Below are 57,671 nucleotides of genomic sequence, written 5' to 3' on the forward strand. Positions count from 1 at the left end.
TACGGTTTTCATGCCTTATCTCCAAGTTGTTTTTTCATTTTTTATAGTTTCAAGATAAATTTGATGATTGATTTCAAGCATATTTTTGCTATTTTCTTCATGGTAGATATGATAAGCCAGAGCATTAAATTTAAGCCTTTTAAACACTCCCTCATTAAATAAAAATCTAGCTACAAACTCACTATCTTCCCTGCCCCAACCTATAAATTTTTCATTAAAACCTTCAATGGCTTCAAAATCACTTTTATAAAAACTCATATTGCAAGTTTTACTACCTTTAACAAGCTGTGATTTTTTAAAAAATTTCTTAGTTAGTTTTGAAAATTTATATATACATTTAGCTAAAAAAATATTTCTTTGATTTTTAAAACCCTTTTTGTTAAATGTCAAACTAAAATCATTTTTGCTTAAAAGTTCTTTGCTTTCATTTTCATTTAAAATAGTTCTTGAGCCTTGCAAAATAGTCTTTAAACTAGCAAATTTTAAATGATCACTAATGAAGTTTTTTTCTAAAATCATATCACCATCGATTAAAACAATATATTCACTATTTGAAGCTCTAATCGCTTTGTTGCGGCTTGCCGCAGCACGAAATCCCTCATCTTCTTGCCAAATATGCTCTAACTCACAAGGAAAATCCTTTTGATAAGCTTGTATAAGCTTAGCCGTATCTTCCCTGCTTCCATCATCAGCTATTAAAACCTCATCTGGTAAAGGCTCTAAGTTTTTAACGCTATCAAGCACCAAAGCAAGCCTTTCTTTTTGATTATAGGTTGTGATGATTAAAGCACAAGTTTTTGGCTTTTGTTTTTTTAACTCATATAATTTCATATATTTAAAAAAAGCTCCAAGACCATTGCAAGTACTTATGATAAAGCCTTTATAGCCATAAAAAATCCCTTTTTTCAAAACATAATTTCTAAAAAAAGTCCAAATTCCTCTTAGCAAAGCCTTGCAAACACTACTTTCTTTATGTAAATTTTGCAAAGCCCAAAGCTTAGAATATTTTTGAAGCTTATCTAACAAACTATCGATATCATCAAACGCAAAATGCCTCAAACCATTTTGCAACTTAATCTTTTTGCTATCTTCATGTAAAATTAAACTCTCATGCACTAAATTTTTATTAAAACTAGTATGGGTTTTATTAAACACCCGCATTACATGATCAGGCCACCACCCACAAGCTTTAATCCACTCTCCATTGTATAAATTTTCTCTTGGTAAAGCTATGATATCTTCTTTATTAGGCTCAATTTGCCCTAATTCTTGTAAAAATTCTTTCTTAGCAAGCTCATCTGCGTCAATATTAAAAATCCAATCATTGCTAGCATAACTTATGGCTAAATTTTTTAAAGGTCCAAAACCTATAAATTTATGCTGATAAATCTTGATATTTTTATAATTTTTACTAAACTCATAAGCAATTTTTAAAGTATCATCATTGCTATCATTTTCTATTAAAACGATCTCGCCAAATTCTTGCAAAGATTCCAAGCAAGCTTTTAAAGTTTTTTGAGCATTTTTAACAATCATTATCACACTAATTTGTTTTAAATCCATTTTATATCCTATAAATATAATTCATGATTGTATCTTTTAAATCTCTTATGAAAGAAAAAATACTCATCAGGTTTAAATTTAATCATCTCTTCACAACACTTTGCTTGATACTTAGTAAGCTCTTCTATACTTGCCTTGCTTGCATCTAAAGCCTTAAAAGTTTTTACAAAAAATTTCTCATCTTTTTGATACACAAAACAAGGTAAAATCATAGCATTTGTTTTTTTAGCAAGCACACTTGCACCTGCTATGAAATTTACTTCTTGGTTAAAATATTGTATTTTTACACTTTCACTATCCACTGCATCTTGATCGGTTAAAATTCCAAGCGATCTACCTTCTTTTAAGGCTTTTAGCATTTTTCTAAGCCCGCCCTTTTTTTCTATAAGCTCTATATTAAACTGCGTGCGATTTTTACTTAAAATTTTATCCATTATCATACTATCAAGTGCTCTTCCAACTATGGAAATTCCTTGAAATTTAGCCCCAAAAGACAAAGCCAAAAGCTCCCAGTTACCATAATGAGCCGTAGTTACAATCAAGGGTCTTTTACTTTGCATTATATTTAAAATTTGCCCCTCATCATCAAAGCAAATTTTATTGACGATTTCTTCTTTGCTTGCATTTTGATTTTTGATAAAATCAATCCCAAATTTAGCAAAATTTTTATAGATATTAAGGCTAGTTTCATCACGCCATTTTTGATCTTTTTCAGGAAAACAAATTTTTAAGTTTATGTCAATGATTTTGCGGTGTTTGTGATTAAGCCTATAAGTGATCAAAGCAACCAAATTTACAAAAGAGTTTAAAAGCTTTGAAGGTAAAATCTTCACAAGGGCTTTTAATATATAAAAAAGGCTTAGATATACATAATTTATCATTTTTCTAAAAGCTCACAAGCAAGTTTAAAAATATCTTTTTCATCGATATTTTGTATGCAAAAATCACTCTTATCGATATGCTTTGAATGCAGTATTTTTTTACCTGCATTGATTGTTTTGTTGATATTTGTTTCATAGGTATTTCTTTGACTAGGAGTAGCACCAAAAATCGTTATAGAAGGCTTGTTTAGTGCAAAGGCCAAATGAGTAGGCCCACTATCATTTCCGATAATCAAATCACTTGCCTTAGTTAAAGCACAAAGCTCGCTTAAGCTTAATTTTGGCGCAAGTTCTATTTTCAAATGTTTTAAATTTAAAACTATATCTTTAGCAAAATTAAACTCATTAACATTGCCCCAACCAAGCATGATTTTTGCACTAGTAAAATACTCTAAAAGCATTCTACAAAGTAGTATCAAACGCTCTTTTGGGTAAATTTTATTAGGCATAGATGAGCCTATATGTATGAGTATATTTGGCGCACTTTCACTTAAAGAAAGCCTTTGTTCTAAGCTTTCTTTTAACTCATCATCTACACTAAAACAACTTTGTTTTAACTCTATATCGCTATGATCAAAATGCTCATTTAATACATAAGCTACCAAAGAAAGATTACGCACGATAATATTTTCTTCATAATTACACGCAAATTTATGCGTATAAAAATTGCTCGCAAAACCCTCTTTGATACTTTCTTGATCAAAACCAAAAGTATTAGCACATAAAAATTTACTCACTAAAGCAGATTTAATCAAACCTTGCAAGTCAATCACAACATCATATTTATTTTGTCTTGCTTCAAAAAGCATAGCAAAGACTTCTTTGAATTTTCTATCCTTTAAAGGCAGGGCATACACTTCATTAATCATTGGATGATCTTGCAATAATCCTGCAAATCTTGCATCTACAAACCAATCAATACTCGCCTTAGGATAATGCTTTTTAATAAATTGCAAAACAATTACCGCATGGATGATATCTCCAAGTGCAGATAACTTAACCAAACCTATTTTCATATGCTACTTTATTTTTAAATTTTCTGTTATGATTTTAACAAAGATTTTTTTAAAAAAAGGTTTATCATGCAAGAATATATTTGTGTTTTTGATTGTGAGAGCATTCCTGATGTAGAATTGATAAAACATCTTTATGATTTTAATGGCGATGATTTAAGCATTAGCAAGCAAGCTTTAGAAAGACAAAAAGAAGAAAGCGGAAGTGATTTTTTACCCCTGCCTTTTCATAAAGTTGTAAGCATTTGTGCAGTGATTGCAGATAAATTTGGAAATTTCATCAAAGTCAATAAAATCAAAGGCGACAACGAAAAACAAATGCTAGAAGAGTTTTTTAACTTCATAGACAAACACCAACCCCGCCTTGTAAGTTTTAATGGCAAAAGCTATGATATGCCTTTGCTTGTTATAAGAGCATTAAAATACAATATCAACGCAAGTGCTTATTTAGATGCAAGCGATAAATGGAATAACTACAAAAGTAAATTTGTAGAAAATAAACATTGTGATTTATTAGAATCTTTAGGAAGTTTTGGTCAAAAAGGCTTAAGACTTGACACGCTTTGTGCTATGGCAGGACTTCCTGGAAAATATGATGTGCATGGAAATGAAGTATTAGAACTTTTTTATCAAAACAAATTAGAAAAAATTCACGAATACTGCGAAAGTGATGTGTTAAACACCTATATGCTATTTTTAAAATACGAACTCATTAAAGGTAATTTAACCCAAGAAGATTATCTTAATATTTTAGAAAATTTCAAAGAAGAACTTTTGCAAAAACATAGCGATAAAAGCTATCAAAAGCCATTTTTAGAGGCCATAGAAAAAGAAAAGAGCAAGTTTTAAATTAATTAAGAAAAGTATATTAAAATAACTATTATTAAATATCGCAAAAAGGATAAAAATGAAAATTTTAATCACCGGTGGCGCAGGATACATAGGCTCTCATACTTTAAAACAATTTTTAGAAACAAATCATGAAATTTGTGTATTAGATAATCTTTCAAAAGGCAGTAAAAAAAGTTTGGATGAACTTTCTAAAATCAGACCTTTTAAGTTTTTTGAGCAAGATTTAAGCGATTATGCTGGGATTAAAAAACTTTTCAAAGAAGAAAAATTTGATGCAATTGTGCATTTTGCAGCTAGTATTGAAGTTCCTGAAAGTATGGAAAATCCTTTAAAATATTATATGAACAATACCGCAAACACAAGTAATCTAATCCAAACTTGTTTAGAAACAGGTGTGAAAAAATTCATTTTTTCTTCAACTGCAGCGACTTATGGAGAGCCACAAACTCCTATCGTAGATGAGCAAAGTCCATTAGCACCGATTAATCCTTATGGACAAAGCAAACTAATGAGCGAAAAAGTCTTGCAAGATGCTAATATGGCTAATCCTGAATTTAAATACTGCATTTTAAGATACTTCAATGTAGCAGGTGCTTGCATGAGTTATCCTATAGGTCAACGCTATCCAAAAGCTACTTTACTTATCAAGGTTGCTGCTGAAGTAGCCACAGGAAAAAGAGAAAAGCTTTATATTTTTGGCGATGATTATAATACTAAAGATGGCACTTGTATTAGAGATTTTATCCATGTTGATGATATTTCAAGTGCGCATTTAGCTGCTTTAGAATACCTAGAAAACAATGAAAGTAATATTTTCAATGTAGGCTATGGACATGGCTTTAGCGTAAAAGAAGTTATTGAAACTATGAAAAAAGTAAGTGGAGTAGATTTCACAGTAGAACTTGCACCAAAAAGAGCTGGAGATCCTTCTGTGCTTATTTCAAATGCTGATAAAATCAAAACCCTAACTAATTGGAAACCAAAATATGATAATTTAGAATTAATCTGTAAAAGTGCTTATGAGTGGGAAAAACAGTGTTAAAAAAACTTTTTTTCATACTCAATGCCCATGATAAGAAATTTTTATTTGCTTTGCTAATTTTTTCTATTTTCATAGGATTTATAGAAAGCTTTGCTATTTCTTTGATCATGCCTTTTGTATCAGTGGCGAGTAATTTTGAGCTTTTAGAAAAAAGCTCCTATTTTCAACCTGTATATGAGTATTTAAATTTACCAAGTTATAAGATTATTGCTTATTTTGGCTGTATATTAATCGCCTTTTATATTTTTAGAGCCTTTTTAAATGCCTTTTATTTTCATTTGCTTGCGCGTTTTTCTAAAGGGCGTTACCACAGCCTTGCTTGTCGTATTTTTGATAAATACCTACACCTTGAATATGAAAATTTTACTAACAAAAATCAATCAGAACTTTTAAAAACTATTACTCAAGAAGTATTTCATTTAAGCACTTTAATTAGTGCTTTTTTACTTATGCTAAGTGAAAGCTTTGTGGTGTTTTTACTTTATACTTTATTGCTAATTATCAACTATAAAATCACCCTAGCTTTAAGTGCTTTTTTACTTTTAAATGCTTTTATTTTGATTAAAATCCTCTCACCCTTGGTAAAAAAAGCTTCCATAGCTAGAGAAGAGGCGATGAAAAATTATTTTGAAATTTTAAATGCAAATTTAAACAACCTTAAAATCATCAAACTCAAAACCAAAGAACAAAGCACACAAAAACTTTATGAAATTCAAAGTGGGCTTTTTGCCAAAGCAAACATTAGCAATGAAAGCATGTCAAGCATTCCTAGAATTTACCTTGAAGGTATAGGTTTTTGTATGCTTTGTTTTATCGTAGTGTATTTAGTTTTAAGATATGAAAGTGATATTTCATCTATCTTAGCAACTATTACTATTTTTGTGGTGGCTCTTTATAGGCTTATGCCAAGTGCTAATCGTATCATCACAAGTTATAATGAAATTACATATTATAAAAACTCTTTAGATATTATTTATAACATGCTCAATGAAAAAGAAGAAAAGCTAGGCGATGAAAGTATTGAATTTAAAGAAAAAATCGTTTTGAAAAATCTTTTCTTTGCTTATAAGGGTAAGAAAAACTTATTTAAAAATTTAAATTTTGAGCTTAATAAAAATGAAAAAATCGCTTTTATAGGTAAAAGTGGAAGTGGTAAAAGTACTTTAGTTGATCTTATCATAGGACTTTTAAAACCAAGCGATGGAGCTATTTTTGCAGATGGAATTAAGCTTGATGAGAGCAATATAAAAAGTTTTAGAAGTAAAATTGGCTACATACCTCAACAAATTTATCTTTTTAATGATTCTATTGCTAAAAATATTAGCTTTGGAGAAGAAGTAGATGAAGCGCTTTTACACAAAGTGATCAAACAAGCTAATCTTGAAAGCTTTGTAAATTCACTTGAAGATGGAGTGCATACTAAGGTAGGTGATTCAGGTTCGTTTTTAAGTGGAGGCCAAAGACAAAGAATAGCCATAGCAAGAGCGCTTTATCAACAACCTGAAATTTTAGTTTTAGATGAAGCAACTAGCGCTCTTGATCAAGAAAGTGAAGCAAAAATCATGGAAGAAATCTATAAAATTTCAAAAGATAAAACTCTCATCATCATAGCCCATAGGCTCTCAACCATACAAGGTTGTGATAGAGTATTTGAAGTAAAACATGGGCATTTAAAGGAACAAGTATGAAAATCACTTTCATCATAGCTACTTTAAATTCAGGCGGTGCTGAAAGAGTATTAGTCACTTTAGCTAATGAACTTTGCAAAAATCATGAAATAAATATTATTAAATTTCACAAAGAAGACTCTTTTTACAAGCTTGAGCCAAAAATCAAACTTTTTACCCTAGAGCAGTTTGACTTTTCCACTCTTTATAATAAAATAGCCTCGCGTATTAAAAAATTCAAAGCCTTAAAACAAGCACTTAAAGACCACAAAAGCGATATTTTTATCTCATTTTTAGATACAACTAATATTGCTTGCATTTGGGCAAACAAAGGTTTAAATACACCTTTAATCATTAGCGAACATAGCTCTTATACTTATTTAAAATCTAAAATTTGGAAGTTTTTACGCCGTATAAGTTTTCCTCATGCAAATGCTTTAACCGTGCTAAGTAATGATGATAAAAATTACTATGAAAACTTTGTTAAAAAAGTTATCAATATGCCAAATCCTTGTCATTTTAGCCCTATTAAAGAAAATTTAGAAAAAGAAAATAATGTCATTTTCGTAGGCAGACTTGATCATAATAAAAATGCTTCTATGTTTTTAAAAGCCATAGCAAGGCTAGATACAAATTTACAAAAACAATACAACTTTTTCATAGCAGGCGATGGAGAATTAAGACAAGATTTAGAACAAGAAGCCAAGAATTTAAATATCAAAGTTAATTTTCTAGGTAAAATTGAAAATATGCAAGATCTTTATAAAAAAGCAAAAATAATCTGCCTTTGCTCTTTCATAGAAGGCTTGCCAACAGTTTTACTTGAAAGTTTATATTATCAAGTAGCGCGCATTAGCACTAAATACACAAGCGGTCATAAAGATTTAATTGATGATGGAAAAGATGGATTTTTAGTAGATTTAGATGATGAAAAAGCTTTAAGCGAAAAACTCGCACTTTTAATGCAAGATGAAAATTTAAGAAAAACACTAGCGCTTAATGCACAGCAACGATGTAAAGATTATGAAGTGGCCAATGTAGCACAAAAATGGCTTGATTTAATCAAAGAAGTAAGGGTTTAAAATGAAAAAACTAGCAATTTTTATTTATTCTTTAGGAAGCGGTGGCGCTGAAAGGGTTGTATCTACACTATTACCTGTGTTAAATTTAAAATATGAAATACATTTAATTTTAATGAATGATAAAATATCATATGATATTCCTGAAGTTAATATCCACTACCTTGAAAAATCAAGTCCAAGTGAAAGTAACTTAGCTAAATTTTTAAAACTACCTTTGCTAGCTATGAAATACAAAAAACTTTGTGAAGATTTAAAAATCAATTTGCAATTTGTATTATTAAATAGACCTAATTATATTGCGTTAATGGCAAAATCCCTAGGACTTAAATCAACCCTTATTATCAATGAATGTACCACTCCAAGTGTAATTTATAAACATAATAATCTAAATTCTTTTATCAATAAATTTCTTATTAAAAAACTTTATAACAAAGCAGATTTAATCTTAGCAAATTCTATAGGAAACAAAGAAGATTTAATACAAAATTTCAATATAGAGGCTAAAAAATGCGATATTTTATACAATGCCATAGACTTAGAAAACATCATAGAAAAATCTAAAGAAAAAATAGACTTTAAAGATCCTTTTATATTAAGTGTTGGAAGGCTTGATCATGGTAAAAATCATGCTATGCTTATAAGAGCTTATGCAAAAGTTAAAACTGATTTAAAATTAGTCATTTTAGGCGAGGGCATTTTAAAAGATGAGCTTTTAGCTTTAATAGAAACTTTAAATTTAAAAAACAAAGTCTTTTTACTAGGTTTTGATAAAAATCCTTATAAATACATGAGCAAATGTGACTTTTTTGCTTTTGCTTCAAGTTTTGAAGGTTTTTCTAATGTTTTAATCGAATGCCTAGCTTGTAATACTGCCGTGCTTTGCACTGATCATAAAAGTGGGGCAAGGGAGCTATTTTTAGATGATGAGTTTGGACTTTTAGTAAAAGTAGATGATGAAAAAGCCATGCAAGAAGGCTTAGAAAAAATGTGCAATGATGAAGCATTAAAAGCTTCATATAGACAAAAGGCTTTTTTGCGTGCAAAAGAATTTGATAAAATTAGCGTAGCAAAGCAATTATTTGAATTTTTCAACAAGGCATAAAATGAAACTACGACAAAATTTCACTGATAATAATTCTATAAAATATACCTGTATTTTAATCCTTATAGCCTTTGCTTTTAGTGTTTTGTGTAGGTTATACTGGGTGGCTTGGGCAAGTGAGTTTTATGAGTTTTTCTTTAATGATCAACTCATGATTACTACTAATGATGGCTATGCTTTTGCAGAAGGTGCAAGAGATATGATAGCAGGTTTTCATCAACCTAATGACTTATCTTATTTTGGAAGCTCACTTTCTACTTTAACTTATTGGCTTTATAGTATTTTACCTTTTAGCTTTGAAAGTATTATTTTATATATGAGTACTTTTTTTGCTTCTTTGATTGTTGTGCCTATTATATTAATCGCAAGAGAGTATAAACTCACTACTTATGGCTTTATAGCAGCCTTACTTGGAAGCATTGCAAATAGTTATTATAACCGCACTATGAGCGGGTATTATGATACTGATATGCTAGTGTTAGTTTTACCAATGCTTGTTTTGCTTACTTTTATACGCTTAACTATTAATAAAGACATTTTTACCCTACTTTTGAGTCCAATTTTCATCATGATTTATTTGTGGTGGTATCCATCAAGTTATTCTTTAAATTTTGCCATGATAGGACTTTTTGGTCTTTATACTTTAGTATTTCATAGAAAAGAAAAGATTTTTTATCTAGCTATTGCTTTAATGATCATAGCTTTAAGTATGCTAGCATGGCAATATAAACTTGCTTTAATTGTATTGTTATTTGCTATTTTTGCCTTTAAAGAAGAAAAAATTAATTTTTATATGGTTTGGGCTTTGATTTTTATTAGCATTTTGATATTACATTTAAGTGGTGGTTTAGATCCTGTTTTATATCAACTTAAATTTTATGTTTTCAAAGCTTCTGATGTGCAAAATTTAAAAGATGCTGCCTTTATGTATTTTAATGTTAATGAAACTATTATGGAAGTAAATACTATCGATCCTGAAGTATTTATGCAAAGAATTAGCTCTAGTGTTTTAGTATTTATCCTTTCTTTTATAGGTTTTATCTTACTTTGCAAAGATCACAAAAGTATGCTTTTGGCTCTACCTATGCTTGCACTAGGTTTTATGGCTTTAAGAGCTGGACTTAGATTTACCATTTATGCAGTTCCTGTGATGGCTTTGGGTTTTGGGTATTTTTTATATACATTTTTTAATTTTTTAGAAAAAAAACAAATCAAACTTAATCTAAAAAATAAAAACATCTTGCTCATACTCATTGCATTTTTTAGTATAAGTCCTGCCCTAATGCATATTTATTATTATAAATCCTCTACTGTTTTTACTTCTTATGAAGCTAGTATTTTAAATAATTTAAAAAATAAAGCTCAAAGAGAAGATTATGTCGTTGCTTGGTGGGATTATGGTTATCCAATACGCTATTATAGCGATGTAAAAACCTTAATCGATGGTGGAAAACACCTAGGAAAAGATAATTTTTTCTCATCTTTTGTCTTAAGTAAAGAACAAATTCCAGCAGCCAATATGGCAAGACTTAGCGTAGAATACACTGAAAAATCTTTCAAAGAAAATTATCCTGATGTTTTAAAAGCTATGGTAAGAGATTATAACCAAACAAGTGCTAAAGATTTTTTAGAAAGTTTAAATGATAAAGATTTTAAATTTGATACCAATAAAACTAGAGATGTATATATTTACATGCCTTATAGAATGTTGCGTATCATGCCCGTGGTAGCACAATTTGCAAATACAAATCCTGACAATGGAGAGCAAGAAAAAAGTTTATTTTTCTCTCAAGCTAATGCCATAGCTCAAGATAAAACAACAGGTTCTGTTATGCTTGATAATGGAGTAGAAATTATTAATGATTTTAGAGCTTTAAAACTAGAAGGTACAACTATACCTTTAAAAGCTTTTGTAGATATAGAATCCATCACTAATGGCAAATTTTATTACAATGAAATTGATTCAAAAGCTCAAATTTATTTACTCTTTTTAAGAGAATATAAAAGCTTTGTGATTTTGGATGAAAATCTTTATAATAGTGCCTACATACAAATGTTTTTATTAAATCAATACGATCAAGATTTATTTGAGCAAGTCACTAATGATGCAAGAGCGAAAATTTATAGGCTAAAAAGATGAAAATAGGAATTTTAACCCATAGCGCAATGAGTGTGTATTATTTTCGTCTTGCACTCATTAGAGCTTTAGAAAAAAATAATCATGAAGTTATAATCATCACTCCAAAAGATGATTTTGCTATTAAGTTACAAGAGCTAGGCTATAAGGTTTGCTTTTATGATTTAGCTAGATCAAGTGTCAATCCTTTAATTGTTTTTAAAAATCTACTTAGTTTAAAAAATACACTCAAAAGTTTAAATTTAGATCTTTTACAAACAAGCGCTCACAAAAGCAATACAACAGGTATTATAGCGGCTAAAATGGCGGGCATTAAATACACTTTTGGTTTGGTTGAAGGCTTAGGAAGTTTTTACATAGATGATGATTTTAAAAGCAAATTAGTAAGAATAAGCATTAATTTACTTTATAAAATTTCTTTTAAACTTGCAAATGGTTTTATTTTTGTCAATGAAAGCAATGCTTTATTTATGAAAAATTTAGGCTTAAAAGAAGAAAAAATCAAAATCATCAAATCCGTAGGGCTAAATTTAAAACAATTTTTACCTTTAAAAATTAGCACAGAAGAAAAACAAGCTTTTTTAAAAGAACACAATATGCCTGATAAACCTATCGTTTTAATGATTTCAAGAGCACTTTGGCATAAAGGAATTAAAGAATTTTATGAAGCAAGCCAAATTTTAAAAGATAAGGCAAATTTTGTTTTAGTGGGTGGAAGAGATGATAATAAATCTTGTGCACCATTAGAATTTTTAAACTCAAATGATGTTTTTTATCTTGGCACAAGAAGTGATATTGCACATTTATTAAATTTATGCGATATTTTTGTTTTACCAAGTTATAAAGAAGGCTATCCAAGAACGGTTTTAGAAGCACAAGCTTGTAAAAAAGCATGCGTGGTAAGTGATGCTGAGGGTTGCATTGAAGCAGTGAATAATGCCATAGACGGTTTAATTTGTAAAAGCAAAGATAGCAAGGATTTAGCTGAAAAAATAGCAGTTTTACTAGAAGATGAAAAACTAAAAAATACTTTAGCACAAAATGCTTTTCTTAGAGCGCAAAATTATGATGAAAATATCATAGCTTTGAAATATCTTGACTTTTATAGGGGTTTTATAAATGTATAAAAATGGTTTAAAGCGTGTTTTTGACTTTTTTTTGGCTTTGATTTTATTGATTATTTTTTTACCCTTTATAGTGCTTATAGGTATTGTTTTAAAAATCGTTCAAGGAAGTGTGCTTTTTAAACAAACAAGACCAGGATTAAATGAAAAAATTTTTTATATTTATAAATTTAAAACTATGAGTGATGAAACCGATGAAAATGGAGAATTACTTCCTGATGAATTACGCTTAAAGCCTTTTGGTAAGCTAGTTAGAAGCTTGAGTTTAGATGAATTACCGCAGCTTTTTAATGTATTAAAAGGCGATATGAGCTTCATAGGCCCAAGACCTTTACTTGTAGAATACTTGCCCTTATACAATCAAGAGCAAAAAAAACGCCACGATGTAAGACCAGGCATTACAGGTTGGGCACAGATTAATGGACGCAATGCTATTTCTTGGGAGCAAAAATTTAAATATGATGTAGAATATGTGCAAAATTGCTCTTTTTTATTTGATCTTAAAATCTTTTTTATGACCATTGTTAAAGTTTTAAAAAGAAGTGGGGTTAATAAAGAAGGAGTAGCTACAACGGATAAATTCAATGGACACAACTAAAAGTATTTATATATATGGTTCTAGTGGGCATGGTTTAGTCTGTGCTGATGTAGCTAGAAATTTAGGATATGAAAAAATCATCTTTTTGGATGATAATAAAGGCTTAAAATATCACTCCAATTTAGAAAAACACGATATGTTTATTGCTATTGGTGCAAACTCTATTAGAGAAAAACTTTTCAAAAAAGCAAAAGATGATGGATTTAGATTAGTTAATTTGATACACAAAAGTGCTATTATTAGCCCAAGTGCTTTTTTAGATGATGAGGGTATTTTAATCATGCCAAATGTCGTAGTTAATGCTAAAGCTAGTATTGCAAAAGGTGTGATTTTAAATACTGCTTGTGTGATTGAGCATGAGTGTTTTGTAGATGAGTTTAGCCATATTAGTGTTGGAACTAAACTAACAGGAAATGTAAAAATAGGAAAGCGTTGTTTTTTAGGAGTTAATTCAAGTGTTATTCCTTGTATAAGTTTAAATAATGATATAACTTTAGGCGCAGGAGCAGTTGTAGTTAAAAACTTAACTTCTAAAGGCATTTATGCTGGAGTTCCTGCCAAGAAAATAAAGGAGGTAAAATGAGATTTTTTCTATCAGCACCACATATGAGTGGAAAAGAATTAGAATACATACACAAAGCTTTTGAAAGTAATTATATAGCACCTTTGGGTGAGTTTGTTAATGCCTTAGAACAAAGTATTAAAGATTATACAAAAAGTTCTAACGCACTTGCTCTAAATGCAGCCACTGCAGCTATTCATTTAGCTTTAAGAGTTTTGGGCATCAAAGAAGGCGATATAGTTCTAGCTTCAAGTTTTACCTTTATTGCTTCAGTAGCGCCTATTTCTTACATGAATGCTACGCCTGTATTTATTGATTGTGATGAAACTTATAATTTAGATGTAAATTTATTAAAAAAAGCTATCAAAGAAAGTCCTAAAAAGCCAAAAGCTCTCATTTTAACACACCTTTATGGTAATGCTTCTAAAATGGATGAGATTGTCCAAATTTGTAAAGAAAATGAGATTTTTTTAATCGAAGATGCTGCTGAAGCTTTGGGAAGTTTTTACAAAAATAAAGCTTTAGGTACTTTTGGGGATTTTGGAGTATATTCTTTTAATGGTAATAAAATCATCACAACAGGTGGTGGTGGCATGCTTGTGAGTGAAAATCATGCTAATCTTGAAAAAGCAAGATTTTATAGTACCCAAGCTAGAGAAAATTGCCTTCATTATGAGCATAAAGAATATGGCTATAATTATAGAATGAGCAATATCTTAGGTGCAATCGGTACTGCTCAAATGGAAGTTTTAGAAGAAAGAGTGTGTAAAAAGCGTGAAATTTATAGCTGGTATAAAGAATTTTTAAGTGGAACTTTTACTTTTTTAGATGAGCTTGAAAATACCAAGTCAAATCGCTGGTTAAGCACTGCTTTACTTGATTTTGATTTAAATAAACTTAATACTTATAAAAAACATTGTATATGTGAAAATAAAAATGTTCAAATTCAAGATAAAATTTTAAAAATCATACAAGTTTTAAAAGATAATAAAATCGAAAGTCGTCCACTTTGGAAGCCAATGCATTTGCAAGAACTTTACAAAGGCTGCGATGCTTACTTAAATGGTAATAGTGAGTTTTTCTTTAGTAATGGAATTTGCCTTCCAAGTGCAACTACTATGAGCAAAGCTGATGTAGAGGAAGTTTCTACTTTAATCTTAAACACCTTAAAGGACTAAGATGGATTATAAAAGCAAACGCTTAGGATTTTTTCTAGGCGCTGATATTTTACTTTTTGTTATAAGTATTTATTTGTCTTTTTCTTTACGCTTTAGTGCAGACATCCCAAGTGAATTTTATGAAGGTATGTTTAAAAGTGCTGTGATTTTGATTTTACTTAAAATCATTTTTCTAGCTTTTTTTAAAATTTATCAAGTTGCTTGGAGATTTTTCTCCCTTAATGAAGCGCGTAAATTAGTCATCGCTTTAGCTTTGGCTGAGCTTGTATTTTTAGCAATTTATTATTTTTATGATGATTTTTTTAATCCTTTTCCAAGAAGCGTTATAGGAATAGACTTTGTTTTATCTTGTATGCTAATTGGAAGTTTGCGTATAAGCAAAAGAATGATAGTTGATTTTAGAAAGCCAAAATACAACGAAGAACATCCTTGTATAGTAGTTGGCGCTACTTCAAAGGCTTTGCATTTATTAAAAGGAGCTAAAGAAGGGAGCTTAGGACTTTTCCCTGTAGCTGTGGTAGATGAGCGTAAAAATTTAATAGGTACTTATTGTGATAAATTTATAGTTGAAGAAAAAGAAGCAATCAGAAAATATACCGCTGAAGGAATTCATACTGCTATCATTGCTTTAAAACTTGAGCAAGAAGAATTAAAAAAGCTTTTTGACGAACTCATTGCTTATGGGATTAATGATATAAAGCTTTTTTCTTTTACGCAAAATGAAGCAAGAGATATAAGTATCGAAGATTTATTAGCGCGTAAGCCAAAAGATTTGGATAATGCTTGCGTGATTGATTTTATCAAAGATAAAGTAGTTTTAGTTAGTGGAGCTGGTGGAACTATAGGAAGTGAACTTTGCAAACAATGCATTAAATTTGGTGCAAAACACTTAATCATGCTTGATCATAGTGAGTATAATTTATATAAAATAAATGAAGAATTAAGCTTACATAAAGAAAAAATCGAACCTATTATGATGAGTATATTAGACAAAGAAGCGTTGGAAAAACTTTTACAAGAAAAAAACATAGATTTGATTTTACATGCAGCAGCTTACAAACATGTGCCTTTATGTGAGCAAAATCCACATTCAGCTATTTTAAATAACATCATTGGTACTAAAAATTTAATCGATCTTGCAAAAGCTTATAAAGTTGCTAAATTTGTTATGATAAGCACCGATAAGGCTGTAAGACCGACTAACATCATGGGTTGCACAAAAAGAATTTGTGAACTTTATACATTAAGCTCAAGTTGTGAAAATTTTGAAGTAGCTTGTGTGCGTTTTGGTAATGTTTTAGGATCAAGTGGAAGTGTAATACCTAAATTTAAAGCTCAAATTGCAGCTAATGAGCCACTTACTCTTACTCATCCTGATATAGTGCGTTATTTTATGTTAGTAGATGAGGCTGTACAACTTGTTTTACAAGCTGCGGCTATTGCCAAAGGTGGAGAATTATTTGTACTTGATATGGGTGAGCCTGTTAAAATCATGGATTTAGCTAAAAAAATGCTTTTACTTTCTAATAAAAAGTTAGAAATCAAAATCACTGGACTTAGAAAAGGTGAAAAACTTTACGAAGAGCTTTTAATCCATGAAAATGATTTAAAAACTCAATATGAAAGTATATTTGTTACCACTAGTGATCTTAAAGATTTAAAAATTTTAAATCAAGAAATAGAAAAATTACTCCAAAGCACAGATCCTGCAAAAGTTTTAAAGGAGATTGTGCCTGAATTTAATCACAATAAAAACGGAGAGTGATTAAATTCTAATTTTATTTTAAAATGATATAATATAAACTTTTAATTGATTAATAAAAATAAAAACGATACAATTACAGTTTTATGTAATTACATCAAGATAAAGGAAAAAAAGTGAAGTTATTAGTAGTTGATGATAGTTCTACCATGAGAAGAATAATCAAAAATACCCTTGTAAGATTAGGCCACAAGGATGTTTTAGAAGCTGAACACGGGGTTGAAGCTTGGGATTTACTTTCACAAAATGATGATATTAAAATTTTAATTACTGACTGGAATATGCCTGAAATGAATGGCTTGGAATTAGTAAAAAAAGTAAGAGCAGAAGAAAAATATGCTGATATGCCAATTATTATGGTAACTACAGAAGGTGGCAAAGCAGAAGTTATCACCGCCTTAAAAGCAGGCGTAAATAACTATATTGTAAAACCTTTTACTCCTCAAGTGTTAAAAGAAAAACTTGAAGATGTTTTAGGAACAAACGAAGGCTAATTATAAGTTTTTATGCAAACACATTATTACGAACTTTTTTTTCAAACAGACAAGGAATATTTAGATTTATTCCTTGATCTTATCTTTTCTCTAGAGATAGACGCTATAGAAGAAAAAAACAATGGTATTTATATAAGATCAGAAGAAGATATAGAACTCATTAAAATAGCCTTGCATGATTTTCATCAAAAATTATGTCAAAAACTAAATACTCATATTAATTTCCACTCTACCTTAGAAAAAAAAGAAAATAAAAATTGGATAGAAGAGTATAAAAAAGGTATACAAGCTTTGACGATCGATAATATCCATATTCACACCACTTGGCAAGAAGCTAAACAAGATAAAATTAATATCATTATAGATCCTGCTCTAGCTTTTGGCTCAGGACATCATGAGAGTACTTATACTTGTATAGAATTTCTACAAAAATATACAGATAATTCCAAATTTTGTTTAGATGTGGGTTGTGGAAGTGGAATTTTAAGCATTATCATGGCAAAACTTGGAGCCAAAGTACAAGCTTGCGATACAGATGAATTAGCTATAGTTGCAAGTAAAGAAAACGCAAAATTAAATCAAGTTAGCTTTGATGATATTTGGATAGGTTCTATTAATAAAAGCTTACATAAATATGATATAGTTGTGGCAAATATCATTGCCGATATATTGATCATACTAGAAAAAGATCTTAAAGAAAAAACCAAAGAAGGTGGAATTTTGATCTTATCTGGTATATTAAATAAATATGAAGAAAGGATTAAAAATAAATTCAAAGATTTCACTTTGTTAGAATGCAAACACAAAGGAGAATGGTTGAGTTTAGTTTATAAAAAGGAATTGCAATAATGAATAAAAAACCAAATGATTTAAAAGATAATCAAAACAATAATAACTTTTTTAACAAAAATCCCATTTTTATTTTTGCTATTTTTGCCATTGTGATGATTCTTTTATTTAAAGGATTTTCAGATGATGGTAGCATGGGTATTATGGGCGGAGAAAACACTAAAAAAGTTACTTATTCTGAATTAAAAACTTTAATTGAAAATAATCAAATTGCCCAAGTTAATATAGGTCAAACTACTATAAAAGCTGTATCTAAAGCAGGAAATATGGTATATATTACCAAAAAAGTTCCAAATGATGCTACTTTTGTTCCTTTACTTGACTCAAAAGGCGTTTCCTATGGTGCTTTTAATGAAAGCAATTGGTTTATAGATATCTTACTTTCTTGGGTTTTGCCAGTATTTATTTTCTTTGGTATATGGATGTTTTTAGCTTCTCGTATGCAAAAAAATATGGGTGGATCTATACTTGGTATAGGAAGTTCTAAAAAACTTGTAAATTCAGAAAAACCGAAGGTTAAATTTAATGATGTTGCAGGTGTTGAAGAAGCAAAAGAAGAAGTTAAAGAAATTGTTGATTTTCTAAAATATCCTGAAAGATACATCAATCTTGGAGCAAAAATTCCAAAAGGACTTTTGCTTGTTGGTCCTCCAGGTACAGGTAAAACTTTGCTTGCAAAAGCAGTGGCAGGCGAAGCTGATGTGCCATTTTTTAGCGTATCAGGTTCATCTTTTATAGAAATGTTTGTAGGAGTTGGTGCTTCTAGAGTAAGAGATTTATTTGAAAATGCTAAAAAAGAAGCTCCAGCTATTGTATTTATAGATGAAATCGATGCTATAGGTAAATCACGTGCAGCAAGCGGTATGATGGGCGGAAATGATGAAAGAGAGCAAACTTTAAATCAACTTCTAGCTGAAATGGATGGTTTTGGTACCGAAAGCTCACCAGTAATTGTTCTAGCAGCGACAAATCGCCCTGAAGTACTTGATGCAGCACTACTTAGACCGGGGCGTTTTGATAGGCAAGTTTTGGTAGATAAGCCTGATTTTAAAGGTAGATGTGATATTTTAAAAGTCCATATGAAAGATGTTAAAATTTCACCTGAAGTAAAAGTAGAAGATATTGCAAGATTAACAGCAGGTCTTGCGGGTGCTGATTTGGCAAATATCATTAATGAAGCAGCTTTGCTTGCAGGTAGAGATTCTAAAAAACATGTGGAACAAAAAGACTTGGTAGAGGCAGTAGAAAGAGCCATAGCAGGACTTGAGAAAAAATCACGCAGAATTAATGATAAAGAGAAAAAAATCGTAACTTATCATGAGTGCGGCCATGCTTTAATAGCTGAAACTACAAAAGGTGCTAAAAAAGTAAGTAAAGTTTCTGTTATTCCTCGTGGTTTAGCAGCTTTAGGATATACACTCAATACCCCTGAAGAAAATAAATTTTTAATGCAAAAACATGAACTTTTAGCTGAAGTTGATGTGCTTTTAGGAGGACGTGCGGCTGAAGAAATTTTCATTAAAGAAATTTCAACAGGCGCAAGCAATGACCTTGAGCGTGCAACTGATATTATCAAAGCTATGATTTCTATGTATGGTATGAGTGAAATTGCTGGCTTAATGGTACTTGAAAAGCAAAGAAATACTTTCTTAAGTGGCGGGCAAACTGTAAAAGATTATTCTGATAAAATGGCTCAAGATTTAGATGAGTATGTAAAGAAAACATTGGATGAACGCTATGCGGGTGTAAAAGAAATTTTAAAAACCTATAGCGGTGCTATAGAGGTGATGGTACAAGCACTCTATGAAGAAGAAACTATTGATGGTGCCAAAGTAAGAGAGATTATTAAAAACTATGAAGAAGAAAATAATCTTCCAACACGCCTAGAAGAAAAAGAGCAAGAAGCTACTAAGGAAGACTAATGAAAACAAATTTTATTGCAAAAACTGGTTGGAGTTTGCTTATAGTTCTAGCTATAGTTTTTGCAATATTTCAATTTATATGGGGATTTTCTTGGCTTTTATGGTGTATTTTTATATTTTTTATTTATCTTTTTAGAACTAAAAAAATTGATTATATAGCAGATCCAAACACCATTATAGCTCCCATAGAAGGAAAAATCAAATGTATCAAAACAAGCTCATATAAAGAGCTTGGCGAGTGTATAGAAGTGCAAATTATCAATAATATTTTTTCCCAAGGAAATATCATAGCTCCGCTTGATATGAATATAGAAGAAACTAGAATAAGGCATGGACTTTTTTTATGTCCATTTATGAAAAATACAAATTTAATGGGTGAAAGAATGTTATTTTTAGCTAATTCCAAGAGCAAACAATGGGCATTACGCGTTATTTTTGGAGCATTAAATAGAAAAGCTCATATTGATGATTTTGGTCATCATTTAAGCCATGGACAAAACATAGGTTTTATGTTTGATGGTAGTGTGAGTTTATTACTTCCAAAAGACACTAGAATTTGCGTAAATGAAAATGATAAAGTACGCATTGGTACATTAATAGGGTATTTAAATCCATGAATTTTAAACTAATTTATATTTTACCTAATCTTTTTACAGCCGCTTCCATATTTTTAGGTATTATTTCAGTGATTGCTTCTATTAATCAAAACTTTGATAAAGCATTAATTTATATCATTTTATCATTAATTTGCGATGGTTTAGATGGACGCGTTGCAAGAGCTACCAACTCTACTTCTAAATTTGGAGTTGAGTTTGACTCACTAGCTGATTTAATAGCCTTTGGTGTAGCACCTGCTATGCTTTTTTATATGAGCATAGGTTATGAATATGGTCGTTTTGGCTCATTAATAGCTGGTTTATTTGTAGTTTTTGGCGCTATACGCTTGGCAAGATTTAATGTCACAACAGGAACTTATGAACCATCGGTTTTCATAGGTCTACCTATACCAACAGCAGCAGTTGTAAGTGCTTTATGGGTAAGTGCTTATTTATATTATGATTTTTTACATGATTTTTCTTTAATAATAATATGTATCCAAATGCTTCTAGCCTTTTTAATGGTAAGCAACATAAGGTATCCAAGTTTTAAGAAAATCGATTTAAAAAGAGCAAATGTTTTGAAGGTGTTAATCCTTTTAGTAATTTTATTTTCTATGCTTTATCTGTATTTTTTAGAAAGTGCATTGATTATTGCTAGTTTATATGTGCTTTATGGGATTGTTCGTAGTTTTTTTACCCTAGCTCGTAAATTTAAAAAATATTAATTTTACTTTCACTTCATTTTCTATCAATATACTTTTTATTATTTTTCAAAAAGGAGTAAAAATGAATAAAAACAAATTATTCAGACAAATTCACATTTACATTAGTTTATTTTTCTTACCACTTGCATTTTTATATGCAATCACAGGTTTTGCTTATATAGCTGGTTTTGATGGAGAAAGTGGAGCTAAAATTCAAAATTACAAAGTTCAAGCTATTATTCAAGAGGGTGCTGAAGCTGAATTTTTAATTGATTTTTTAAAGAAAAACAACTTAAAAATTCCTTCATCTTTGGAACCAGAGCTCAACAAAAAAGGCGATGGCATAGAGATTGGGACTATAAATTATATAGCAAGTATTATAAAATTAGATGAGAATGACTATGAAATTACAACAAAAGATAGAAGCTTGCTTGGAAATATGATTTTGCTTCATAAAGATAAAGGTATGTGGTACTTTTCTGTACTTGGGTTAGCTTTTGCACTTGCTATGATAATACTTTATATTTCAGGACTTTTAATCACTATCATAGCTATACGCAAAGATAGAGGTAAACAAATAGCAGTTTTAGGTGCTGGTTTTATTATAACTTTAATCATAGCTTATTTCAGTGTATAAATTTAAGGTATATCTTATAAACAATAAGATATACTTTCCCTTTTAATACGGACAGATGGGTGAGTGGCTGAAACCACACCCCTGCTAAGGGTGCAGATCTTAACGGGTCTCGAGGGTTCAAATCCCTCTCTGTCCGCCACCTTATAAATTTCATTTTATTTCATCTATTTTAGTAATTTTTATTGTTATAATTAATACCATCAAAACTTAATAAATCTAAAGGCAAGCTTCACATACTATGCAAATTTACGCTTCTATTGACTTGAAATCTTTTTATGCATCAGCTGAGTGCGTTTTAAGAAATTTAGATCCTTTAACAACTAATCTTATTGTAGCAGATGAAACAAGAACGGACAAAACCATCATACTAGCAGTTTCACCCGCGTTAAAAACTTACAATATACCCGGTAGATTAAGACTTTTTGAGTTTAAACAAAAAATCCATTCAATCAACCAAGAAAGACTAAAACAAGCTCAAAAACACCACTTTAAAGCTAAAAGTTTTAGTATATTAGAACTTGAAAATGATTTAAATTTAGAATTAGACTACATTATTGCTAAGCCCAGAATGGCTACTTATATAGAATTTAGCACAAAAATATACAGCATTTATTTGAAGTATTTTGATGCTAAAGATATTCATATATACTCTATTGATGAAGTTTTTATCGATCTTAGTTCTTATCTTGAAAAATACAAACTTTCAGCTTATGAGCTACTTACTAAGGTTTTACTTGATATTTCACACACAAGTAAAATCACCGCAACAGCAGGTATAGGCACAAATTTATACTTAGCTAAAATTGCTATGGATATACTCGCTAAAAGACAAAAAGTAGATGAAAATGGCTTGCTTATAGCCTTTTTAGATGAAAAATTATACAGATATAAATTATGGCAGCATAAACCTTTAAAAGATTTTTGGCGTATAGGTAAAGGCATTGCCTTAAAACTTGCGAATTTAAACATTCATACTATGGGAGATCTTGCAAGATTTTCTTTAAAACACGAAGCTTTGCTTTATAAACACTTTGGTGTTAATGCTGAATTATTAATCGATCATGCATGGGGTATTGAAACTTGCACAATGAAAGATATTAAAAATTACAAATCACAAAATCACTCTAAAATCATGGCTAAGGTTTTGCCTTTTGCATATGATAATAATCAAACAATAAAAGTTTTAAAAGAACTTGTCGATCATTTAGTGCTTGAACTTATACAAAATAACCTTAAAACAAACCATATCACGCTAGATATACAATATGATAAAAGCAATTTAGAAAATTCAAGTATTTTGGGTTCTTACAAAGGAGCTATTACTAAAGATAATTATGGAAGAACTATACCTAAAAATGCTCACGGAAGTATGAATTTAGAAAATTTTACCCATTCTTTAAAAATCATCAATAAAAAAGCCTTGGAACTTTTTTGCAAAATCAGCGATAAAAACTTAAGCATTAGAAAAATCAGCCTAAGTTTAAATAATATCACAGATAAAGCTCAAGAAAATTTCCAAGAATTAAATTTATTTAGTGATTTTAATGTAATTTCACAAGAAAAAAATCAACTTGAAAAAGAAGAAAAGCTCCAAAAAGCAAGACTTCAAATCATACAAAAATTTGGTAAAAAAGCTATTTTAAAAGCTTCAAGCTTGGATGATGAGACTAAAGAAATTACTTCTTTAATAGGAGGTCATAATGCATGATGATTATAAAGATATAATAGATATAAAATATCAAAAATCAAAACAATTTCCACCAATGTCAAGAGAAAAAAGAGCGGCACAATTTGCTCCATTTTCAGTACTAAATGGCTTTAGTAAAGCTATTTTAAAAACGCAAAAAGATATGGAAAAAGCATTAGAAAATAGTAAATATCAAGAAGAAAGCTAAGTTCTTCTTGATAAAATTTTATTTTGCATTAGAGTATTTTTCAAACTCTCCACTTTCATCGATTTCATTGCCATAAAGTTTGTGTAATTCATAGTAGTATTTTACAAATTCCTTACACTCTTCATCAAGCGGTAAAAACACCTCATCTTCTAAAACACAAAATTCATCTAAATAATTTTTAGCATCTTCTTTTAACATATAATGTCTTGCTAGCTTATAATAATTTTGCATAAACACAGCCTTAAAACTCTCGTAAGCTTCCTCATCAAATTTAATGTTTAATTTCTCATTTGCAAAAGATAACACCCCTGATTTAAACAACAATGACAAATGAATCAAACCTTCTGTATAATAAGGCTTAACCTCCTCTACTCTTTGCCAAGCAATTAATCCTATAGCCCTTTTAATAAGCTCATAAAATACAGGAAGCTTTAAATCATCTTCTTCATGTAAAAAGAAATTTACAAGCCCGCCCGCAGTAGCTTTAAACTCTTCTATATTTTTAAACACACCACTTTCATTCATTTTCTTTTCGCTATCATTTGCCACAAAGAAAATATGCCCAAACTCATGACCTATGGTAGAAACTTCATAAATTCTTTTCCATAATTTTTCATTGTAAAATAAAATTTCTCTACCATAATCTAAAAATTCTTTTTCAAATACCATAGAAGAAAGCTTCATAAAAGGCTTGGTTTTAGTATTTTCATAAACATAATTTAAAAAAGCAAAGATCTTTTTACCTGCTATATTGCTTACATACTCATCATTTGGCACTACTTGAGCAGAAAAAAGCCCCTTAAGCTCTGCTCCATAAAAAATCATAGGCATACAAATATAAAGCTGAGTTTTTTCAAGATTAAAATTCACTTCATCAAACAAAGCTTCATCTTCTTCATCTAAATTTGCATACACCATTGCAAAGCTTTCTTTGATTTTATCTTTAAACTCGCTCCCATTAAAATCACTCACATCTTCTAAGCGTATATCCCACTCAAGTGCTACTGCATGCGTATAAGAGTCTTCATAGTATTCTAAAGGATGGCCAATTTGCAATGGACATTTTACTTCCATCCACGCAAGCTCTGCTTCTTGCCATTTTTTAACCACTTCATTATTATCTTTTTCACAAAAAGCAAATTTTAATTTTTCTATATAATCAATATAAGCATTTTTTTCATCATCTAACGTGCAATTTCTTAGTTTTTCTAAAAGTTTATCAAACTCATATTCAAGCTTTAAAACTTCATTTTCAAAAGCTTTTGCATAAGGTAAAAATCTCCAAAGTGTTCCTATTTTAACTAAAGCTCCATAGCTTCTTTCACAAATTTCACCATCTTGATTAAGCTGATAAAGCTCATTTTGTTTTAAAAACTCCAAAGCATCGCTTAAATTTGGAAATTGTTCTTTTAAGATTTTATTATTTGTATCTAAAATTTGCTTGCTCCAAACAAGCTCAAAAGAATTCATAACTACGCCTATATTATGCGCACCTTGAACTAAAGCCAAATAAAACTCATCAAGTAAATTTTTACTCTTAATTTCATCGATTAAATCTTGATGCTCTACCTCATAAAAGGCTCTTACCAAAGAAAAAACTTTATATTTTATTTGAGAAATTTCTTCTTCATTTAAACCTTTTTTCTCAAGTTCTTGGACTAAATTTTCCTCTTTTAAATCCACCAAACGACGCAACATTGCCAAAACATTGCTTTTTTCATTTTCAAGATTAGCTAGTTCTAAAGCTCTATCTATCAAAGGATGACTTTGATTAGTTTGAAGTATATTATAAAGACTATTGATATTTTGTTTCCTATTTTTCACAATTTTTGCTATTTGCTTAAAATCATTCATTTTTTACCTTTCTTTATTTTTAAAACTTAATTATAATGTTTTTTTTAAAACACAAGGAGAATGTATGAAAGATATGGGAGAACCTAAGCTAAGAGTTATAGCTATGCCAAGCAATACAAACCCCGCTGGTAATATCTTTGGTGGTTGGATCATGTCACAAATTGATCTAGCTGGAGCCATTGCCGCAAGAGAACTCTCCCCACAAAGAGTTGTCACAGTTGCGGTAGATAAAATCATTTTTAAAGAGCCAATTTTCGTAGGTGATTTAGTATCTTGCTATGCAAAAATCATCAAAGCAGGTAATACTTCTATCACCGTAGAAGTAGAAGTAGTTACCCAAAGAGCCAATGATTATGGCCGTGTATATTGCATGCATGTAACTTCAGCTGTGGTAACTTATGTAAGTGTAGATAAAGACGGAAATAAACTTCCTATTGATGCGGATTTAAAAAGATTGCACGGCTTTTGATATGTTTTATTGTATTTTCAAAAAAAATTTTATATCATCACAGAAAACTTTCTAAGGCTTATATATGCGCGGATATAAAATATTTTCTGGTTCAGCAAATGAGGAATTTGCTAAAAAAATCTCAAAATACCTTTCACTGCCTCTAAGCAATGCGGGTGTGAAGCGTTTTAGTGATGGTGAAATTAGCATTCAAATAGATGAAAGCGTGCGTGGTAAAGATGTGTTTATCATTCAAAGTACTTGTGCTCCAACAAATGATAATCTAATGGAACTTTTAATCATGACAGATGCTCTGCGTCGCTCAAGTGCAAGCTCTATCACAGCTATCATCCCTTATTTTGGTTACGCTAGACAAGATAGAAAAGCAAGTCCTAGGGTGCCTATTACTGCAAAATTAGTAGCAAATCTTATAGAATCAGCCGGTGTAGATAGAGTAGCTACCATAGACTTACATGCTGGACAAATTCAAGGCTTTTTTGATATACCTGTGGATAATCTTTATGGGAGTATTATTTTTAATGATTATATTAAAAATAAAAACTATAAAAATCCTATCATTGCAAGTCCTGATATAGGCGGTATAGCAAGAGCTAGGAGCATAGCAAAAGCTTTAGGACTTGATATAGTTATAGTAGATAAAAGACGCGAAAAGGCTAATGAAAGCGAAGTAATGAATGTCATCGGTGATGTAAAAGATAAAGAAGTTATTTTGGTAGATGATATCATTGATACAGCAGGAACCATAGTAAAAGCTGCTGAAGTATTTAAAAGCAAAGGTGCAAAGTCAGTTATAGCTTGCTGTACCCACCCTGTGCTTAGTGGCGTAGCTTATGAAAGAATAGCCAAAGATGCGCTTGATGAGCTAGTAGTAACTGACACTATACCTTTAAAACAACAAATGGATAAAATCAAAGTCCTAAGCGTAGCACCTATTTTTGGTGAGGTAATACGCAGAGTTTATCATAATGAAAGTGTGAATTCTTTATTTGTATAAATTCTTTGCAAGGATAGCCTTGCAAAGAAAACTTATTTTAACTTAGATGATAAAAGATTATAATCCTTTTTAATATCTTTAAGTTTTAATGAATTTAATATTTTATTTTCAGTTTCGGCTGACCAATATATTTTTAATCTTTTCTTAGCTCTTGTTATAGCTGTATAAAATATATTATGTGTTATTTGTTCTTCTATTTCATCTGAAATAATTATAGAAACATTATCATATTCTAAACCTTGTGCTTTATGTATAGAAATAGCATAAGCTACTTGAAAAGGAATAGCATGCTCTTTTTCATCCTCTTCATCAGAATTTATTTCATCTACTCTAAAAGTAATTTCTGTATATTCATTATTAAATTTTTTAGTAATTTTAAAATCTTTTTCACTCTCTTCGCTTATATTTTTATAAACATTTACCACAAAAAAAGCACATCCTTTTCCTTTCTTTATATCTACTATCGATCCTTTTAAGTTGTTGTGAATGACTTGTCCAAATCTTGAAGAGGATTCATTATTAAACAATATAGGATCGTCTATTTTATAATATAAGCTATTAAATTGAATGTATTGTTTAGGATTATTTTCTTGTAAAAGCCTATTTATATTATTTACACCATATAACCCACCATAATTAAGGCATAAAATAATCTCATCTTCTTTTTGCGTATTAAAATTAAAATTTTCTATTTTTTCAGATATTTTTTTCTTAGAAAGCTTTTCAAGTATATTTTCCCCTAGCTCTCTTACTTCTTTCCATAAATCTTGCAATCTTTCATCATTAGTTCTGTAAATATGTTTTAGCTCTATTTGCTTATCTTTAAAAAAGTTTTGAGCAAATAAAAACCAATTTCCAAAATCAATAGCTTCTATTTGATATACATCTCCAACACAAACCAAAACATCACATTTTACTTTATCTAAAAATTCAAACATATGTTTATTATCAATCGTACTACACTCATCAATAATCACAACATCATATACTTGCTCTTTTCTTTTTTTTACGCAAGAAGATACAACATTAAAACTCCATAATGGATTTTTTATTCTTCTTTTTATATTATCTAATGCTGTGTAAGTATTTGTCAAAAATAATATATTTTTATCTTTAAAAAAATTAGAAATATATTCTATTAATGTGGTTTTACCTGTTCCTGCTGCACCATATATCAATGCTAATTTTGAATCGCAAAACATTTTTTCTAGAAAATTCTTTTTTTCTTCACAATCTAAGTTGTTATTCTTTAGCCATTTTTCTATATCTTTTTGATAATTTTCTATGCCACTTTGGGTAAAATTTTTAAGCTTTAAAATAATATTTTTTATCGCTGTTTCATCTTCATTAATATATAAATATTTTTCATATAATATTTCTATATGTCTTTTTGGCTTATGGTCTTTATACTCAATAGAATCATTGTGTTTTCTAACTAGTTCTAAAATACTTTCTTTAGAAATTTGCCCAAAATCCTCAATATCCTTATATAAGTTTCCATGAATTTTAGAGTTATTTTTAATAGTTCTGGCTAATAATTCATGCTTTCTATCTTTCACATCTAAACACTCATATAAGTCAATTAATCTAGGATTATGTCCTGTCAAAGAAGTACAAAAAGGCATATCTTCAAAAGGTATGGAGGAATTTTTTAAATATAAATTTGATAATTTTTCATTAGCAAAATCACCTTTTTGATATTTTATAACAACATTATTCATACTATTTAATAAATAACTAAGGATATTTTTTCCTTTTTTATTATTTGTAATAATATCCCTTGTCTTATCAAGACATTTAAAAAAATCATTAAATTTATTTTCACTAAATTCATTCTTGATGTTTTGATATTCTATATCATTTAATTTTACAATATCTAGCAAGCTCAATTCATTGTATTTTAAAAATTGCATGATTCTCTCATACTTTGCATTTCTTGTAAAATTAACATTAGCTAATCCAAAAATAGCACAAAAATTCTTTAACTCACAAGGTCTTATGCTTACATTCCAATTGATTATTAATATAATGGGTATCTTAAATGATTTCAACCATATACTAGTATCATATAGTTTTAATTCAACAGCATAATTATCAGGAATATATTCTTTTGAAAAAGCTATGATTTTATCAAATTTACTTGTATAGTTTTTAGCTAATGCAAATGTTATCTCATAATATATTTTTTTATCTACAACAAATGGCTTGACTTTATGTATATAAAATTTATCAGTTCTTTCTCTTTCAAATACACTTGTATTATTGATTTTATTTACAACTCTTTCATAATATTGCAAACTTAGATTATCAAGCCTAATAGGAAATTCATATATATTTTGCAAGATATCTAAGTTTAAATTATTTTTACAAAATTGCTTTATTTTAATTAAAATAGAAATATATTTTAACATCAATCTTTCTGAAGTTTCCTCATCTGGAGTGTAATGTGAAGATGTTATTTGTAAAAAATTATGCATTTTTCTAATATTTACATATTTAGCTTTATCGCTTATATATACAATTGCAACTTTTATATTATCATAGTGACTACTAAAATTATTATTTGTATCTCTATTGTAAATATACAAAGCAATATGCTCTATTAAATTCCTTAACTCATTAAGTATATTTTGAGATAAAAACCCTCTATCATCCTCATGTTTTTTTATATTTTTATTAAAATTTTGACTAATAACTATAATTTGTTCTAAAACAGATTTATCTTCCATCTTAATTCCTTAATAATGCTATATATTCACTTTGTTTTTCGTTTAAGACTTTAAAAGTGCTTATCATGTAAGAAAATTCATCATCACTTAAACTATAAAGTTCTTTAACTAATAAATCATTTTTTGCTCTTAAGACATCATAAGCTTTTTTAGTTTTTGGAATTTCATCATTTTGTATATTAAATTCTTGTTTTAGCTCATCAAAATGATGATTTTGATCATTATAAAGCTGTAAAAGCAAGGCATTTTTAGCTAGGGTTTTATAGATTTCATTGTTTTGAATTTCATCATCACTTGGTTGAGGCAGAGGAATTCTTTCTAAGTAGGTTTTGCTTACATTGATTTGCACCATATTTCTTATGATAAAATCAACCACTAAAGAATTAAACAAAGCCAAAACAAGCAAAATTCTTTCATAAGACACTACATCTATACAAATTTCATCATCTTTTAAAATATACTGTTTTGGTGCATTTGCAAACATACTATGTCCAAAACCACAATTTTTTGGTAATAAAGAAGCTATCAAGGTTCTTTCATTTGTATCGCTTGCAACAGCTCTATAAGTAAGTCTAAAAAATTCTCTATCATATTTTATCAAATCAGGCTTTAGTTCTTTGCCGGTGGCCTTTTTAGCTCTTAAAAGTTCTTTGCTTTTTAAACGCTCATCAAATTTAGCCTTTTCTAAAAAATAAGTAGCTTGGCTAAAATTTGCATTAAATTGATGTATCATTTTACCTTCATATAAGGGCAAAAGTCCTTCCCTAAACTCTTCTATAAACAAATCTTTATCACTAGTCATATTTAATTCTTGTCTAAAATCTATATAATCAAAAGACAAGGTTTGAAAAGTATTGTAGCATTTTCTTAGAATTTCTAAGGCTTGTTTGTCTTTTAGCTCCATTAAGGCTAAGTGAGTTGGACTTAGCTTTTTGATATCTTCTAAGCTTAGAGTTAAAATTTCATCTTTGTTTTTTAGTGAGTTTATATCTGTTTTATAAAACATTGTTTTGATTTTATGAGTGTGATTTGCTTGCGTGTTTTTTATAAGCATAAGAGCAAATTTATATCTTGAATCCACATCAGCAAATATAGCTTGTCTATTTTCAAAACTATAAAAATACTCTAAAGTTTTATTTTCTAAAATTTCTTTTCTTAAAGTCAAGCTTCCATCTTCAAACATCAAAGCACTAGGAAGCACATAAGCTAAATTTCCATCTTGTTTTAAAAGAGAAAGATTTTTTTCTACAAAAAGACGAAATAAATTGATATCTTTTGTTAAAGAATTAGACATAAATGTGTTTTTATAATAAACATTAATTACATCTATATATGTTTTTTGTTTTTCATAATTTTGCTTTATATAATCTTTCGCTAGCAAATTGTCTTGAATTTCTTTTTTCTTGCTAGCGATTAAGCTTCTATAATCGCTTTTATATTGTGGAAAGAAATCATTGTCACTAAATTCTGATTTATCCCAAGGTGGATTACCTATGATGATATCAAAGCCTTTAAAGACTTGATTTTCTATGATTTCAGGAAATTCTAACTCATAATTAAAGAAGTTAAATTCTTTTTGATATTTGCTAATGATAGCTTTTGCTTGTTTATTTTGGCTTAAATTTTGTATATCATCTTGACTTAGGGCTTTTAGAATTTGTAATTCTTCTTTGTTAGCAAAATGAAGTGAGTTAATATAGTTTAGATATAAATTTAACTTATCAAGTTTTGGTGTGATTTCATTTTGATAGATTTGTTTGGATTGTTTGATTTGTTCTTCGTTGGTATCTTGTAGATTATCAAGCTTTTCAAATACTTCTTGTAAAATTTCAAATTCTTGAGTAATGGAATTTGTGAAAATATTTTCTTTATTTTGCTTTATTAAATTTTCAAAATCACTTATACTTGAGCCTAGCAAAGCATTGCCACATTTTATGTGATGTTCTATAAAAGAAAGTGGGGTTCCAAAGATAAAACTATCTATCCAAAGACTAAGCTTAGTAAGCTCTATACTAAATGGATTTAAATCCACTCCATAAATAATGCGTTTTAGCAAAAGTCGTTTTAAAACATCACTTTCATCTAACTCATAATCTTGCGTGAAATCTTTTATATGATTTGCGATATTTTCTTTTTCTTGTTCGTGGAGTTGCTTTAAATTTGTAAAATGTTCAAAATCTGATAAAACAATATGCGTGATAGCATTTAAAACCGCAACTAAAAAATGCCCACTACCGCAAGCATTGTCTAGAATTTTAAATTTCAAAATGTTTTCATTGTTTAGTTTGTCTTTTAAAGCACTTTGGATTAAAAAATTAGCTATGGATTGAGGTGTATAAAAGCTTGCACTTGCTTTTCTTGAGTTGCTAGTATTTTTTAGATAAATTTGTCCTTTTTCATAAAAGGTGTATTTTTCTAATTTTTTTGATTTTTCTAAAATTTTAAAGTCATAATTATCAAAATAACACTCTATTTCTTTTGATTTTTCTTTATAGCTTACATAGTAAATATCTTCATTTGCTACTTCAAAAAAGTAAGAAAGCAAGCCTTCATAAATCGTGCCTAAATGCTCTATGCTTAAGGTTTTATAATCTCTTTTAAAAGTTAAATTTTTATCTTTGTAGTATAATAATTGTTCTAAAATTTTCTTCAAGTCTTTATCGCTGAAAATCTTTGGTGTGTTTAAAAGAGTGGTTTTGCTCTCATCAAACAACCCACCATTGAAAACAGGCATGTCAAAATTGCCTTTGCCTTTATTATAAATTTGAAATATCATTTCTAAATCGCCAAAGCCAGCACTTGAGCTTTCATCATCGCTTAAATTTTGCAATAAAGTTTTTATGCTAATTTTGCTTTTGAAGTATTTATGCTTTTCTAAGATATTTTCAAATTTATCTTCAAAATAAGCAATAAATAAAAGCCTAAACACAAAATATAAAGAATTTTCATAGATTAGCTTTAAATCAGCTTTAGTTTTGTTATAAATCTTAGAACCTATAAATTCAAATAAAGATTCATTGCCATTAGTTCCATAGATGATAGATTTTAAATCATCCTCTATTTTTATTTTTGATTCTTTATTAACTTGTAAAGATTTTTCTATGTGTTTTTCTTCCGTATAACTTGCTGAAGCAAAAATACTATAAAAATACGCAAAAGCTTGGTAGTTTTTATCTTTTATGATTTGTTCTAAATTTATCTCATAAAATACCTTGTTTGCACTAAGTGTAGAGTTATCATAAAAACGCCAAAATCTACCATTAGTTAAAAAGCCATAATTTTTCTTAAGATTACTAAGATATCTTAAAATTTGAAAATGGGGATTTTCTTTTACTTTTTTATTATCTATTTGTACATTATAGGCTTTTGACTCCATGATAATAGTGAATTCATTACTTGATTTTTTTGTTTCTTTGTCTAAATTTTCATAATTTACTTTTATATTTTCATCACTAAAAAGCAAAAAATCGGGCTTTTCTAATTTACCCTGTATGATCTTTTCATCTTGTCTTATAAATTTCCACCCTAAAATGTCTAACACTTTTGATATAAATTCATCTTCAAATTGATGTTCGTTATAATTTTGAAAATTTCTTTGAGTGGCGTTGTATAGACAGATTATATTATCTAAGGTTGTTTTATATGTGTTTTCATTTTTAGTAAAATTATAAATATTTGGAAAATCCACCTCTAGAGCATAGTTGGTAAAAAGATTATTATCAAGATATTTTTTAATTTCTTCATAAAAATTCATAGAACAACCTTAGTATTTTTTAAAATGATAACAAAAAGAACTTTTTAAAATGCTAAGAAATACTATCAAGCTTTATAATGAATTTAAATTTAGAATTAATAAAAACCTTACCATCTATCTAAAAAGAAGCCTTCCTTGAAGTCCTATCAATAATAAGAAACCTTTGATGAAATTATATTATTAAAATACTAAATTCTAATAAATTGATATATGAAAGATTAAATTTGGTGGAGACGAGGGGAATTGAACCCCTGTCCAAAAATAAAACAACCACGGCATCTACATGCTTAGCAAAGGTGAAAATTTCATCTAGCCAAACTCACCTTCCAAAATTTCAAACTAGACTAAGACTTTAACTTCAATCAAAACTTGTCAAATTTCAATCTACACTATCGAAAATGACCAAATCCTAAGCTAGATAGTATCGCTTAAAATTCAGGCTCAACTGAACTTACGCAGCTTTAGCGTAAGCAGGAGCAAATTTAACGTTGTTTGCGTTTAATTTTAATTTGAGCTTTATACGCTTTGCTCAAAGCGACATGCCACCAAGGCCACTCTACTCCTGTCGAAGCCAAGTCGTCCCCGTTATTTAGAAATTTTATCAGGAACATTTGCAATTTGAGGGTTAAATACACTTAAAAAAGAAGCATTTTTTTCATAATCACTGCAATATCTATCAAGCTGCTCACCCACTAAAAACATCCAATCCACAAATTCATCGCTAGCAGGCCCATCAAATTTAGCTGCTTCTTGCATAATTTCCTCACAAAATGTGCAAAAATTTGCAATCTCATCTAAATTTAATCTTTTAGCAGCCCAAACTACATTGTGGATATTTTGCTCTAAGTCTTTTAAAGCTTCTTTGTATTTTGAGCTATCGCTGCTTAGCTTTACTATCAAAGGCTCTAAAACATCGCAAAGACTTCTAAAAAAATACAAAAAACGCTCGATTTCTTCAAGCTCATAATCTAACTCTAATTGCTCTAAAATTCCCATAAAAACTTCTATAATCTAAGTTTAAATGTTTATTTTAGCAAATTTTAGATAAAATTAAAATTTCTTAGCAAAATAAAATGGAAAAAATATGGATAGAATCGTAGAGATTGAAAAATTCTCCCCTGATGAAACTTATGAAACAAGTCTTAGACCTTCAAATTTTGATGGCTACATAGGACAAGAAAATATTAAAAAAAATTTAGAAATTTTTATCAAAGCTGCTAAAAAAAGAAATGAATGTCTAGATCATATCCTTTTTAGTGGGCCTGCAGGACTTGGTAAGACAACTTTAGCAAACATTATCTCATATGAAATGAATGCAAATATCAAAACTACCGCTGCACCCATGATAGAAAAAAGCGGGGACTTAGCTGCGATTTTAACTAATCTTAGCGAGGGAGATATTTTATTTATCGATGAAATTCATCGCTTAAGTCCCGCCATAGAAGAAGTACTTTACCCTGCTATGGAGGATTTTCGTCTTGATATTATCATCGGCAGTGGCCCTGCTGCACAAACGATAAAAATCGATTTACCCAAATTTACTTTAATAGGTGCTACTACAAGAGCAGGTATGCTAAGTAATCCTTTACGCGATCGCTTTGGTATGCAATTTCGCTTGGAATTTTATAAAAATGAAGAGCTTGCTATCATTTTAGAAAAAGCAGCTCTAAAGCTTAATAAAACTTGTGAAAAAAAAGCTTCTTTAGAAATAGCCAAACGCAGTCGCTCAACCCCAAGAATAGCATTAAGATTGCTTAAGCGTGTAAGAGACTTTGCTGATGTAAATGATGAAGAAATCATTAGCGAAAAAAGAGCTAAACAAGCACTTGATTCCTTAGGGGTAAATGAGCTTGGTTTTGATGCGATGGATTTGCGGTATTTAGAGCTTTTAACTGAAGCTAAAAGAAAACCTATAGGACTTTCTAGTATAGCTGCAGCATTAAGTGAGGATGAAAACACCATAGAAGATGTGATAGAGCCATATTTACTAGCAAATGGCTATATAGAAAGAACAGCCAAAGGTCGCATTGCAAGCTTAAAAAGCTTTGATGTTTTAAAATTAAAATATAACAAAGGTTTATTTGATGAAAAGTAGTAATTTTTTCTTGATTAGTTTTATTTTGATCATTTTATTTTGGGTACTTTTTTTATTTAAACCTTTTTTGATGAATATAGCCATAGCAAGTTTAATGGCTGTTTCTACTTCTAATATTAATGTTAAATTCTTAAATATATTCAAAGGTAAAAAAGTCGTTGCTGCAGCAACTACTACTGCTTTTATGCTAGCTTTATTTTTTATCCCTTTTGTATATGCTATTATAGAGCTAGCAAAAGCTGCAAAAGGTTTTGATATAAGCTATTTTCACAATACCATAGAATATTTTAAAAATTATTCCCTACACCTACCCGAATCTTTAAGCTTTATAGAACCCAAAATCAAAGAAGCATTAGCAAGTATTGACTTAAATTCTATCTCTAAAAATGTTTTAACCTATCTTTCAAGCGCAACTAAATTTGGCACTAAATTTCTAACTGACATGGTATTAATTTGCGTATTTTATTTCTTTGCTAATCTTTATGGAGCCCAACTCATTGGCTATATAAAAAGCATAGTGCCTATGAAAAAAGAAGAAACTCAAGGCATTTTAAGTGAAGTGAGTAATGTAATGTCTGTTGTGTTTTATTCTATGGTACTAAATGCCATTTTACAAGGAGTGCTTTTTGCTATCATTACTAAATTTTATGGTTATGATGCGATTTTAATGGGAATATTATTTTGCTTTAGCTCTTTAATCCCTGTGGTAGGTGGGGCCTTAGTTTATGTGCCTGTCTCTTTATATGAATTTGCAAATAACAATCTAAGCGGCGCTTTAGTGATTTTCATTTATAGCGTGGTAATGATATCTTTTATCGCAGATACTTTAGTAAAACCCTATATCATTAAATGGATCAATGAAAAACTTGTTCAAATTCCAACACAAATTAACGAACTTTTAATTTTCTTTGCGATGATAGCAGGAATTTCAAGTTTTGGCTTTTGGGGTATTATCCTTGGACCTGCTATTTTAACTTTCTTTATTTCTACTTTAAAATTATATGTGATTTTAAAAGAAAAGCATTTTGTATAAAAGCGATTATTTTTCAATAATCGCTAAAATTTCTTCTTCGCTTGTAAGTTTTTTATTGTATTTAATCACTAAAAATTTAGAGTTTTTATACACATCTAAAACTCCATTTATGCCTTTAATCATATTTAAATCATGTTTTGTTTCTAAAGATAAATAGACATTTTTAAAATCTGCCGGACTTTGTAAAAACAAAAGCAACACAAACCAAATTACAGACAAAGCTATCAAAATAAAAGCAAGAGTAACTAAACTAAAATGGTGTAAAAAATACCCTCCAACGACACCACCTAAAAAGCTTCCAAAATAGCCAAAAGCATTAAACACACCCAAAGCTGCGCCTTTTTCATTTACCTTAGCAAATTTACTCGCACAGCTTTGCATAATAGGCTCATGTAAATTAAATCCTATAAAAAACACTACAACACCCACCATAAACACTAAAGCATTATGCGAAAAAGCAAATATAATATAAGCAATGATAAAAAACGCCACACCTAAAAGCAATATCTCTTTACTTAAGCCTCTTTTTTCTCCCAAAGATCCTGATAAACCCATAGCTAAAAACCCAAGCACCATAGAGCTAACATAAACATGCCATAAATTCTCACTTGGATAATTAAACTCATGCACCAAAACCAAAGGAATACTTAAAAACGCAATACTCATAAGCATTTTTTGCATACAATTAGTAAGATTCATCAAAGCTAAGTTTTTTTCTTTTAAAAGTTTTTTCAATGGGGTTTTAGTATTTTCATGTACTATTGTATGCTCTTTTGGCACAACGCTAAATAAAAGCACGATACAAATTAAACTCAAAATCGCACTTAAATCAAACAAACTTGAAAGTCCAAATTTAGCACTCATTAAAGGAGAAAGCACTAAAGAAGCTGCAAAAGAAAGTCCTATAAATGAACCCATGATAGCCATAGCCTTACCGCGATTTTCTTCATTGATAAAATCACTTATCATAGCAGTAGCTACTGCTCCTATGGCTCCTGCACCTTGTAAAAGCCTTCCAAACATCATCGTATAAATATCATCAGCATATGAACACACCAAAGAACCTATGATAAACACCACAAGTCCTATTAGCATAGTTTTTTTACGCCCTATTTTATCTGAAATAATACCAAAAGGAACTTGCAATGCCATTTGAGTTAGAGCATACACACCTACTAAAAGCCCTACTAAAAACTCATTAGCTCCTTTTAAATTTAAAGCATATAAACTTAAAACCGGCAAAACTATAAACAATCCAAAAAATCTAGTTCCTACAATAAAAGACAAAGGTAAAACGGTTTTTAACATCTTTTCTCCTTATAAAGGATAATTTTACTATGATTTTGATAAACTTTTTTTAAAGTCAAAACAAAAAGAGTAATTTATGAAGAAAAAATTAAAAATCATTCTAGCAACTTCTAATGCACACAAAGTAGAAGAAATCAAAAAATTTTTAACTTCTTATGAAATTTATGCCTTAAATGAAATCATCACTCCTTTTGAAATTATCGAAGATGGCATAAGTTTTAAAGAAAATGCTTTGATAAAATCTAAAGCTATTTTTAATGCTTTAGGCAAAAAACAAAATGAATTTATCACCTTAAGCGATGATAGTGGTATAAGCGTAGAGGCTTTAGACAATGCGCCAGGGATTTTTTCTGCAAGATACTCTCAAGAAGGCACTGATGAGGCCAATAGAAACAAGCTCATCCAAGCTTTACATGAAAAAAATCTACATCAAAGCAAAGCTTTTTACACTGCAGCCATAGCTATAAGCTCAAAATATGGACATTTTAGCACGCATGGATATATGCATGGCCTTGCTATTGACACTCCAAGGGGTAATAATGGCTTTGGATATGATCCTTTATTTATCCCAAAAGGTTTTGATAAAACCTTAGGTGAATTAGATGAGCAAGTAAAATTAAAAATTTCACACCGCTCACAAGCGCTAATGTTTGCTACTTATATCTTAAGGGTATTAGAAAAAATGGAGTATTAATGAAACAATTTATAAAATATATGCTTATTGCTTTTGGTGTTTATGTGATTTGGATTTTACTTTATTTTAATTTTGTTTTAAAATAATGATAAGTTAAAATAAAACTTGGTAATAAAAAAAGCGAACCAAACAAAAGCAAACTCATAGCCAAAACCGTAAGCAAGCCAAAATAAATCGTCGGGATAAAATTACTACTAATCATTACTAAAAAACCTAGAATAATCGTAACACTAGTATAATAAATCGCACTTCCTATACCTATATGCGAAGCTTTTATGGCCTCTTCTAAGCTTTTATGTTTTAATTCTTCTTTAAAACGATGAATATAATGAATCATATCATCAACCCCTATTCCTATACAAATAGCAGCTATGGTAATACTCATAATATCAAGTGGTATATTTAAAACACCCATTAAGCCAAACACCAAAGCTAAAGGTATGAGATTGGCCAAAATTGCCACAAAAGCATAAACAAAACTTCTAAAAATCACCACAAACAAAGCAAAAATCACAAGCACCACAAAGGCTAAAGTGTCAAATTGTGATGAAAAAAGACTTTGAAGCATATTATTATACAAAGGCATAATACCACTGATTTTAACCTCTACATTATCATTTTGCAAAAGCTCATTTAAGTCTTTTTCAAGCTGTTTTAAAAAAGCATCGCGTCTTAAATTTGGATCACTATCTAGCATACGCACGCTAAATCGCAACTCATTATTTTCTACACTAACAAAAGGGGTTAAAACTTGCTTTTTAAAATTCTCATCTAAATTTTCATATAAAAACGCTAGAGCAAAATCATCTAAAGTCTTACCATCATTAATGCTTTTTCCAAGCTCTAGCAAACTTTGCAAGCTAAGCACAGAGCCTACATATTTTTGCTTACTTAAAAACTCATGAACCTTAGCAGCTATTCTTGTTTTTTCACTACTAAAAAAATACCTATCATCTTTGGATAAATCATCAAATTCTTGTTCAAACTCATCTAAGCTTTCATTTTGTTTTGGATTTTGCTTAAATTTGACAATCACATCTAAAGGCATAGTTCCACCTAGCTCTTTATCTATAATCAACAAACCTTGTTTAATCCTAGAGCTATCTTTAAAATAACTCACAAAACTATTTTCTACTTTAATTTGCAAAATTCCATACAAAGCAAAAGCCGCACAAAATAAACTTATACCATAGATAAATTTTCTATGTTTTAAACTTACATTTGCACAAAAACTTAAAAATTTCAACGAATTTTGATTAAGCTCTTTAAAATTTAAACGCGGCATTAATACCAAAATACTTGCAAAATAAATATAAGCTAAAATCAAACTCACACTGATGCCAAGGCTCATCATAATACCGAGTTTGATAATAGGCTCAATATCTGAAAAAACAAAACTTAAAAACCCAACAACCGTGGTTAAAATAGCAAAAAAACTAGGACTTGCTTTATCAAGTAAGGTTGAGAGTAAAAGCTTATAAACGCTAGCTTTTGGGTGTTTGTGTAAATTTTCTATAAAATGCACGATTAAGTGTATCACAACAGAAACAGTGATAATGAGTACCAAAGCTACATAGTTTGAAGACACCACAGTAATATCAAAGTCCAAAAGCGCGAAAATCCCGCTTGAAGTAAAAAGTGAAACCACACAAATTCCCAAAGCCAAAAACACTAAACGCAAAGAGCCAAAAAACCACCAAAGTGCTATAAATAAAAGCCCTATTAAGCTAAGTCCATAAATTTTTAAATCACTTTTTACATAATTAATCATATCATTAGCGATCATTTCAACACCACCAAGGTGTAAAAAGTCTCCATTTTGACTATACTTAGATACTATTTTAGTAATTTCTTCTAATCTTTTGGCACTAAATTCCCTTGAGCTTTCTTGGTGCTTTTTAATCAAGGCTCTAAAATGCTCTTTTTCATTTTCATTTTGCGCATTATCCCTTGAATTAATCAAGTCATTATAAACAAGATCAGGTGCTAGATAAATCAAAATTCCCGTTGTTTTTCCATCTTTTGAGATGATATTATTTTTATAAAATGGTTGATTTAAAATTTCTTTTTTAGCTAGATTAATATCCACATCTTGACTAAAAATATTAGGTATATTTTGGATAAGCTCTTTTAACTCTTTACCTTTAGAACTTGCAAGCAAAGGTGCATTAGCGACAGAAAATACCTTTTGCACACCATTGATTTTTTCTAAATCAAGGGTTAAGTTTTTGATAGTTTCTAAATTTTCTTTAGCAAAAATATCTTTATTTTTAGGAGCAAAAGCAAGCATTAAAAAATTATCATTGCCATAACGCGCTGAAACTTCTCTATATAGTTTCAAACCCTCATCATGCTCTAAAAGCAAGCTTTCAGCACTTGCATCAACACTTAAATTTTTAGTAAAAAAACTAAAAAATATACAAAAGATTAAAGTAATCCCCAAAGTTAGCTTTGGGAAATTAAGAAAGATTTTTAAAATTTTACTTAGCATTATTTAGAAAAATCAACACTAGAAAGCTTTTCAAGCAAGGTTTTAAAATCGCCATTTTGCAAGACATCTTTAAATTGTGAGCGATAAGTTTGTATGATACTTATGCCAAAAATATCTACATCATAAATTTGCCAATCATTATTTTTATCATAAAATTTAAAGATTACAAAATTTTCTTTACCATCTACTATCATAGAAGTTTTTAAAAAGGCTCTTTTGTTTTTTTCTTCTAAATTAATCACTTTTAATTTTTGAGAATCATACAAAGCAAGCTTATCTGTGAAACTTTTTTTAAGGTTTTTTTCAAAAGCTTTGTTAAATTCATTTTTTTCATTTTCACTTAATTTTTCATATCTTGTAGAAAGACTAAGTTTAGCCATAAGTTCATAATCAAAAACACCATCAAATAAAGCAAAGATTTTTTCCGCTGCTTTGGTTTTATCGTTTTTATTTTGATCTAAAATTTTTAAGCTCTCATCAATTTTTTCTTGCATGGTTTTAGAAATATCTTGCAAATTTAAAGCAAAAGCAAATACTACGCTAAAAAGCAAAACTATGATTTTTTTCATTTTATCTCCTTATTTGATGAGTTCTTGGCGTCTTTGTTCATACGCATCGCGTATAAAAATGTAATAATCTACACTATTTTGGTAAATATCATCTATTTTTTCATACTCAAAACTTAATTCATTGAGTTTTAATGCAGCATTTACACCCACACCAACCCAAAAATTCTCAATATACCCCTCAGGCACCATAAACCAATTTACAGGCAAAGCTAAAGCATCTCTTACATTATAAGGACCTAAAAGTGGAAGCACTAAGTGTGGTCCACTACCTACTCCCCATTTACCCAAAGTCGTTCCAAAATCAGCTTCATAACTTTTTAAAGGAGTTTTACTCGCACTATCTAACAAACCAAATCCAAAAATCACATTCACACAAAATCTTCCAAATTCCTCACCAGCTTTTCTAAATTCTAAACTTAAAAGATGATTAATAAATCTAAAAGGTGATCTTGTGGTATCAAAAGCATTTTTTACACCTGTTCTTATAAAGCTTGGAGTAATGCTTTTATAAGAAAGCACAACCGGTCTTAAAAAATAAGTATAAAGATCATAATTAAATTTACTCATAGCTTTATTGTAAGTATAAAAGCTATCTTTGACTTCTTTTTTTTGATATTCTTGTTCAAAATCTTCAAAGTCATTTGCTAAAATCAAAGTGTTAAAAAATAAACACAAAGTTAGTATGTATTTTAACAAGCTTTTTCCTTTTAAAATTTCATAAATTGAAATCTTATATTATACAAAAAATTAAAATAAATTTTTACATTAAAAATATTCTTTAAAAAAAATTAGTAATTTTTATTTACTTATGAAATAAGTCTTAGAAAATATGCAAAAAATATAAATTTATTTTTGCTTTTAAAAATAAGCTATAATTTTTTTAAAATTTACTATTAAAAGGATAAAAAATGAAAAAAATTTTTACCCTACTTTTTTTGTGTATTTTTGGCTATAGTGCTGATGTAAATATCGCTGCAGCTGCAAATGTAGCTTACGCTTTTAAAGCCTTGCAAAAAGAATTTCAAAAAGAAAACCCTGATATTAGTATCAATGTAAGCTTAGGCGCTAGTGGAAATTTAGTCTCACAAATTAAAAATGGTGCGCCATTTGATATATTTATGGCTGCAAATATGAAATTTGCACAAAGCTTGTATGATGATAATTTTACTAGCACAAAACCTGTTATTTATGCTCAAGGAGCTTTAGCTTTACTCAGTGTTAGAATGGATTTAAGCAAAGGATTAGACACACTTAAAGAAGAAAAAGTAAAAATCATCACCATAGCTAATCCCAAAGCTGCTCCTTATGGTCAAGCTAGCATAGAAACTTTACAAAATACTAAAATTTATGAGCAAACAAAAGCTAAAATCATCGAGGCAAAATCTATAGGAGAAGCACTTACTCAAACATTAAAAGCAGCCGATGTGGGTTTTATAGCAGCAAGTGCTTTATATGAAGATACGCTAAAATCTTATAAACTCCAAGAAGGAAAAAATTATATTTTAATCAATCCAAAGCTTTATGAACCAATCAATCAAGGCATTGTTATCACTTCTTATGGTAAAGATAATGCTAAAGCTAAGAAATTTTATAATTTTATTTTAAGCAAAAAGGCTAAGGAAATTTTCAAAGCTTATGGCTATAATATCCCATGATTAAAGCTAAAATAAATATTATAAAAAATCATGAAAATATAAACTGGGTAGAATTTCTTATAAATAAACATAAATTATTTATGCTTGCTTTAGAACTTGATGAAAAAGCAAGCATTGATCAAGAAGTTTTACTAGCTTTTAAAAGTAGCGAGTGCTTGCTTAGTAAAAAAAATTTAGAAAATTCATTTTTAAATACCTTTTATGCAAAAATCATTGATATTTTTCAAGGACAAATCATCACTATCGTAAGATTAGAAAATGAAATTTGCACTTTCGAAGCTCAAATTAGCACCCATGAGTTTTTAGAGCAAAATTATCAAAAAAATGATTTTGTATTTGCTTATGTACATCCTAGTGCTTTATTTATCAAAGAGTATTTATGCTAAAACTTGACTTTGAAAAAATCTTTAAAAATAAAGAAAAAGAATTTAAACTTAAGGTTAAATTTGAAGCTAAAGAAGGAGAATTTTGTGCTATTTTTGGAAAAAGTGGTAGTGGTAAAACTACGCTTTTGAGAATTTTAGCGGGTTTTGAAAAAGCACAAGGAATTTGCACTTTTAATAATACGATATTTTTTGATGATAAAAACTTTCTAAGTCCACAAAAAAGAAAACTTGGCTTTGTTTTTCAAGATTATGCTTTATTTGAAAATATGAATGTAGAGCAAAACTTACTTTTTGCCAAAAAAGATCTAAAATTTGCTAATGAACTTTTAGAACTTTTAGATTTAAGCAAACACAAAAAAAGTCATATTTTAGAACTAAGCGGGGGACAAAAACAACGCGTAGCTTTAGCAAGAGCCATTATGCAAAAACCCAAACTTTTACTTTTAGATGAGCCATTTAGCGCCCTAGATAATGAGATAAAACTACACTTGCATGATTATCTTTTAAATATACACAAAACTTATAAAATCACTACTATTTTAATCAGTCATGATGTAAGTGAAGTTTATAAACTAGCTAATAAAGTCATCATTTTAGAAAATGGAGCTATCATCAAAGAAGGCTCGCCTAATGAAGTTTTTTTAAAAACACAAGGCTCGCAAAAATTTGCCATAAAAGCACGCATTTTAAAACTACAAAAGCAAGATAGCATATTTATAGCCATACTTGCCATAGGTAATCAAATCAGCCAAGTAGCACTAAGCCCTTTAGAAGCTAAAGATTTTAAAGAAAATGATGAAGTGCTTTTGAGCCAAAAAGCTTTTGCGCTAAATTTAACTAAGATATAAAAAACAATGTTAAAATAAGATAAATTATTACAAGGTTATAAATGACTTATGGATTTTTTATCTTAAAATTTTATACTAGCTTATGGACAAAATGGAAGATAAGATTATCTTGTGGTTATTTTATAGCCCCTACTGCACCACCTTTTATCCTTTTGTAATTTCATTTTTAAATTAATTTAAAAGGATATATAAAATGCATTGGTTAGTATTAGTAATTAGTATAGTTTTTGAAGTGATTGCAACAAGCTCGATGAAGTATGCAAGCATAAGTAAAAATAATCTTTATTTAATCGTTTTTGCGGTGTTTTTTTCATTTTCTTTAGCAGGTTTATTTTATGCTTTGAAAAAAATTGATTTAAGTATAGCTTATGCAACTTGGGCAGGTTGTGGTTTGGCATTAGTTAGTGTGGTGGGATTTTTAATCTTTAAAGAAGTAATTACTCTTAATAAAATCATTTTTATTATTTTAATCATCACTGGAGTGGTGGGATTAAAACTTAGTGCTTAAGCCTTTTGGCTTAAAGCACATTCATACTTTGTATCATTACTTTTGCTTTACATTCAGCACAGCAATATAGTGTTTTTATCTTAGCTTCATCACCCATAAATCTTGGCTTCATAATGCTAGCAATTTTCTCAATGGCCTTTTTAGTAGCAAATTCTTTCCCACACTCTACACAAGCAAAAAGTTCATCTTGAGCTAAAACCATAAAAGAAAAATACTCTTTTTCCAAATCTATCCCACTTCTTTGAAGCATTAAAGTATCTTTTTCAGCACAACTTGCCTCACAATATCCACAGGTAGTACATAAACTTGCGTTAAATTTCAAAGAATTATCTTTAGTATCAGCCACTAAAGCTCCTACATTACAAGCTCCCACACAAGAAAGACATAAAGTACAGGTGTCTGCATTGATGGTGATTTTTCCATAGCGTATCCATTCTTTACTTGGGATATTGCCTAAATTTTCTTCTTTTATAAGCTCTCTTAATCTTATAGCAAAATCTTCTCTTTTTAAAAGCGCAGGGTTATAAGATATAAATTTGAGATTTTCTATAAAATGTGCTTGATTTATAGCCTCTAAAAGTTCTTTTTCATCTTTAGCTAGAAAAATTGCATTTTGTTTAAATTTTCTTTGAAAAATTTCATTCATCAAAGCTATCACTTCTAAAGCACCTTGCGATAAGCCATCACTATAAAAAATCACACTAGCACCACTTGTTTGAAGCATAGCTAAAAAATGTGCTTGATCAAGATAATTCTCGCCTTTAATCATAAAAGGCATTACATCTTCTTTTAAAGTGATATTTAAATTTTCTATAGACATTTTCTCAGGGATTATTAAAATGATTTTATCTTCATAAAATTTTAAAATTTCATAAAAGCTATTGCGTGGCATAGGTGCATAATCAAGCGCTCCACTAGGACAAATCCCCACACAATCACCACAGCTTAAACAATCCACATGAGAAAATTCTAATTTTCTTTGCTCATCATCTTTTAAAATAGCCACACTAGGACAAATTTCAGCACATTTTCCACAATGAATACTTCTTCTTTCATGGTATTGACAAATGCTATCATCATAACTAATATAATTTCTAAATTTATATTTTGGAGAATTAGAATTTAAAAGTTTTATAAGCTCTTCTTGACTTAAGGTGGTTAAATCATAGCAACCACTTTGTTGATCAAAACTTTCTTTTTTTACATCATATAAGAAAAAATCACAATCAATCTCTACTTGCTCATTATCTTTTAAAGCTATCACACAAAGCTCGCCCACGCAACCTAAAACACCCAAACATTGCTCATTACTTAGTTTTAAAACCTTGTATTCTTGTTTTTTTAAACTTTCAATAAGCTCATTTTGATCCTCATTGCTTACAATAATTACATTTTTACCCACTTCTTTGGTGTATTCTAAATCAAGTCCTAAATCATAAACTTTAGATCTAATCTTATATAAGGACTCAATAGTTTTGGCTTTTTTAAGCACATCATCTTGTGAGTTTTTAAGGTAAAAATTAATCTCAGGTGCATAAACTTCAGGATTTAAAAGCTTTGAATTTCCTATAAAAACTTCTTCATTACAGGCTTTTTGAACTATGCTAATATCATCACTTAAAGGAATTAAATCTTCATTTTCTAAAAATACAAAATCTTTCATAGCACTCTCTTTTAAATTTTTTAATCTTAATTATATAAATTTCATTATAAAAAAGTTATAATTTTACTAATTTATTCTTAAGGTTTAAGATGAACAAATTTAGAAATTTTCCACCCATAAACACACTCATAAACGATGAAAACTTGGCTAGCTACCCTTTGTATTTAAGATCTCATTTTGCAAAAATAGTTGTTTCAAATTGTAAAAAAGAACTAAGTAAAGATGAAAATTTAAATTTTAGCTTGCAAGATTTGCTAAGTAAAATTGCTCAAAGTATTGATGAGTTTTTAAACATGCAAAGTCAAAGTTTGATCAATGCTACTGGAGTTATCATTCATACTAATCTTGGTCGTAGTATTATTGATGAGAGTATTTTTGAAAGAACTAAAGAAATCATCTGTTCTTATTCAAATTTAGAGTTTAACATGCAAAGTGGCAAAAGAGGCTCAAGGTATGACGCACTTAGTGCGAATTTAAAAATATTATTTGATTGTGAAGATTGCTTAGTTGTTAATAATAACGCCTCGGCTGTATTTTTGATCTTAAACACCTTAGCAAAAAATGAAGAAGTTATTACTTCAAGAAGTGAGTTAGTTGAGATTGGGGGAAATTTTAGAATTCCTGAAGTTATGCTAGCAGCTGGAGTTAAACTAAAAGAAATAGGCACGACTAATAAAACTCATTTATATGATTATGAAAAAGCTATCAATGAAAATACTAAGATGATTTTAAAAACCCATCGTTCTAATTTTGCTTTTAAAGGATTTTTTGAAGAGGTAAGTTTAGGTGAAATTCATGCTTTGGCAAAAAAGAAAAAACTCATATCTTATTATGATTTGGGTGCTGGCTGGTGTGAAAAGATTAATAAACAACTTAGTAAAAACGAGCCGAGTGTGAAAGAGCTTTTAAAACATTGTGATATTTTAAGTTTTAGCGGTGATAAACTTTTTGGCTCTACTCAAGCAGGCATTATACTTGGAAAGAAAAAATACATTCAACAATTAAAGAAAAATCAACTTCTAAGAATGCTAAGGGTTGATAAAATCACTCTAGCTTTTTTAAATGAAACTGCCAAAGCTTACTTAGAAAAAGAATATGAAAAAATCCCCACACTAAAACTTTTAAATGATGATTTAAAAACCATAGAAAAAAAAGCACTCTTTGTCAAAGAAAAAATTCCTATAAAATGTGAGTTAAAAGCTTCTAAAAGTTTAGTAGGTGGTGGCTCTATGCCTGATAAAAGCTTAGATACTTTTGTGTTAAGTTTTGATGAGAAAGCTTTGCTTTTACAAGAAAAATTTAGAAAAAAAGGCGTAATCGGCCGTGTTGAAAATGGGCATTTTGTGCTAGATTTTAGAAGTATTTTAGAAAAAGATTTAAACAAAATAATAAGCATTATTAAAGAGGTATTTCATGCATAGTATCATCATAGGCACTGCTGGGCATATTGATCATGGTAAAACTTCGCTTATTAAAGCTTTAAATGGTTTTGAAGGCGATGATTTAAAAGAAGAGCAAGAAAAAGGCATTACGATTAATCTTAGCTTTTCAAATTTAAAAAGTGAAAATTTAAATATTGCTTTTATCGATGTGCCTGGGCATGAAAGTTTAATTAAAACTATGATAAGTGGTGCTTTTGGCTTTAGGGTATGTATGTTTGTCATAGATATAAACGAGGGTTTAAAGGCTCAAAGTATAGAGCATTTAAGGGTTTTGGAATTTTTAGGCGTAAAAGATGTAGTGCTTATTTTGAGTAAGGTTGATTTATGCAAGGATTTAGTACAAAAGCAAGCAGAGCTTTTAAAAGAATTAAAAGCCTTTAAAATCAATATCTTAAAAGTTTTTCCAACTAGCATTTATGATGAGCAAAGTATATTAAATTTAAAAAACTATCTACTTAGTTTAAAGCCTAAAGAAAATGATGAAAATTTGATTTTTAGATACTACATTGATAGGGTTTTTTCTCTAAAAGGTATAGGAACGGTAGTAACAGGGAGTTTAAATGAAGGAAAAATAAGCAAAAATGAAAAAATATTTTGCCTTGAAAATCAAAAAGATATCATTGTAAAAAACATACAAATTCATGAAGAAAATGTTTTAGAAGCAAAAGCTTATAATAGGGTTGCTTTGAGTTTAAATTGTGATTATCATGAGTTAAAAAAAGGCTATATATTAAGTAAAAAAGGTGTTTTTAAAAGCTTTAAAAGTATCGATGGGGTTGTTTTTAGTACAGAGATTAAACACGGGAGTATTTTAGAATTTTGCAGTGGCTCAAAAAAGCTTAATGCAAAAATTAGTGTAATCAAAGAATTTGAAGATAAAACTTATATTAGCTTAGAGTTTGATAAAAACTTACCTTTGTGCTTTGATGATAAATTCATCTTGCTTGAAAATGGGCGTATTAAAAGCGGTGGTGTAGTTCTTAATGCGGTAAGTGAGCCTTTAAAAAAAGATATAAAAGCTAAGTATTTAGCACTTTTAGAACAAAAAGATTTTAAAAAAGTATTTGAGTTTTTAAAACAAACTCACAAACTTGGCTTTGGATTACTTTCAAGCTATCAACGCTTTAAACTCACTCATGAGCAAGCCCTAAACCTAGCAAAAAGCTTAAATCATGTTTTTGTCGATGAGCAAGCTTTAAATGTATATGATTTAAATGCTATACAAACTTTGAAAGAATTTATTGATTTTATTTTCTCTAAAAATCCTTATGCTTTAATCTCGCCTCATTCTATCGCCTTAAGGCTTAGCTGGGCAAGTGAGAGCTTTTGCGCTTATACACTCAAGCAAATGCAAGAAAAATTAGATTTTAAAGATGGCATATGGTTTTTAAAAGGACAAGATTTTGAAAAATTACAAGAAAAGGCTCATTGCGAGCTTTATGAAATTTTAAAAAAAGAAGGTATAAAACCTACTGCACCTTACAATCTTTATGAATATTTAGAGCTTGATAGGAAAAATGGAGATCTTATCTTAAAAAAACTCACCAAAGAAAACAAAGTCAAAAGATTAGCACATAATCTTTTTATAGAAAAAAATACTCTTGAAAATCTCATGCAAGAGTTTTTAAAACTTTTGCAAAATCATCATTTAGATGTAGCTTTTGTTAAAAATCATTTTCAAATTTCAAGAAAATATGCCATAGCTTATTTAGAATATCTTGATAAAAACTATCCTCAAGTTAAAAAAATAGAGGAAAAAAGAATATTAAAAATCTAAGTGTTAAAGATTACATTTTATAATGTGCAAAAATTTTAAAACAAAGGAAAATGATGAAAAAATCTTTAGCTCTCTTAACCCTTGCTAGCTCTTTATTTGCTGCAAGCAATGAAGAAATTATTAATTTTTTTAAGAAAAATCCAAATTTATCAAATGCAAACATTAGTGTTTCTAGTAGAGAAAAAATTCCTGATACTAACTTTGAAGCTGTGATAGTTAATTTTGAAATTAGTGGTAAAAATTTCCAAGAAATCGTTTTCACTCAAGATAATATCATCACAACTGAAGTAATTGATGTAAAAAAAGGTGAATTTTACTCTCAAGTTTATCAAGCAAAACTCATGGAAAAACAACAAGCTGAATTTTCAAAAAAAGCTCTAGTTGAACTTAAAAAAGAAAAAATGTTTATTTCTTTAGGCGATAAAAACAAACCTTTACTTTATGTTTTTAGCGATCCTGAATGTCCATATTGTAGAATGCATTTAGATAAAATAGAAGAAACACTAAAAACTCATCAAGTGAAATTTATCTTAACCCCTATCCATGATACTAGTGCTTTTGAAAAATCTGCATTAATTTACAAAGAAAGTAAAAATGCTAAAGATGATGCGCAAAAAATCGCTATCATGAAAAAATATTATGATAAAAATTTAAAAGATTATAAAAAACCTAGTGAAGCTGAGGTTAAAGCAGTAAGAGAAACTTTCGCAAAATACTCTAAACTTGGTCTTCGTGCTGTGCCAACTATAATCGATGCTCAAAAATAATTTTTTCTTGCTTGTGTTTGCACTATTTTTAAGTGCTTGCACAGGCCCTATGCAAACTTTTATCCAAACAAATAATGAAGGTATTTTCCTGCATGCTAATAAAAATCAAAGTTTTTCTTTACACATCAATAATCCTTCAAAATTAAACACAAATTTAGAAGCTAAGCTCGCTCAAAAATTACAAAATTTAGGCTTAGTTTTAAATAATGTTCAAAGTGATTATAAAATTTATATCAATATAGTAGATTTTAAGAAATTTTCTTACGCGCAAAGATTACGCGCTTCTAATGCGAGATTTTTTTATAATGACTTTGATAAAATAGATGATGTTTTTGAAATGGAAGTAGAAAATTACTATCTTTTACAAGTTAATTTACAAATTAGCTCCAAAAACTCTACTCAAAGCACCTCGCTTTTAGCAAGAACTGCTTATCTTGGCAATATAGACAGAGCCAAAGAGTCTTTAGAAGAAAAAATCGCTAATCAAATAACAAGCTTTTTTTATATACACTAAAGATGGCATTTAAGCCATCTTTTTAAATATAACCATGATCAATCATCGCATCAGCTACTTTTTTAAAGCCTGCTATGTTTGAACCTACTACTAAATTTCCTTCATGATTATAAGCTTTTGCACACTCGTATGAATTTTCAAAAATATTTTTCATAATCTTATGTAATTTTGCATCAACTTCCTCAAAGCCCCATTGACACATACTTGCATTTTGTTGCATTTCAAGTTGAGAAGTCGCTACACCACCTGCATTAGCAGCCTTAGCTGGCGCAAATAAAAAGTCTTTTTGATTTAACATAAAATCGATCGCTTCAAGTGTGCTTGGCATATTAGCTCCCTCTGCTACCATACGACAACCATTGTGATATAAGGTTTTAATATCTTCTAAATTTAATTCATTTTGCGTAGCACTTGGAAAAGCTATATCACAAGGTATACTCCATACTCCATTACAACCTTGTTTATACGCACTTTTTGGAGTAAAAATAGCACCTTTTTTAAGCATTGCATAATCACTCACTCTAGCTCTTTTTACTTCCTTAATTTCTTTTAATAAATCTAAATCTATCCCATCTTTATCATAAACAAATCCATCGCTATCGCTTATTGTGATTGCTTTTGCACCAAGTTGATGTAATTTTTCTATGGTATAAATTGCCACATTTCCACTACCTGAAACTGCACACTCTTTTCCTTCTAATGCATTATTATATTTTGCTAGCATTTCTTGAGTAAAATACACACAGCCATACCCTGTTGCTTCTGTTCTTACTAAACTTCCACCCCATGGAATTTTCTTTCCCGTTAAAGTTCCATCAAAATTAGAGCTAATTTTCTTATAAGCTCCAAACATATATCCAATTTCTCTAGCACCAACCCCTATATCGCCTGCTGGCACATCAGTGCTTGCACCTATGATTTTTGAAAGCTCGGCCATAAAAGCTTGACAAAAACGCATAATTTCTGCTTCGCTTTTACCTTTAGGGTCAAAATTTGCTCCTCCTTTAGCTCCCCCTATCATTAAACCTGTTAGAGAGTTTTTGAAAATTTGTTCAAAACCTAAAAATTTCAAAACATCTAAATCTACACTAGGATGAAATCTGATCCCACCTTTATAAGGTCCTAAACTAGAATTAAACTGCACTCTATAACCAAAATGCGTTTGAGCTTTACCTGCGTCATCAATATATACTACTCTAAAAATAGTCGTTTTTTCAGGCATAACAATACGCTCTAATATAGCATGATCTTGATAAGTTTTGTTAGATTCAAGTAAAGGTTCTAAAGAATTTAACACTTCAGTTGCTGCTTGAAAAAAGATAGGTTGTCTTGGGGAAGTTGCTTGAATTTTTTCTAAGGTTTCATTGATATATTGTTTAGCTATACTCATAAATTGTCCTTTTTATAGTATCTTGCTGTTTGCATTGGCTAAAAATTTTTTTAGCGCCTTTTGCTCCTTTGTTCCTATTTTGTAGTAAATTAGCTTTAAATATGCACTAATTTCTTTTTGAGAAAGATTTCTTGACTTAGAATAATCTAGCAAAATATATTGTGGAATGAAAATTTTACTTTTTGTGAAATTTTTCATCATTTTTTTATAAATAGAAAAATTTTTAATACAAGAAAATCGAGCAAAAACAAAAGGTAGTTTTGTCTTTTCATACCATAATTCGCATAAATCAATATAATCTTTTGGATTTTGCAAATAAAGTTTTAAAGCCTTATCACCGATGATAACCTCCCCTTTTTGCTTTAAAACTTTTGCAAGAGCATTAGAAGTTGCAGAGCTTGCATCTTCTTTGCTTTCAGATTGTTTTTTCACTAAAACGCTTTTTACCTTTTTGCTTGCGCAAATCCCCACATTTAAGGTTTTGTATTTTTTTCTACGACTTTCAACACTTGAGATAATCGCTGCATCAATGCGTCTAAAATACAAATGGCGATTTAGCTTACTAGGAACCCCTTTTTTGTATTCTGTAGTTTGCTTAACATAGCTAGGAAAAGCTGATTTTTTAAGATAGATATGTAAAGGGAGTAAATTAAGATAATCTATCTTACCAAAAATCATCTCGACCTTTCTATGATTAAGTAAAAATATCCTATTAAAAAATATCTTAAATATAAATTAATTTTATTAAAAATACTAGTAATATCAAATTTATATAATTTAAAAAGAAAAAAAGTAACATTTAAAACATATTTTTTAAATGATTTTTAAAAAATATGTTTTTATAACTCATATAAACAATAAAAAATAGATAAAATTAAGTTTTATAATAAAAAATTATTTTAAATAAAACTTAATTTATAAAAAATTATTTTAAACTATCAAAATATCTCTGATAATCAAAATTATTTATCAAAGCTACTCCATCTTCAACCGCAGCTTTTGCTACCGCAGCACTAACTACAGCTTTTACTCTGCTATCAAATGGTTTTGGTATCACATAATCTCTACCAAAACTAAGCTCTTCTACTCCATAAGCTTGTTTTACCTCATCAGTTACTTCAAGCTTAGCTAAATCAGCCAAAGCTTTTGCGGCTGCTATTTTCATATTTTCAGTAATTTTAGTTGCCTTTACATCTAAAGCTCCTCTAAAGATAAAAGGAAAACCTAAAACATTATTAATTTGATTTGGATAATCACTTCTACCTGTTCCAACTATAGCATCGTTTCTAACTCTTTTAACATCTTCTGGCATTACTTCAGGTACAGGATTAGCTAATGCAAAAATCACGGGATCTTTTGCCATACTTAAAATCATCTCATCATCTAAAATCTTAGGTGCACTCAAACCCAAAAATACATCAGCACCTTTTAAAGCTTCTCTTAAAGTGCTATCTTTGGTATCGCTTACAAATTCTAGTTTATATTTATTTAAATCATCTCTTTGAGTATTAATTACACCTTTACTATCTACTAAAACGATATTTTTAACCCCTAAATTTCTATACATTCTAGCACTTGCAATACCTGCTGCACCTGCACCACTTACCACTACTTTAATATCTTCAAATTTTTTACCACTAATTTCCATAGCATTCATTAATCCTGCTGTAGAAATGATCGCGGTTCCATGTTGGTCATCATGCATTACAGGAATTCCAAGATCTTGCAAAGCAGCTTCTATTTCAAAACATTTTGGTGCTGAAATATCTTCTAAATTAATCCCTCCAAAAGTAGGCGCTATAGCTTTACAAAAAGTAACAATTTCATCTATACTATGAGCATTAATTTCTAAATCATAAGCATTAACATTAGCAAATTTTTTAAACAAACAAGCCTTTCCTTCCATAACAGGTTTGCTTGCACTCGCTCCTATATTACCAAGTCCCAAAACCGCACTACCATCGCTTACTATAGCAACTAAATTAGCTTTATTAGTGTATTTATAAGCTAAAGTTTCATCTTTTGCTATCTCAATACAAGGTTCAGCAACCCCAGGAGAATACGCCAAAGATAAATCATGTGCACTATCCATAGGCTTTCTAGCAACAATATCTACTTTACCACCTAAGTGATATTCTAAAGCCTCTTCTTTTAAATTCATTATTTTTCCTTCATATAATTTAGTAAATTTTTTATCCTAAGTTTAGCCTTTTGCACTCCTAAAAATTCCAATACTTCAAATATACTAGGACTAACCGAGTTTCCTGTGAGTGCAATGCGTATAGCTTGAGCTAGATCTTTTAACTTAAGATTATTTTCTTCTAAGAATTGATTAGTTAATTCTTCAAATTCACAAGCATTTTTTTGCTCATTTAAAACCATAGCGTATTTTTCCAAATAAGTTAAATTTGTAACATTGAGAAATTTATCTACAGCCTTTTGATCATATTCTTTTGGGTCATTTAGTAACACTTTAGCCCCGCTAATAATATCATGCAAAGTTTTAGCTCTCTCTCTTAACATATCTAGCAAAAAGCCTGCTTTTTCATACTGACTTAAATCAAAACCTAAATCTTTTAATTGTCTATTGATTTCTTCAAAAGGTAAAGTTTTAATATAATGAGCATTAAGCCATTCTAATTTTTTAAAATTATAGCAAGAAGCACTTTTGTTAATATGATTTGGATCAAAAAGCTCTTGCATACTTTCTAAAGAAAAAATTTCATCATCGCCATGACTCCAACCAAGACGCACTAAGAAATTAAGCAAGGCTTGAGGTAAAATCCCCATATTTTTATATTCCATCACATCAGTTGCTCCATGACGCTTAGAAAGTTTCTTACCATCTTCACCATGTATCATAGCTACATGATAAAATTTAGGTATTTTAAAGCCTAGTGCTTCATAAAGGACAATTTGTTTTGGAGTATTTGATAAATGATCATCTCCTCTTATAACATCACTCACACCCATTAGTGCATCATCAATTACAACGGTTAAATTATAAATTGGGCTACCATCGCTTCTTGCAATTACAAAATCATCTAAGATATCTTCAGCCTTAAAACTAACCTCGCCTTTAATGCCATCTATAAATTTAATCTCTCCACTTTGTGGTGCTTTTATACGCACCACAGGCTCAATACCACTTGGCGGAATTCCTTTAAAATCTCTATATCTACCATCATATTTTGGACGCTCTTTAGCTGCTTCTTGCTTAGCTCTTAACTCATCAAGCTCTTCTTTACTCATATAACAATAATAAGCCTTGCCCTCATCTAATAATTTTTGAATGTATTTTTTATAAATATCAAATCTTTGAGATTGATACTCAATCGTCCCATCATAATCAAGCCCACACCATTTAAATGCTTCTATAATAGCTTGCGTAGCTTCTTGTGAATTTCTTTTTAAATCCGTATCTTCAATACGCAATAAAAATTTACCCTTATTTTTTCTTGCATAAAGATAATTATATAAAGCTGTTCTAAGCCCTCCTATGTGCAAATATCCTGTTGGAGAAGGAGCAAAACGCGTTGTGATTTCTTGCATATTTTTACCTTTTTTAAATTTTTATTGTTATAATGCTATATTTACACTTAAATAAAGGTTTTATATGAGAAAATTTTTAATATCTTGTTGTTTTGCTGCAAATATTTTATATGCTCAAACCCTTGGTGGTGTAGCAATGGTAGTAGAAAATCAACCTATTACTCTTTATGATATAGAACAAACTATGAAAGAATTAAAAACTAATGACAAACAAAAAGCTATAGCATTTTTAGTAGATGATAAAGTCCAACAAAGTGAAGCTAAAAAGCTAGGAATTTATGTAAGCACTTTTGAACTTAATGAAAAATTAGGCCAAATAGCAAAAGGCAATAAAACTGACATTAATGGTTTGCAAGCAAAGATAGAAAAAGATGGTTTAAGTTTTGAAGTTTTTAAAAACAAAGTTAGAAAAGATCTTGAAAGAGAAAAACTTTATAGAAGCATAATGCAAAATGCAAAAATCAATATTGATGATGAAACACTAAAACATTTTTATGAAAGCAATCTTGATAAATTTAGCACTTTTTCAAATATAGACTTAGTTGTTTATAATTCTACCAATCCTGAACTTTTACAACAGCTTGCACAAAATCCTATGTATAAAAATTCTCAAATTAAATCAAAAGCCATTAGTTTAAACGCAGCTAGTTTAGATCCAAGATTACTTGCTTTGTTAAATAATACAAAAATAGGAGAATTTACTCCAGTGTTAAATGGCGAAAATGCTTATATAGTGTATTTTGTAAAAGAAAAATATGGTAAAAATCCTATCGAATTTGATTTAATCAAAGATCAAGTTAGCAATGTCTATACCCTAACTCAAAAAGAACAAGCCTTAAAAAATCATCTTGATAAAATAAGAGCAAATGCTCATATAGAAGAATTAAGATAGGTTAAAACCTATCTTCAATTAATGCCTTGAAAGATAATTTGTATCATAATTATTATTGATAAAATCTGCATTATCCATCATTGCTAAATGAAAATCTTTGGTTGTTTTTATCCCACCTACGATAAGCTCTTGCAAGGCTATTTTCATTTTAGCTATAGCTGTGTTTCTATCTTCTCCCCAAACGACTAATTTTCCAATCATAGAATCATAATATGGAGGCACACTATAATCTTGATAACAATGGCTTTCCATTCTTACATTGCGTCCTGCAGGAGCTACATATTTTGTGATTTTACCTGGGCAAGGTAAGAAAGTTTTAGAATCTTCAGCAGTAATTCTACATTCTATAGAATGACCTTTAAGTTTAATTTCTTCTTGTTTTGGCAAAGGATACCCTTCTGCTACTTTAATCATAAGCTCGATAATATCTACCCCGCTTACCATCTCACTCACACAATGCTCAACCTGCAAACGCGTATTCATCTCGATAAAATAAAAATCTAAATTTTTATCCACTAAAAACTCAAAAGTTCCCGCACCCTCATAATCAATAGCCTTAGCAGCTTTAACTGCTGTTTCATGAAGTCTTGCTCTTGTTTTTTCATCTAGTAAAATTGCAGGAGA

50 protein-coding genes, 1 tRNA gene and 1 other RNA gene (1 of these 52 running past the window's edge) are annotated in these 57,671 nt (G+C 29.4%); 34 read left to right on the plus strand and 18 right to left on the minus strand.

Features of this window, described 5'->3' with window-relative positions:
* Positions 1 to 15: 15 nt before the first annotated feature.
* Genes CAMP5063_RS04080 through waaC form a run of 3 tightly spaced genes read right to left on the minus strand, consistent with a single transcriptional unit; the run spans position 16 to position 3,460 of the window.
* Complete coding sequence (locus CAMP5063_RS04080; RefSeq protein WP_337194861.1) at positions 16 to 1,563, minus strand: glycosyltransferase family 2 protein; 1,548 nt, start codon at positions 1,561 to 1,563, stop codon at positions 16 to 18.
* A gap of 8 nt (positions 1,564 to 1,571) precedes the next feature.
* The gene (locus CAMP5063_RS04085) at positions 1,572 to 2,444 is read right to left on the minus strand and encodes a lipid A biosynthesis lauroyl acyltransferase (protein ID WP_133319728.1); all 873 of its coding nucleotides are present in this window, start codon (positions 2,442 to 2,444) and stop codon (positions 1,572 to 1,574) included.
* Positions 2,441 to 3,460 (minus strand): lipopolysaccharide heptosyltransferase I, encoded by a 1,020-nt coding sequence (gene waaC, locus CAMP5063_RS04090; protein ID WP_133319729.1) that lies wholly within the window; start codon positions 3,458 to 3,460, stop codon positions 2,441 to 2,443. Before waaC ends, CAMP5063_RS04085 begins: the two co-directional genes overlap by 4 nt.
* A gap of 66 nt (positions 3,461 to 3,526) precedes the next feature.
* Between waaC and CAMP5063_RS04095 the strand changes: the two genes are divergently transcribed.
* The 20 genes from CAMP5063_RS04095 to CAMP5063_RS04190 all read left to right on the plus strand — a co-directional run bounded on the left by CAMP5063_RS04095 (position 3,527) and on the right by CAMP5063_RS04190 (position 23,663).
* On the plus strand, positions 3,527 to 4,306 hold the full coding sequence (locus tag CAMP5063_RS04095; protein ID WP_337194862.1) for a 3'-5' exonuclease: 780 nt from the start codon (positions 3,527 to 3,529) through the stop codon (positions 4,304 to 4,306).
* Positions 4,307 to 4,364: 58 nt separating this feature from the next.
* Entirely contained in the window at positions 4,365 to 5,351 is a 987-nt protein-coding gene (gene galE, locus CAMP5063_RS04100) for a UDP-glucose 4-epimerase GalE (RefSeq protein ID WP_012661952.1), read from the plus strand.
* A complete protein-coding gene (pglK, locus tag CAMP5063_RS04105) occupies positions 5,345 to 7,039 on the plus strand; it encodes a BC-type lipopolysaccharide transporter PglK (protein ID WP_337194863.1) in 1,695 nt (564 codons plus the stop codon). Before galE ends, pglK begins: the two co-directional genes overlap by 7 nt.
* Positions 7,036 to 8,100 carry a GalNAc-alpha-(1->4)-GalNAc-alpha-(1->3)-diNAcBac-PP-undecaprenol alpha-1,4-N-acetyl-D-galactosaminyltransferase gene (gene pglH, locus CAMP5063_RS04110; RefSeq protein WP_337194864.1) on the plus strand — a complete coding sequence of 355 codons (1,065 nt, stop codon included), beginning with the start codon at positions 7,036 to 7,038 and terminating at the stop codon, positions 8,098 to 8,100. Before pglK ends, pglH begins: the two co-directional genes overlap by 4 nt.
* Position 8,101: 1 nt before the next feature.
* A complete protein-coding gene (pglJ, locus tag CAMP5063_RS04115) occupies positions 8,102 to 9,202 on the plus strand; it encodes an N-acetylgalactosamine-N,N'-diacetylbacillosaminyl-diphospho-undecaprenol 4-alpha-N-acetylgalactosaminyltransferase (RefSeq protein ID WP_337194865.1) in 1,101 nt (366 codons plus the stop codon).
* 1 nt (position 9,203) lies between these two features.
* Positions 9,204 to 11,342 (plus strand): undecaprenyl-diphosphooligosaccharide--protein glycotransferase, encoded by a 2,139-nt coding sequence (gene pglB, locus CAMP5063_RS04120; protein WP_337194866.1) that lies wholly within the window; start codon positions 9,204 to 9,206, stop codon positions 11,340 to 11,342.
* Positions 11,339 to 12,466 carry a N,N'-diacetylbacillosaminyl-diphospho-undecaprenol alpha-1,3-N-acetylgalactosaminyltransferase gene (gene pglA / locus CAMP5063_RS04125; protein WP_263673357.1) on the plus strand — a complete coding sequence of 376 codons (1,128 nt, stop codon included), beginning with the start codon at positions 11,339 to 11,341 and terminating at the stop codon, positions 12,464 to 12,466. The genes pglB and pglA overlap by 4 nt, the downstream gene beginning before the upstream one ends.
* On the plus strand, positions 12,459 to 13,061 hold the full coding sequence (gene pglC / locus CAMP5063_RS04130) for an undecaprenyl phosphate N,N'-diacetylbacillosamine 1-phosphate transferase (protein ID WP_337194867.1): 603 nt from the start codon (positions 12,459 to 12,461) through the stop codon (positions 13,059 to 13,061). The genes pglA and pglC overlap by 8 nt, the downstream gene beginning before the upstream one ends.
* Positions 13,048 to 13,644 carry a UDP-N-acetylbacillosamine N-acetyltransferase gene (pglD, locus tag CAMP5063_RS04135; RefSeq protein ID WP_337194868.1) on the plus strand — a complete coding sequence of 199 codons (597 nt, stop codon included), beginning with the start codon at positions 13,048 to 13,050 and terminating at the stop codon, positions 13,642 to 13,644. The genes pglC and pglD overlap by 14 nt, the downstream gene beginning before the upstream one ends.
* Entirely contained in the window at positions 13,641 to 14,801 is a 1,161-nt protein-coding gene (pglE, locus tag CAMP5063_RS04140) for a UDP-N-acetylbacillosamine transaminase (protein WP_263664936.1), read from the plus strand. Before pglD ends, pglE begins: the two co-directional genes overlap by 4 nt.
* Before the next feature lies 1 nt (position 14,802).
* Positions 14,803 to 16,566, plus strand: coding sequence for a UDP-N-acetylglucosamine 4,6-dehydratase (configuration-retaining) (gene pglF, locus CAMP5063_RS04145; protein ID WP_263666384.1), 1,764 nt, complete (start codon positions 14,803 to 14,805; stop codon positions 16,564 to 16,566).
* A 113-nt stretch (positions 16,567 to 16,679) separates the two neighbouring features.
* Positions 16,680 to 17,057 (plus strand): chemotaxis response regulator CheY, encoded by a 378-nt coding sequence (locus CAMP5063_RS04150; RefSeq protein ID WP_039619063.1) that lies wholly within the window; start codon positions 16,680 to 16,682, stop codon positions 17,055 to 17,057.
* A gap of 12 nt (positions 17,058 to 17,069) precedes the next feature.
* Entirely contained in the window at positions 17,070 to 17,906 is an 837-nt protein-coding gene (locus CAMP5063_RS04155) for a 50S ribosomal protein L11 methyltransferase (RefSeq protein WP_337194869.1), read from the plus strand.
* The gene (gene ftsH, locus CAMP5063_RS04160; RefSeq protein ID WP_133319741.1) at positions 17,906 to 19,828 is read left to right on the plus strand and encodes an ATP-dependent zinc metalloprotease FtsH; all 1,923 of its coding nucleotides are present in this window, start codon (positions 17,906 to 17,908) and stop codon (positions 19,826 to 19,828) included. The genes CAMP5063_RS04155 and ftsH overlap by 1 nt, the downstream gene beginning before the upstream one ends.
* Positions 19,828 to 20,445, plus strand: coding sequence for a phosphatidylserine decarboxylase (locus CAMP5063_RS04165; protein ID WP_220567229.1), 618 nt, complete (start codon positions 19,828 to 19,830; stop codon positions 20,443 to 20,445). The genes ftsH and CAMP5063_RS04165 overlap by 1 nt, the downstream gene beginning before the upstream one ends.
* The gene (gene pssA / locus CAMP5063_RS04170; RefSeq protein WP_133319743.1) at positions 20,442 to 21,152 is read left to right on the plus strand and encodes a CDP-diacylglycerol--serine O-phosphatidyltransferase; all 711 of its coding nucleotides are present in this window, start codon (positions 20,442 to 20,444) and stop codon (positions 21,150 to 21,152) included. Before CAMP5063_RS04165 ends, pssA begins: the two co-directional genes overlap by 4 nt.
* 61 nt (positions 21,153 to 21,213) lie before the next feature.
* Complete coding sequence (locus CAMP5063_RS04175) at positions 21,214 to 21,768, plus strand: hypothetical protein (RefSeq protein ID WP_337194870.1); 555 nt, start codon at positions 21,214 to 21,216, stop codon at positions 21,766 to 21,768.
* Between the two features lie 49 nt (positions 21,769 to 21,817).
* A tRNA-Ser gene (locus CAMP5063_RS04180) sits at positions 21,818 to 21,907 on the plus strand.
* A gap of 99 nt (positions 21,908 to 22,006) precedes the next feature.
* The gene (locus CAMP5063_RS04185) at positions 22,007 to 23,476 is read left to right on the plus strand and encodes a Y-family DNA polymerase (protein WP_263694027.1); all 1,470 of its coding nucleotides are present in this window, start codon (positions 22,007 to 22,009) and stop codon (positions 23,474 to 23,476) included.
* Positions 23,469 to 23,663: a hypothetical protein gene (locus CAMP5063_RS04190; protein ID WP_039668753.1), complete on the plus strand. Its 195-nt coding sequence runs from the start codon at positions 23,469 to 23,471 to the stop codon at positions 23,661 to 23,663. Before CAMP5063_RS04185 ends, CAMP5063_RS04190 begins: the two co-directional genes overlap by 8 nt.
* Before the next feature lie 18 nt (positions 23,664 to 23,681).
* On the opposite strand, the gene ciaB is transcribed toward CAMP5063_RS04190, so the two are convergent.
* Positions 23,682 to 25,517 carry an invasion protein CiaB gene (gene ciaB / locus CAMP5063_RS04195; RefSeq protein ID WP_337194871.1) on the minus strand — a complete coding sequence of 612 codons (1,836 nt, stop codon included), beginning with the start codon at positions 25,515 to 25,517 and terminating at the stop codon, positions 23,682 to 23,684.
* Positions 25,518 to 25,581: 64 nt separating this feature from the next.
* Between ciaB and CAMP5063_RS04200 the strand changes: the two genes are divergently transcribed.
* Together CAMP5063_RS04200 and CAMP5063_RS04205 are read left to right on the plus strand one after the other, a co-directional pair.
* Positions 25,582 to 25,986, plus strand: a complete 405-nt coding sequence (locus tag CAMP5063_RS04200) for an acyl-CoA thioesterase (RefSeq protein ID WP_133319755.1) — start codon at positions 25,582 to 25,584, stop codon at positions 25,984 to 25,986.
* A gap of 64 nt (positions 25,987 to 26,050) precedes the next feature.
* On the plus strand, positions 26,051 to 26,980 hold the full coding sequence (locus tag CAMP5063_RS04205; protein ID WP_337194872.1) for a ribose-phosphate pyrophosphokinase: 930 nt from the start codon (positions 26,051 to 26,053) through the stop codon (positions 26,978 to 26,980).
* Positions 26,981 to 27,012: 32 nt separating this feature from the next.
* Here CAMP5063_RS04205 and CAMP5063_RS04210 read toward each other — a convergent pair whose 3' ends face one another.
* The 4 genes from CAMP5063_RS04210 to CAMP5063_RS04225 form a co-directional block, all read right to left on the minus strand.
* On the minus strand, positions 27,013 to 29,709 hold the full coding sequence (locus CAMP5063_RS04210; protein WP_337194873.1) for an AAA family ATPase: 2,697 nt from the start codon (positions 29,707 to 29,709) through the stop codon (positions 27,013 to 27,015).
* A 1-nt stretch (position 29,710) separates the two neighbouring features.
* Entirely contained in the window at positions 29,711 to 33,463 is a 3,753-nt protein-coding gene (locus CAMP5063_RS04215) for a class I SAM-dependent DNA methyltransferase (protein ID WP_337194874.1), read from the minus strand.
* Between the two features lie 225 nt (positions 33,464 to 33,688).
* Positions 33,689 to 34,047, minus strand: a transfer-messenger RNA (tmRNA) gene (gene ssrA / locus CAMP5063_RS04220).
* A 1-nt stretch (position 34,048) separates the two neighbouring features.
* Positions 34,049 to 34,459: a hypothetical protein gene (locus CAMP5063_RS04225; RefSeq protein WP_039619086.1), complete on the minus strand. Its 411-nt coding sequence runs from the start codon at positions 34,457 to 34,459 to the stop codon at positions 34,049 to 34,051.
* A gap of 88 nt (positions 34,460 to 34,547) precedes the next feature.
* On the opposite strand from CAMP5063_RS04225, the gene ruvB reads away from it, so the two are divergent.
* Together ruvB and CAMP5063_RS04235 are read left to right on the plus strand one after the other, a co-directional pair.
* Positions 34,548 to 35,558 carry a Holliday junction branch migration DNA helicase RuvB gene (gene ruvB, locus CAMP5063_RS04230; RefSeq protein WP_220566281.1) on the plus strand — a complete coding sequence of 337 codons (1,011 nt, stop codon included), beginning with the start codon at positions 34,548 to 34,550 and terminating at the stop codon, positions 35,556 to 35,558.
* Entirely contained in the window at positions 35,548 to 36,591 is a 1,044-nt protein-coding gene (locus CAMP5063_RS04235) for an AI-2E family transporter (RefSeq protein WP_263694020.1), read from the plus strand. Before ruvB ends, CAMP5063_RS04235 begins: the two co-directional genes overlap by 11 nt.
* A 6-nt stretch (positions 36,592 to 36,597) precedes the next feature.
* Here the strand turns inward: CAMP5063_RS04235 and CAMP5063_RS04240 are convergent, their stop codons facing one another.
* Positions 36,598 to 37,899, minus strand: a complete 1,302-nt coding sequence (locus CAMP5063_RS04240) for an MFS transporter (RefSeq protein WP_039619090.1) — start codon at positions 37,897 to 37,899, stop codon at positions 36,598 to 36,600.
* A gap of 76 nt (positions 37,900 to 37,975) precedes the next feature.
* Between CAMP5063_RS04240 and CAMP5063_RS04245 the strand changes: the two genes are divergently transcribed.
* Entirely contained in the window at positions 37,976 to 38,593 is a 618-nt protein-coding gene (locus tag CAMP5063_RS04245) for a non-canonical purine NTP pyrophosphatase (RefSeq protein WP_263694018.1), read from the plus strand.
* 61 nt (positions 38,594 to 38,654) lie between these two features.
* Here CAMP5063_RS04245 and CAMP5063_RS04250 read toward each other — a convergent pair whose 3' ends face one another.
* Genes CAMP5063_RS04250 through CAMP5063_RS04260 form a run of 3 tightly spaced genes read right to left on the minus strand, consistent with a single transcriptional unit; the run spans position 38,655 to position 42,349 of the window.
* Positions 38,655 to 41,084, minus strand: coding sequence for an efflux RND transporter permease subunit (locus CAMP5063_RS04250; RefSeq protein ID WP_337194875.1), 2,430 nt, complete (start codon positions 41,082 to 41,084; stop codon positions 38,655 to 38,657).
* Positions 41,084 to 41,653, minus strand: a complete 570-nt coding sequence (locus CAMP5063_RS04255) for a Tgt2/MlaC family protein (protein WP_257935726.1) — start codon at positions 41,651 to 41,653, stop codon at positions 41,084 to 41,086. Before CAMP5063_RS04255 ends, CAMP5063_RS04250 begins: the two co-directional genes overlap by 1 nt.
* Before the next feature lie 9 nt (positions 41,654 to 41,662).
* Positions 41,663 to 42,349: an MlaA family lipoprotein gene (locus CAMP5063_RS04260; protein ID WP_133319762.1), complete on the minus strand. Its 687-nt coding sequence runs from the start codon at positions 42,347 to 42,349 to the stop codon at positions 41,663 to 41,665.
* Between the two features lie 212 nt (positions 42,350 to 42,561).
* Between CAMP5063_RS04260 and modA the strand changes: the two genes are divergently transcribed.
* The 4 genes from modA (at position 42,562) to CAMP5063_RS04280 (ending at position 45,050) form a co-directional block, all read left to right on the plus strand.
* Positions 42,562 to 43,308 carry a molybdate ABC transporter substrate-binding protein gene (modA, locus tag CAMP5063_RS04265; protein ID WP_263671132.1) on the plus strand — a complete coding sequence of 249 codons (747 nt, stop codon included), beginning with the start codon at positions 42,562 to 42,564 and terminating at the stop codon, positions 43,306 to 43,308.
* Positions 43,305 to 43,694: a hypothetical protein gene (locus CAMP5063_RS04270; RefSeq protein ID WP_263662211.1), complete on the plus strand. Its 390-nt coding sequence runs from the start codon at positions 43,305 to 43,307 to the stop codon at positions 43,692 to 43,694. The genes modA and CAMP5063_RS04270 overlap by 4 nt, the downstream gene beginning before the upstream one ends.
* Positions 43,688 to 44,542, plus strand: a complete 855-nt coding sequence (locus tag CAMP5063_RS04275) for a sulfate/molybdate ABC transporter ATP-binding protein (RefSeq protein WP_337194876.1) — start codon at positions 43,688 to 43,690, stop codon at positions 44,540 to 44,542. The genes CAMP5063_RS04270 and CAMP5063_RS04275 overlap by 7 nt, the downstream gene beginning before the upstream one ends.
* 193 nt (positions 44,543 to 44,735) lie before the next feature.
* Positions 44,736 to 45,050: a DMT family transporter gene (locus tag CAMP5063_RS04280; RefSeq protein WP_263661264.1), complete on the plus strand. Its 315-nt coding sequence runs from the start codon at positions 44,736 to 44,738 to the stop codon at positions 45,048 to 45,050.
* A gap of 10 nt (positions 45,051 to 45,060) precedes the next feature.
* On the opposite strand, the gene CAMP5063_RS04285 is transcribed toward CAMP5063_RS04280, so the two are convergent.
* Complete coding sequence (locus CAMP5063_RS04285; protein WP_133319766.1) at positions 45,061 to 46,713, minus strand: 4Fe-4S dicluster domain-containing protein; 1,653 nt, start codon at positions 46,711 to 46,713, stop codon at positions 45,061 to 45,063.
* A gap of 89 nt (positions 46,714 to 46,802) precedes the next feature.
* On the opposite strand from CAMP5063_RS04285, the gene selA reads away from it, so the two are divergent.
* From selA to CAMP5063_RS04305, 4 genes are read left to right on the plus strand one after another with little or no spacing between them, the layout of a single operon-like run.
* On the plus strand, positions 46,803 to 48,134 hold the full coding sequence (gene selA / locus CAMP5063_RS04290; RefSeq protein WP_337194877.1) for an L-seryl-tRNA(Sec) selenium transferase: 1,332 nt from the start codon (positions 46,803 to 46,805) through the stop codon (positions 48,132 to 48,134).
* Positions 48,127 to 49,932: a selenocysteine-specific translation elongation factor gene (gene selB / locus CAMP5063_RS04295; protein WP_337194878.1), complete on the plus strand. Its 1,806-nt coding sequence runs from the start codon at positions 48,127 to 48,129 to the stop codon at positions 49,930 to 49,932. The genes selA and selB overlap by 8 nt, the downstream gene beginning before the upstream one ends.
* A gap of 53 nt (positions 49,933 to 49,985) precedes the next feature.
* Complete coding sequence (locus CAMP5063_RS04300) at positions 49,986 to 50,699, plus strand: thioredoxin fold domain-containing protein (protein WP_220566922.1); 714 nt, start codon at positions 49,986 to 49,988, stop codon at positions 50,697 to 50,699.
* Positions 50,686 to 51,213: a hypothetical protein gene (locus tag CAMP5063_RS04305; protein WP_133319770.1), complete on the plus strand. Its 528-nt coding sequence runs from the start codon at positions 50,686 to 50,688 to the stop codon at positions 51,211 to 51,213. Before CAMP5063_RS04300 ends, CAMP5063_RS04305 begins: the two co-directional genes overlap by 14 nt.
* A gap of 22 nt (positions 51,214 to 51,235) precedes the next feature.
* On the opposite strand, the gene gdhA is transcribed toward CAMP5063_RS04305, so the two are convergent.
* From gdhA to gltX, 4 genes are all read right to left on the minus strand, one after another.
* Entirely contained in the window at positions 51,236 to 52,603 is a 1,368-nt protein-coding gene (gdhA, locus tag CAMP5063_RS04310; protein ID WP_263659262.1) for an NADP-specific glutamate dehydrogenase, read from the minus strand.
* A 12-nt stretch (positions 52,604 to 52,615) separates the two neighbouring features.
* Complete coding sequence (locus CAMP5063_RS04315) at positions 52,616 to 53,281, minus strand: MqnA/MqnD/SBP family protein (RefSeq protein WP_133319772.1); 666 nt, start codon at positions 53,279 to 53,281, stop codon at positions 52,616 to 52,618.
* Between the two features lie 247 nt (positions 53,282 to 53,528).
* Positions 53,529 to 54,764: a malic enzyme-like NAD(P)-binding protein gene (locus CAMP5063_RS04320; RefSeq protein WP_133319773.1), complete on the minus strand. Its 1,236-nt coding sequence runs from the start codon at positions 54,762 to 54,764 to the stop codon at positions 53,529 to 53,531.
* Positions 54,764 to 56,155: a glutamate--tRNA ligase gene (gene gltX, locus CAMP5063_RS04325; protein WP_263666364.1), complete on the minus strand. Its 1,392-nt coding sequence runs from the start codon at positions 56,153 to 56,155 to the stop codon at positions 54,764 to 54,766. The genes CAMP5063_RS04320 and gltX overlap by 1 nt, the downstream gene beginning before the upstream one ends.
* Positions 56,156 to 56,219: 64 nt before the next feature.
* Between gltX and CAMP5063_RS04330 the strand changes: the two genes are divergently transcribed.
* Positions 56,220 to 57,047 carry a peptidylprolyl isomerase gene (locus tag CAMP5063_RS04330; RefSeq protein ID WP_337194879.1) on the plus strand — a complete coding sequence of 276 codons (828 nt, stop codon included), beginning with the start codon at positions 56,220 to 56,222 and terminating at the stop codon, positions 57,045 to 57,047.
* A gap of 18 nt (positions 57,048 to 57,065) precedes the next feature.
* On the opposite strand, the gene CAMP5063_RS04335 is transcribed toward CAMP5063_RS04330, so the two are convergent.
* Positions 57,066 to 57,671, minus strand: partial view of an acetyl-CoA carboxylase biotin carboxylase subunit gene (locus CAMP5063_RS04335; protein WP_039619123.1) — the final stretch only. It continues 726 nt past the right edge of the window; the window shows 606 of its 1,332 coding nt (coding positions 727–1,332); its start codon lies off the right edge, out of view; its stop codon occupies positions 57,066 to 57,068.

It is taken from the genome of Campylobacter sp. RM5063 (assembly GCF_024723655.1).
In the GTDB taxonomy this organism is placed as follows: Bacteria; Campylobacterota; Campylobacteria; order Campylobacterales; family Campylobacteraceae; genus Campylobacter_D; species Campylobacter_D lari_D.

Coding starts and splice junctions, on each gene's coding strand:
- ftsH (WP_133319741.1), top strand. CDS start 17,906: ATGAATAAAAAACCAAATGATTTAAAAGATAATCAAAACAATAATAAC.
- pglJ (WP_337194865.1), top strand. CDS start 8,102: ATGAAAAAACTAGCAATTTTTATTTATTCTTTAGGAAGCGGTGGCGCT.
- pglF (WP_263666384.1), top strand. CDS start 14,803: ATGGATTATAAAAGCAAACGCTTAGGATTTTTTCTAGGCGCTGATATT.
- CAMP5063_RS04200 (WP_133319755.1), top strand. CDS start 25,582: ATGAAAGATATGGGAGAACCTAAGCTAAGAGTTATAGCTATGCCAAGC.
- gdhA (WP_263659262.1), bottom strand. CDS start 52,603: ATGAGTATAGCTAAACAATATATCAATGAAACCTTAGAAAAAATTCAA.
- CAMP5063_RS04300 (WP_220566922.1), top strand. CDS start 49,986: ATGAAAAAATCTTTAGCTCTCTTAACCCTTGCTAGCTCTTTATTTGCT.
- ruvB (WP_220566281.1), top strand. CDS start 34,548: ATGGATAGAATCGTAGAGATTGAAAAATTCTCCCCTGATGAAACTTAT.
- pglA (WP_263673357.1), top strand. CDS start 11,339: ATGAAAATAGGAATTTTAACCCATAGCGCAATGAGTGTGTATTATTTT.
- CAMP5063_RS04250 (WP_337194875.1), bottom strand. CDS start 41,084: ATGCTAAGTAAAATTTTAAAAATCTTTCTTAATTTCCCAAAGCTAACT.
- CAMP5063_RS04095 (WP_337194862.1), top strand. CDS start 3,527: ATGCAAGAATATATTTGTGTTTTTGATTGTGAGAGCATTCCTGATGTA.
- CAMP5063_RS04330 (WP_337194879.1), top strand. CDS start 56,220: ATGAGAAAATTTTTAATATCTTGTTGTTTTGCTGCAAATATTTTATAT.
- ciaB (WP_337194871.1), bottom strand. CDS start 25,517: ATGAATGATTTTAAGCAAATAGCAAAAATTGTGAAAAATAGGAAACAA.
- pglD (WP_337194868.1), top strand. CDS start 13,048: ATGGACACAACTAAAAGTATTTATATATATGGTTCTAGTGGGCATGGT.
- CAMP5063_RS04275 (WP_337194876.1), top strand. CDS start 43,688: ATGCTAAAACTTGACTTTGAAAAAATCTTTAAAAATAAAGAAAAAGAA.
- pglB (WP_337194866.1), top strand. CDS start 9,204: ATGAAACTACGACAAAATTTCACTGATAATAATTCTATAAAATATACC.
- pglE (WP_263664936.1), top strand. CDS start 13,641: ATGAGATTTTTTCTATCAGCACCACATATGAGTGGAAAAGAATTAGAA.
- selB (WP_337194878.1), top strand. CDS start 48,127: ATGCATAGTATCATCATAGGCACTGCTGGGCATATTGATCATGGTAAA.
- CAMP5063_RS04235 (WP_263694020.1), top strand. CDS start 35,548: ATGAAAAGTAGTAATTTTTTCTTGATTAGTTTTATTTTGATCATTTTA.
- waaC (WP_133319729.1), bottom strand. CDS start 3,460: ATGAAAATAGGTTTGGTTAAGTTATCTGCACTTGGAGATATCATCCAT.
- CAMP5063_RS04085 (WP_133319728.1), bottom strand. CDS start 2,444: ATGATAAATTATGTATATCTAAGCCTTTTTTATATATTAAAAGCCCTT.
- CAMP5063_RS04225 (WP_039619086.1), bottom strand. CDS start 34,459: ATGGGAATTTTAGAGCAATTAGAGTTAGATTATGAGCTTGAAGAAATC.
- CAMP5063_RS04080 (WP_337194861.1), bottom strand. CDS start 1,563: ATGGATTTAAAACAAATTAGTGTGATAATGATTGTTAAAAATGCTCAA.
- CAMP5063_RS04205 (WP_337194872.1), top strand. CDS start 26,051: ATGCGCGGATATAAAATATTTTCTGGTTCAGCAAATGAGGAATTTGCT.
- pssA (WP_133319743.1), top strand. CDS start 20,442: ATGAATTTTAAACTAATTTATATTTTACCTAATCTTTTTACAGCCGCT.
- CAMP5063_RS04175 (WP_337194870.1), top strand. CDS start 21,214: ATGAATAAAAACAAATTATTCAGACAAATTCACATTTACATTAGTTTA.
- gltX (WP_263666364.1), bottom strand. CDS start 56,155: ATGCAAGAAATCACAACGCGTTTTGCTCCTTCTCCAACAGGATATTTG.
- CAMP5063_RS04185 (WP_263694027.1), top strand. CDS start 22,007: ATGCAAATTTACGCTTCTATTGACTTGAAATCTTTTTATGCATCAGCT.
- pglH (WP_337194864.1), top strand. CDS start 7,036: ATGAAAATCACTTTCATCATAGCTACTTTAAATTCAGGCGGTGCTGAA.
- selA (WP_337194877.1), top strand. CDS start 46,803: ATGAACAAATTTAGAAATTTTCCACCCATAAACACACTCATAAACGAT.
- CAMP5063_RS04305 (WP_133319770.1), top strand. CDS start 50,686: ATGCTCAAAAATAATTTTTTCTTGCTTGTGTTTGCACTATTTTTAAGT.
- CAMP5063_RS04255 (WP_257935726.1), bottom strand. CDS start 41,653: ATGAAAAAAATCATAGTTTTGCTTTTTAGCGTAGTATTTGCTTTTGCT.
- CAMP5063_RS04315 (WP_133319772.1), bottom strand. CDS start 53,281: ATGATTTTTGGTAAGATAGATTATCTTAATTTACTCCCTTTACATATC.
- CAMP5063_RS04240 (WP_039619090.1), bottom strand. CDS start 37,899: ATGTTAAAAACCGTTTTACCTTTGTCTTTTATTGTAGGAACTAGATTT.
- CAMP5063_RS04215 (WP_337194874.1), bottom strand. CDS start 33,463: ATGAATTTTTATGAAGAAATTAAAAAATATCTTGATAATAATCTTTTT.
- modA (WP_263671132.1), top strand. CDS start 42,562: ATGAAAAAAATTTTTACCCTACTTTTTTTGTGTATTTTTGGCTATAGT.
- pglC (WP_337194867.1), top strand. CDS start 12,459: ATGTATAAAAATGGTTTAAAGCGTGTTTTTGACTTTTTTTTGGCTTTG.
- CAMP5063_RS04285 (WP_133319766.1), bottom strand. CDS start 46,713: ATGAAAGATTTTGTATTTTTAGAAAATGAAGATTTAATTCCTTTAAGT.
- CAMP5063_RS04245 (WP_263694018.1), top strand. CDS start 37,976: ATGAAGAAAAAATTAAAAATCATTCTAGCAACTTCTAATGCACACAAA.
- CAMP5063_RS04165 (WP_220567229.1), top strand. CDS start 19,828: ATGAAAACAAATTTTATTGCAAAAACTGGTTGGAGTTTGCTTATAGTT.
- CAMP5063_RS04190 (WP_039668753.1), top strand. CDS start 23,469: ATGCATGATGATTATAAAGATATAATAGATATAAAATATCAAAAATCA.
- CAMP5063_RS04280 (WP_263661264.1), top strand. CDS start 44,736: ATGCATTGGTTAGTATTAGTAATTAGTATAGTTTTTGAAGTGATTGCA.
- galE (WP_012661952.1), top strand. CDS start 4,365: ATGAAAATTTTAATCACCGGTGGCGCAGGATACATAGGCTCTCATACT.
- CAMP5063_RS04270 (WP_263662211.1), top strand. CDS start 43,305: ATGATTAAAGCTAAAATAAATATTATAAAAAATCATGAAAATATAAAC.
- CAMP5063_RS04320 (WP_133319773.1), bottom strand. CDS start 54,764: ATGAATTTAAAAGAAGAGGCTTTAGAATATCACTTAGGTGGTAAAGTA.
- CAMP5063_RS04210 (WP_337194873.1), bottom strand. CDS start 29,709: ATGGAAGATAAATCTGTTTTAGAACAAATTATAGTTATTAGTCAAAAT.
- CAMP5063_RS04155 (WP_337194869.1), top strand. CDS start 17,070: ATGCAAACACATTATTACGAACTTTTTTTTCAAACAGACAAGGAATAT.